50 protein-coding genes (1 of these 50 running past the window's edge) are annotated in these 57671 nt (G+C 29.7%); 9 read left to right on the forward strand and 41 right to left on the reverse strand.

Going from position 1 to position 57671, the window contains the following annotated elements; all coding sequences use genetic code 11:
* Positions 1 to 166: 166 nt before the first annotated feature.
* Positions 167 to 346 carry a hypothetical protein gene (locus GXK56_RS20555; protein WP_160690922.1) on the forward strand — a complete coding sequence of 60 codons (180 nt, stop codon included), beginning with the start codon at positions 167 to 169 and terminating at the stop codon, positions 344 to 346.
* Between the two features lie 126 nt (positions 347 to 472).
* Here GXK56_RS20555 and GXK56_RS20560 read toward each other — a convergent pair whose 3' ends face one another.
* From GXK56_RS20560 to GXK56_RS20590, 7 genes are all read right to left on the reverse strand, one after another.
* The gene (locus GXK56_RS20560) at positions 473 to 1225 is read right to left on the reverse strand and encodes a C39 family peptidase (protein ID WP_160690924.1); all 753 of its coding nucleotides are present in this window, start codon (positions 1223 to 1225) and stop codon (positions 473 to 475) included.
* Positions 1226 to 1854: 629 nt separating this feature from the next.
* Positions 1855 to 2205 carry a PqqD family protein gene (locus GXK56_RS20565; protein ID WP_160691031.1) on the reverse strand — a complete coding sequence of 117 codons (351 nt, stop codon included), beginning with the start codon at positions 2203 to 2205 and terminating at the stop codon, positions 1855 to 1857.
* On the reverse strand, positions 2192 to 4108 hold the full coding sequence (locus GXK56_RS20570; protein ID WP_160690926.1) for an oligopeptide transporter, OPT family: 1917 nt from the start codon (positions 4106 to 4108) through the stop codon (positions 2192 to 2194). The genes GXK56_RS20565 and GXK56_RS20570 overlap by 14 nt, the downstream gene beginning before the upstream one ends.
* 79 nt (positions 4109 to 4187) lie before the next feature.
* Entirely contained in the window at positions 4188 to 5645 is a 1458-nt protein-coding gene (locus tag GXK56_RS20575; RefSeq protein ID WP_160690928.1) for an aminoacyl-histidine dipeptidase, read from the reverse strand.
* Between the two features lie 399 nt (positions 5646 to 6044).
* On the reverse strand, positions 6045 to 6608 hold the full coding sequence (locus tag GXK56_RS20580; RefSeq protein ID WP_160690930.1) for a DNA-3-methyladenine glycosylase I: 564 nt from the start codon (positions 6606 to 6608) through the stop codon (positions 6045 to 6047).
* Positions 6609 to 6741: 133 nt separating this feature from the next.
* Positions 6742 to 7059, reverse strand: a complete 318-nt coding sequence (locus GXK56_RS20585; protein WP_160690932.1) for a nucleotide pyrophosphohydrolase — start codon at positions 7057 to 7059, stop codon at positions 6742 to 6744.
* A gap of 361 nt (positions 7060 to 7420) precedes the next feature.
* Positions 7421 to 9022, reverse strand: coding sequence for a hypothetical protein (locus tag GXK56_RS20590; RefSeq protein WP_160690934.1), 1602 nt, complete (start codon positions 9020 to 9022; stop codon positions 7421 to 7423).
* A gap of 477 nt (positions 9023 to 9499) precedes the next feature.
* Between GXK56_RS20590 and fliB the strand changes: the two genes are divergently transcribed.
* Positions 9500 to 10660: a flagellin lysine-N-methylase gene (gene fliB, locus GXK56_RS20595; protein WP_160690936.1), complete on the forward strand. Its 1161-nt coding sequence runs from the start codon at positions 9500 to 9502 to the stop codon at positions 10658 to 10660.
* Between the two features lie 238 nt (positions 10661 to 10898).
* Here the strand turns inward: fliB and GXK56_RS20600 are convergent, their stop codons facing one another.
* On the reverse strand, positions 10899 to 12071 hold the full coding sequence (locus tag GXK56_RS20600) for a serine hydrolase domain-containing protein (protein WP_243156198.1): 1173 nt from the start codon (positions 12069 to 12071) through the stop codon (positions 10899 to 10901).
* A gap of 327 nt (positions 12072 to 12398) precedes the next feature.
* On the opposite strand from GXK56_RS20600, the gene GXK56_RS20605 reads away from it, so the two are divergent.
* Both GXK56_RS20605 and GXK56_RS27860 read left to right on the forward strand, forming a co-directional pair.
* Positions 12399 to 12611, forward strand: a complete 213-nt coding sequence (locus tag GXK56_RS20605; RefSeq protein ID WP_160690940.1) for a hypothetical protein — start codon at positions 12399 to 12401, stop codon at positions 12609 to 12611.
* Between the two features lie 250 nt (positions 12612 to 12861).
* The gene (locus GXK56_RS27860) at positions 12862 to 13002 is read left to right on the forward strand and encodes a hypothetical protein (RefSeq protein ID WP_202127924.1); all 141 of its coding nucleotides are present in this window, start codon (positions 12862 to 12864) and stop codon (positions 13000 to 13002) included.
* A 121-nt stretch (positions 13003 to 13123) separates the two neighbouring features.
* Here GXK56_RS27860 and GXK56_RS27965 read toward each other — a convergent pair whose 3' ends face one another.
* The 23 genes from GXK56_RS27965 to GXK56_RS20710 all read right to left on the reverse strand — a co-directional run bounded on the left by GXK56_RS27965 (position 13124) and on the right by GXK56_RS20710 (position 37766).
* A complete protein-coding gene (locus GXK56_RS27965) occupies positions 13124 to 13339 on the reverse strand; it encodes a hypothetical protein (protein WP_207710281.1) in 216 nt (71 codons plus the stop codon).
* Positions 13249 to 13653, reverse strand: coding sequence for an SRPBCC family protein (locus GXK56_RS20610; protein ID WP_160690942.1), 405 nt, complete (start codon positions 13651 to 13653; stop codon positions 13249 to 13251). The genes GXK56_RS27965 and GXK56_RS20610 overlap by 91 nt, the downstream gene beginning before the upstream one ends.
* Positions 13654 to 13952: 299 nt before the next feature.
* Complete coding sequence (locus tag GXK56_RS20615) at positions 13953 to 14198, reverse strand: hypothetical protein (RefSeq protein ID WP_160690944.1); 246 nt, start codon at positions 14196 to 14198, stop codon at positions 13953 to 13955.
* Positions 14199 to 14311: 113 nt separating this feature from the next.
* Positions 14312 to 15094, reverse strand: a complete 783-nt coding sequence (locus tag GXK56_RS20620; RefSeq protein ID WP_160690946.1) for a hypothetical protein — start codon at positions 15092 to 15094, stop codon at positions 14312 to 14314.
* A 222-nt stretch (positions 15095 to 15316) separates the two neighbouring features.
* On the reverse strand, positions 15317 to 15625 hold the full coding sequence (locus tag GXK56_RS20625; RefSeq protein ID WP_243156199.1) for a hypothetical protein: 309 nt from the start codon (positions 15623 to 15625) through the stop codon (positions 15317 to 15319).
* Between the two features lie 386 nt (positions 15626 to 16011).
* Positions 16012 to 17019, reverse strand: a complete 1008-nt coding sequence (locus GXK56_RS20630) for a nucleotidyltransferase domain-containing protein (RefSeq protein ID WP_160690948.1) — start codon at positions 17017 to 17019, stop codon at positions 16012 to 16014.
* Positions 16988 to 17794: a nucleotidyltransferase domain-containing protein gene (locus GXK56_RS20635; RefSeq protein ID WP_160690950.1), complete on the reverse strand. Its 807-nt coding sequence runs from the start codon at positions 17792 to 17794 to the stop codon at positions 16988 to 16990. The genes GXK56_RS20630 and GXK56_RS20635 overlap by 32 nt, the downstream gene beginning before the upstream one ends.
* Positions 17795 to 17928: 134 nt before the next feature.
* Positions 17929 to 19152, reverse strand: coding sequence for an RtcB family protein (locus tag GXK56_RS20640; protein WP_160690952.1), 1224 nt, complete (start codon positions 19150 to 19152; stop codon positions 17929 to 17931).
* 80 nt (positions 19153 to 19232) lie between these two features.
* Positions 19233 to 19418 (reverse strand): hypothetical protein, encoded by a 186-nt coding sequence (locus GXK56_RS20645; protein ID WP_160690954.1) that lies wholly within the window; start codon positions 19416 to 19418, stop codon positions 19233 to 19235.
* Between the two features lie 24 nt (positions 19419 to 19442).
* Positions 19443 to 20894, reverse strand: a complete 1452-nt coding sequence (locus GXK56_RS20650) for a TROVE domain-containing protein (protein ID WP_160690956.1) — start codon at positions 20892 to 20894, stop codon at positions 19443 to 19445.
* Positions 20895 to 21549: 655 nt separating this feature from the next.
* Positions 21550 to 22572 carry a WYL domain-containing protein gene (locus tag GXK56_RS20655; RefSeq protein WP_160690958.1) on the reverse strand — a complete coding sequence of 341 codons (1023 nt, stop codon included), beginning with the start codon at positions 22570 to 22572 and terminating at the stop codon, positions 21550 to 21552.
* Positions 22556 to 23857: a WYL domain-containing protein gene (locus GXK56_RS20660; RefSeq protein WP_243156200.1), complete on the reverse strand. Its 1302-nt coding sequence runs from the start codon at positions 23855 to 23857 to the stop codon at positions 22556 to 22558. The genes GXK56_RS20655 and GXK56_RS20660 overlap by 17 nt, the downstream gene beginning before the upstream one ends.
* 562 nt (positions 23858 to 24419) lie before the next feature.
* Positions 24420 to 25559, reverse strand: coding sequence for an acyl-CoA dehydrogenase (locus GXK56_RS20665; protein WP_160690960.1), 1140 nt, complete (start codon positions 25557 to 25559; stop codon positions 24420 to 24422).
* A 76-nt stretch (positions 25560 to 25635) separates the two neighbouring features.
* Complete coding sequence (locus GXK56_RS20670) at positions 25636 to 27063, reverse strand: FAD-binding oxidoreductase (RefSeq protein ID WP_160690962.1); 1428 nt, start codon at positions 27061 to 27063, stop codon at positions 25636 to 25638.
* Between the two features lie 56 nt (positions 27064 to 27119).
* The gene (locus GXK56_RS20675; RefSeq protein ID WP_160690964.1) at positions 27120 to 28655 is read right to left on the reverse strand and encodes an L-lactate permease; all 1536 of its coding nucleotides are present in this window, start codon (positions 28653 to 28655) and stop codon (positions 27120 to 27122) included.
* Between the two features lie 281 nt (positions 28656 to 28936).
* The gene (locus tag GXK56_RS20680; protein ID WP_160690966.1) at positions 28937 to 29875 is read right to left on the reverse strand and encodes an electron transfer flavoprotein subunit alpha/FixB family protein; all 939 of its coding nucleotides are present in this window, start codon (positions 29873 to 29875) and stop codon (positions 28937 to 28939) included.
* A 20-nt stretch (positions 29876 to 29895) separates the two neighbouring features.
* A complete protein-coding gene (locus GXK56_RS20685) occupies positions 29896 to 30681 on the reverse strand; it encodes an electron transfer flavoprotein subunit beta/FixA family protein (RefSeq protein WP_160690968.1) in 786 nt (261 codons plus the stop codon).
* Positions 30682 to 30946: 265 nt separating this feature from the next.
* Complete coding sequence (locus tag GXK56_RS20690; RefSeq protein ID WP_160690970.1) at positions 30947 to 31645, reverse strand: FadR/GntR family transcriptional regulator; 699 nt, start codon at positions 31643 to 31645, stop codon at positions 30947 to 30949.
* A gap of 239 nt (positions 31646 to 31884) precedes the next feature.
* Positions 31885 to 33000 (reverse strand): cation diffusion facilitator family transporter, encoded by a 1116-nt coding sequence (locus GXK56_RS20695; RefSeq protein ID WP_160690972.1) that lies wholly within the window; start codon positions 32998 to 33000, stop codon positions 31885 to 31887.
* Between the two features lie 268 nt (positions 33001 to 33268).
* A complete protein-coding gene (locus tag GXK56_RS28300; protein ID WP_243156201.1) occupies positions 33269 to 33376 on the reverse strand; it encodes a hypothetical protein in 108 nt (35 codons plus the stop codon).
* 267 nt (positions 33377 to 33643) lie between these two features.
* Positions 33644 to 35698, reverse strand: coding sequence for a DUF2264 domain-containing protein (locus tag GXK56_RS20700; protein WP_160690974.1), 2055 nt, complete (start codon positions 35696 to 35698; stop codon positions 33644 to 33646).
* 90 nt (positions 35699 to 35788) lie between these two features.
* The gene (locus GXK56_RS20705; protein ID WP_160690976.1) at positions 35789 to 36910 is read right to left on the reverse strand and encodes a glycoside hydrolase family 88 protein; all 1122 of its coding nucleotides are present in this window, start codon (positions 36908 to 36910) and stop codon (positions 35789 to 35791) included.
* A gap of 67 nt (positions 36911 to 36977) precedes the next feature.
* Positions 36978 to 37766 (reverse strand): AraC family transcriptional regulator, encoded by a 789-nt coding sequence (locus GXK56_RS20710; protein ID WP_160690978.1) that lies wholly within the window; start codon positions 37764 to 37766, stop codon positions 36978 to 36980.
* A gap of 530 nt (positions 37767 to 38296) precedes the next feature.
* Between GXK56_RS20710 and GXK56_RS28305 the strand changes: the two genes are divergently transcribed.
* The 3 genes from GXK56_RS28305 (at position 38297) to GXK56_RS20725 (ending at position 40492) form a co-directional block, all read left to right on the forward strand.
* The gene (locus tag GXK56_RS28305) at positions 38297 to 38449 is read left to right on the forward strand and encodes a hypothetical protein (RefSeq protein WP_243156202.1); all 153 of its coding nucleotides are present in this window, start codon (positions 38297 to 38299) and stop codon (positions 38447 to 38449) included.
* Between the two features lie 213 nt (positions 38450 to 38662).
* Positions 38663 to 39130: a DUF6323 family protein gene (locus GXK56_RS20720; RefSeq protein ID WP_202127925.1), complete on the forward strand. Its 468-nt coding sequence runs from the start codon at positions 38663 to 38665 to the stop codon at positions 39128 to 39130.
* A 6-nt stretch (positions 39131 to 39136) separates the two neighbouring features.
* Positions 39137 to 40492, forward strand: a complete 1356-nt coding sequence (locus GXK56_RS20725) for a DUF6179 domain-containing protein (RefSeq protein ID WP_160690980.1) — start codon at positions 39137 to 39139, stop codon at positions 40490 to 40492.
* Between the two features lie 173 nt (positions 40493 to 40665).
* On the opposite strand, the gene GXK56_RS20730 is transcribed toward GXK56_RS20725, so the two are convergent.
* On the reverse strand, positions 40666 to 41634 hold the full coding sequence (locus GXK56_RS20730) for an aminoglycoside phosphotransferase family protein (protein WP_160690982.1): 969 nt from the start codon (positions 41632 to 41634) through the stop codon (positions 40666 to 40668).
* 1 nt (position 41635) lies between these two features.
* Positions 41636 to 42799 (reverse strand): hypothetical protein, encoded by a 1164-nt coding sequence (locus GXK56_RS20735; protein ID WP_160690984.1) that lies wholly within the window; start codon positions 42797 to 42799, stop codon positions 41636 to 41638.
* A 440-nt stretch (positions 42800 to 43239) separates the two neighbouring features.
* Between GXK56_RS20735 and GXK56_RS27865 the strand changes: the two genes are divergently transcribed.
* Positions 43240 to 43404, forward strand: a complete 165-nt coding sequence (locus tag GXK56_RS27865; protein ID WP_202127926.1) for a hypothetical protein — start codon at positions 43240 to 43242, stop codon at positions 43402 to 43404.
* A gap of 266 nt (positions 43405 to 43670) precedes the next feature.
* On the opposite strand, the gene GXK56_RS20740 is transcribed toward GXK56_RS27865, so the two are convergent.
* The 6 genes from GXK56_RS20740 to GXK56_RS20765 all read right to left on the reverse strand — a co-directional run bounded on the left by GXK56_RS20740 (position 43671) and on the right by GXK56_RS20765 (position 54799).
* On the reverse strand, positions 43671 to 46166 hold the full coding sequence (locus GXK56_RS20740; RefSeq protein WP_160690986.1) for a starch-binding protein: 2496 nt from the start codon (positions 46164 to 46166) through the stop codon (positions 43671 to 43673).
* A gap of 732 nt (positions 46167 to 46898) precedes the next feature.
* Positions 46899 to 48104, reverse strand: coding sequence for an aldo/keto reductase (locus tag GXK56_RS20745; protein ID WP_160690988.1), 1206 nt, complete (start codon positions 48102 to 48104; stop codon positions 46899 to 46901).
* 178 nt (positions 48105 to 48282) lie between these two features.
* Positions 48283 to 49485: an FprA family A-type flavoprotein gene (locus tag GXK56_RS20750; protein WP_160690990.1), complete on the reverse strand. Its 1203-nt coding sequence runs from the start codon at positions 49483 to 49485 to the stop codon at positions 48283 to 48285.
* Positions 49486 to 49536: 51 nt separating this feature from the next.
* On the reverse strand, positions 49537 to 51444 hold the full coding sequence (locus tag GXK56_RS20755; RefSeq protein WP_160690992.1) for an acyl-CoA dehydrogenase family protein: 1908 nt from the start codon (positions 51442 to 51444) through the stop codon (positions 49537 to 49539).
* Between the two features lie 374 nt (positions 51445 to 51818).
* Entirely contained in the window at positions 51819 to 53213 is a 1395-nt protein-coding gene (locus GXK56_RS20760; RefSeq protein ID WP_160690994.1) for an amino acid permease, read from the reverse strand.
* 416 nt (positions 53214 to 53629) lie between these two features.
* Entirely contained in the window at positions 53630 to 54799 is a 1170-nt protein-coding gene (locus GXK56_RS20765) for a diguanylate cyclase (RefSeq protein WP_160690996.1), read from the reverse strand.
* A 303-nt stretch (positions 54800 to 55102) separates the two neighbouring features.
* On the opposite strand from GXK56_RS20765, the gene GXK56_RS20770 reads away from it, so the two are divergent.
* On the forward strand, positions 55103 to 56200 hold the full coding sequence (locus GXK56_RS20770; RefSeq protein WP_160690998.1) for a glycerol dehydrogenase: 1098 nt from the start codon (positions 55103 to 55105) through the stop codon (positions 56198 to 56200).
* A 183-nt stretch (positions 56201 to 56383) separates the two neighbouring features.
* On the opposite strand, the gene msrB is transcribed toward GXK56_RS20770, so the two are convergent.
* Together msrB and larA are read right to left on the reverse strand one after the other, a co-directional pair.
* The gene (msrB, locus tag GXK56_RS20775; protein WP_160691000.1) at positions 56384 to 56836 is read right to left on the reverse strand and encodes a peptide-methionine (R)-S-oxide reductase MsrB; all 453 of its coding nucleotides are present in this window, start codon (positions 56834 to 56836) and stop codon (positions 56384 to 56386) included.
* A gap of 73 nt (positions 56837 to 56909) precedes the next feature.
* Positions 56910 to 57671, reverse strand: partial view of a nickel-dependent lactate racemase gene (larA, locus tag GXK56_RS20780; RefSeq protein WP_160691002.1) — the 3' portion only. The gene runs 531 nt beyond the window's last position; the window shows 762 of its 1293 coding nt (coding positions 532–1293); the start codon falls outside the window, past its right edge; the stop codon is at positions 56910 to 56912.

Genomic DNA, 57671 nt, shown 5'->3' on the forward strand with positions numbered 1-57671 from the left:
AAACAAGAAAATATCCTTGGAATCTATGATTCCTAAGAATATTTTCTTGAATAACCATTTGTAAAAATTAGTTATTCAACAACCTAGTAATAATTTAAAAGATAGAATTTTCAAAATATTTCGAGTATGGTATAATAATATAAAACGTATAAAGGTGGTATGCTTTATGGAAATATATCGAGATCATGAAATAATCGTAATGCAAAATAATGAAAGTCAATATCCATTTAAGGCAATTGCAAAAATAGGTGATAATGAAATAAAACACAAGGGACAAAGTGAATCTGAAGCGATTTATTTAGTTAAACAAAGCATTAATAAGTTAAAATCAAAAAATGTACTTTAACTTAAACTTATTTAAATTTTAATAACTGTTGTTATCTTCAAAATATGATTATGAAACTACATAAAAACCCTCGACTAATGTCGGGGGCTTTATTTTACATAAATTCAATCATTTATTTTAAATTTATTAATTTGGATATACTATTATTGCATAATTCCAATTAGCCTTTCCAGCCTTCATTAGATCACTAGCTAAATAATATCTATCTTTTCCTTTTTCTTGTCCATTTTTATAACAAGCTCCCCAATTATTGGGGTCATAAGATTCAAAGTAAGTTTTTCCATCAACTACTCTATAGCCTTTAACTACAATAAAATGTCCTCCTCTATAATCATAAAACCTTCCAACTCTTTGCTCTGAATTTGCATTATATGGTAGGTAAGTTGTGTCAATGCAAAGTATAGCTATATTACCTTGTTGCAACGATTTTTTCAGAGAATTTTCATTTAAGCTTATTGTATTATGTCTTGCATTATATAAATCAAGGTAATTGTTAATGTCATTTGTATACCACCAATTACCATTTTCTAAATAAGTTTCTCTTGCCTCTTCAGCAGTTCCATTAAAATTAGAATCAATCCATTTTAAGACCATTGTAGTACTAGATGGTCCACAATTATTATTTGAATATTCCCCAGTATATCCTTGATCAATATACCAATCATAGGATCTGTTGTTACTTATGTATTCAGTTTGATTTCTTCCTAATCCCCAACTCGGATTTAAAGCTTGTCCAACTTTTGTTGTTATAATATTTTGATTTAAAGCATAATTATCAGAATTTACTGTTTTAGCATATGCACTTTGACTAGGTACAATAAGTAATATTGATAAGATTAATAGTTTTAATATTCTTGTATAATTTTTTTTGTTTTTCATAAACTCCTCCTAAAGCTATGTTACATTAATCCAAAATATAAAAAAATAATTATAAATAAATTTGCCAATAGAATACAATAACCACATCCCAAAAAAGAAAAATAAACCAAATGGAACGATTTTTTTATTAGTTTTATTTTTTTTAATCCATATAATAGAGCATATAATGCCCATAATTGGCAATGCAAATCTAAGAAACCCTAAAATAATAGCAATACACACAAATGCAAATGTTAATATGGGATCATTATTCATACATTTACCTCCTATTACATCTTGTTTCACATCGAATAACAATTATAAAGCATATTGTTAAGCCATATGAATTAGGCATGGTATCTAAAGATTTTCGAGTTTTCTAAATGTCTAGAATTAATGGTATAATACTAACTTTCGTTTTATTATTGATTATTTTATACTTTGAGTATATATGTAACTATTTAATAATTTACATTGTATATAATCTCATAATATTAAATTTAATTACATAGATTTGTCTTTAAATGCAGAAATTCAAGCGTAAAAAGTTAAAAAATGAGCCACCTTAAGTAAATTAGGCAGCTCATTCTACATTATAACTCTTTATCTACAGTATTATATGACATTACAATAAGATGTCATCTTTTATATTACAAATTTACTCTTTCTACATAGTGACAATTAATGTCTATATGATTTAAGAATGGTAATAATCTTTCATAAAGTGGATGAACTTTATCACCATACTTTGCTTCTAGGCTTTCCCCGAGAGCTTTTACATTTTTCTTACCATCTATCTGTAAAAATATCCAGCTTCCATATTCATCTAAAGTAATTTTCTTATATTCTGGAATTTTAAATTTAAGCTTTCTAAAGAAGTTTTGGATCTTATGATCTTGCTTTTCAATTATAGTCACAATATTGTCTTTATTTATTTCATATTCTAATTTTCCAGATCTTTTATAAATGATATTTAAAACATCTTCGTTACTTTTCAATATTTTTCACCCTACTCTTTAATATTGGCATTATGGTTGCTATTATTAAAACAACTAATATTATGACTGCCATTCCATTAGCAGCAAAAAATCCACTTGGTTCAGATGCTTTTGCAAGGTTTTGGTATATTATACCTATAAGTCCAATTATAGAACCTCCAGCAACAAGTCCTGAAGATAAGCTTATTCCATTAGAAACTTTAACTTCTTTTTCTTTTTCAGCTTTAGAAGTTTTTTCAATAAATACTCTAACTAAAGCTCCTACTAATATTATTGAAGTTGTAGCTATTGGTAAATAGAATCCTATAGCTACTGTCATTATTGGAAGTTTTAATAGGTATAAAACAATTCCCATAACAACACCTACAATAACCATAACCCAAGGTAATTCACCTGACATTATACCAGCAGTTAAAGTTGACATTAGATTAGCCTGTGGCAATGCAAATGTAACATTATCACCAGTCATAGCAAGTTGATTTGAAAGTAATAATATAGTACCTACAACTACTGCAACTCCAACTACTCCTGCAATAGCAAAGTATTTTTCCATTTCATTTTTGTCACCACCTACTATGAAAGTAACTTTTTGAGATTGTGAGTAACCTCCAGCTACAGCTATGGCAGTAACAATAAATGTACCAAATAAAAGTAATGATTTGTTGCTTCCTGGATTTACCCATCCCATTACAACAAATAATAAGGTAACAATAACTATAGAAGCTATAGTCATCCCTGATACAGGAAGGTTTGAAGTTCCTATAGTACCTGTTAATCTACCAGAAACTATAACAAATAGTAATGATAAGAACAATGATAAAATAGAAACAAGTATTGCCATCATTACATTACCACCAGATGATAAGAAACCACCTACAAAACCTAGTACTATGCCTCCAAGTAATATTATGTTTTCAACAGATGAGTGTTTGCCACCATTTGAAGACTTAGCATTAAGAGTTTCTTTTATAGATGATATTATAGTAGGAATAAGTTTTATAGCACCTATGAACCCACCAGATAGCATCATACCAGCACCGATATATTTTACATAACTACCAGCTATATGTTTAACTTGCATGGCGTTTATAGCAACTTTAGGATTATTCCATACTGCTGCCCCATCTGTTCCAAGACTTGAGAAGTAGCCTATTAAAGGTATAATACCAAAGTTAGATAATATAGAACCTGCAAACATAGTTAAAGAAACATCCAACCCAACTATGAAGCCTATACCTAATAATAGAGGACTAACCTCAACTTCAAATTTCCACTTGTAAAAGTTTTCATTTACATAGCTAATAACGTTGTTAGCTACATTTAAAAATGGACTAGTTATAACAGTTATAATTCCTCCTATGAAAAATCCAATTCCCATGAACTTCATTGATTCTCCAGCACCTTCTGAAGCAACAAGAGTTTCAGATATAGCCATTGATTCCGGATACATTAATTTACCATGTTCTTCAACAATTAAATAATTATAAACAAGAGAAGCTATTCCAATACCGAATAAAACTCCAGCTGAACCAACAACAAAACCTTCTAAGAAAGTGACTTTAGAACCTATTAAAAGAACTGCTGGCAATACGAATATCACACCACTTGCAACAGATTCCCCACCACTTGCCATACCTTGAACTAGGTTTTTGCCAAGTATGCCTTTTTGCTTAGCAAATACAGCTATAAATGCAGAACCTATTATAGATCCTGGTATACCTGCTGCAACTGTAAGTCCTGATTTCATGCCTGAATAAGCTGTTGATGCAGCAAATAGAATTGTCATAATAATACCGATTATTAATACTATACCGTTTCCACCTGATTTAGATCCACTAGAAACGTATGGAATATAGTCTTTACCAGCCACACCACCATATGCATCTTTAGATAGCTTTTTATCCATTACATATACCTCCAATATTTTTTATTTACACTCCATCTTCTATTTAAAATGGAGTGTAAATAAAAAATTTAAAATTAAATTATTTCATATTTTTTAATACTTCCAATAAGTATTCCCACATTCTTTCAACTGAAGCAATACTCATGTGTTCATTTGGAGTATGAACATCATATAGATTTGGTCCAAAAGAAATCGCATCTAATTTTTCAAATTTTTCTGCAAATAATCCACACTCAAGACCTGCATGTATTGCCGTTATATGAGGTTTCTTTCCGTACATTTTTTCATATACCTCTTCAAAAATCACTCTTATTTTTGAATCAGGATTATATGACCATTCAGGATAACCACCTTCTGACGCAACACTTCCACCATTTAGCTTAGCAGTTACAACTAATCTATTATATAATTCATCCTTTAAACTTCTAACAGAACTTCTGATTGAGCTTATAAATTCTATTGAATCCTTATGAGTAGAAATTACTCCAAGGTTTAAAGAGCTTTCGACTAAACCTTTAATATCCATACTCATTGAAGTAACTCCATTTATAGCTAAATATAAGTAGTTAACTACATTATTAGTTGATTCTTTTGAAAGCATTTCTGTAGGCATAGTAGGTAAAACTTCAAATTCTACTCTTATGTCAGGATCTGATACTCTCAATTCTGTTTTAAATAATTCTTCGTACTCAGATATTTTTTTCTCTGCTAAACCTTTATCCTCAGGTCTTACTAAAATAACAGCATCTGTTTCACGTGGAATTGCATTGTGTTTTGAACCACCGTTTATTGAACCAAGCCTAAAATCTATTTCAGATAAAATAGACATAAGTATACGCCCCATTAATTTATTAGAGTTTCCTCTTTCCTTATCTATTTCCATTCCAGAGTGACCGCCCTTTAGACCTGTTATTTTAATTGTATAAGGAATAAGGTTTCCACCTATTGCTTCCAATACTGCAGGAATTTTTGTTTTAGCAGTAACTCCACCAGCACAACTAACGAGTAACACACCCTCTTCTTCAGAGTCTATGTTAATAAGTGTTCTTCCTTCAATATTTTTAGGATCTAATGCCATTGCTCCACCCATTCCTGTTTCTTCAGAGGTAGTAACAAGTAATTCTATAGCTGGATGCTCATATTCATTAGAAGCTAAAATTGCTAATCCCATAGCTACTGCAATTCCGTTATCTGCTCCTAAAGTTGTACCAGTTGCATATACCATATCATCAACTATTCTAAGTTTTAGTGGATCTTTGCTAAAATCATGCTCTACATCCATATTTTTTTCACATACCATATCCATGTGTCCCTGCAAAACTACAGCTGGACTCTTCTCATATCCTGCTGTTGCCTTCTTTTTTATAACAACATTTAATGCAGAATCCTGAACACATTCTAAATTATGCTCCTTAGCAAAAGATACCAAATAATCACTAACCTCTTTTTCATTTCCTGATCCCCTTGGAATCTGCGATAGCTTTTCAAAGTATTTAAATACTTCAACAGGTTGAACATCTTTAAGTATTTCTGTCATTTTAATTCCCATCCTCTCTTACTTTCCAATTAATAATAAAATTTTTCGTAAACGTTCTCACCATATATTACTATAAACTAAAACAAAAATCATATGCACAATATTATGTGTTTCTTATAATTTCGTATAAGTTTTTATATATTTTTTATACTTTTATATAATTATATATAAAAAATTTAATTTTATACTATTATTGTTATATCATCAATAAATTAACATATTAAACCAATTAAAATTTCAAGTATTTTAGTATAAAAATGAATGACACCATCTAAAATATTTGCTCCTTATTTCATATTAATGAGCAAAAAAGATAAGGAGCTATTATATCTAACCTTATCTTTTAAATCTTTTTTATTCCTTTTGCGTTCAATATTATTTACCTGCTTCATCTATGAACTAACTTAATTTTGTATAGCAAAAGCAATCTGTTGTATGGTCATTAACCATTCCTACTGCTTGCATAAATGAATAGCATATTGTACTTCCTACAAATTTAAAGCCATCCTTTTTTAATTGCTTACTCATTTTATCGCTTAATTCAGTTGAAGCAGGAACTTCTTTTATACTTTTCCAAGAATTAACAATAGGCTTATTATCTACAAACTTCCATATATAATTAGAAAATGAGCCATATTGTTTTTGAATTTCAAGAAATGCTTTTGCATTAGTCACAACACTTTCAATTTTTCTTCTATTACGAACAATACCTTCGTCTCCCATTAATTGTTCTAATTTTTCTTCTCTATACTTCACAATTATTTCTGGCTCAAAATTATTAAACGCTTTTTTATAATTTTCTCTCTTTTTTAAAATAGTCCACCAGCTTAATCCTGCTTGAGCGCCTTCTAAACACAGCATTTCAAATAGTTTCCTATCATCATATACTGGTACTCCCCATTCCTTATCGTGATATTCAATATATAACTCTTCTTTTGTCAGCCATTCACATCTTTTAATCATTTGACTCACTTCCTTTATATTCTTGATTTAATTATCTCACTAATTCTTTAATCTAACAATTTATAAGTTCCGTATTGCAGAAAAGATCCGGATTGTGGCATAGTCACTCTTTTAAGTAGTGCATAGCTGCTCTTTATAATTGTGTATACTTTTTACTATTACCCTTGGCTTTTTCTACTGGATATTTCTTTTCATTCTTATCCATTTTAGAATTAATTATTTCTTCTAAATCCACGCCTAAAGAATCAGCCATATGTATACAATAAACCATAACATCTGCAAGTTCTTCTAATACATGCTCTTTATTATAGTTTTTATCATCCCATACAAATTCTTCTAGAAGCTCTCCAGCTTCAATTGAAATTGCTTTAGATAAATTTGCTGGCGTATGAAATTGGCGCCAGTCTCTGTCATCTCGGAATTTTCTAATTCTATTTATTGTTTCTTTCATTATTACCACGCTCTCTATTTTTTACCAGTATTTTATATTTATTATATCATAATTTTACATAAAATAATTAAAGCTAAGACTTTCTAAAAATAAGAAAAGCTCAGCTTTATAATTACAACTCATTTTCTATTCATTTTTCTCTATCTCTTTCCAATAATTTATAAGTTCCGAATTGTGCTTCACCCTCTTTTAAGAAGTGCATAAATTCCACCTCCACCGAAATATCATTGTTAACCAAAATATATTTTTACGAAAAAATAAGAGCCCCAAAAGGACTCTTATTTAAACATAATTTTTTCAAACAATGTTAATTTAACCTATATAAAATGCTCTAATCTCGCTTTAATATTTTCACTTAAATCTAAGGTTGTTTTCTATAGAAATCAGAATCTACATCGTATAATTTTGTATTTTTACTTAAATCTAATGATACTAGTTGATTTTTGGCACAAGCTAATCTAGTTAGTGCTGTATTCTTACTTATATCTAGTATTGTTAGTTTATTTCCGGTACAATCTAAATCGCTTAATGCTGTATTTTTACTTAAATCTAAGCTTGTTAATTGATTATTTGCACACCATAAAGTACCTAACAAGTTGTTATTACTTGAATCTAAGGTTTTTAATTGATTATTTGAACACATCAACGTTTTTAACGCTGTATTCTTATTTACATCTAAGCTTGTTAATTGATTACTCGTACAATTTAGCTGGGTTAAGGCTATATTTTTACTTACATCTAAGGTTGTTAGTTTGTTATCGTAACAATCAAATTCAATTAATCCTGTATTATTACTTACATCTAAACTTGTTAATTGATTTCCACCACACCATAAACGAGTTAATGCTGTATTTTTGCTTATATCTAGAGTTGTTATTTTAGTTTTTATACACTCTAAGCTAGTTAAAGAAGTAAAATACTCAATACCACTTAAATCACTTATATTCTTATAACTTACTATTAAATTTTTTATATTTTTAACATCTTTATAAAGTATTGGGCTAGGACTACTTTTACCGATCTTATAATATACCAAAGCTTTAAAATTTGGATCAGTAAACTTACTTGTTATATCTACATTATCTGTATTTTCACTGGCCACAACCTGCTCAGTAACGATATAAGTAACTGTAACGCCTCTATAATCTACACATTGTGGCATATACTCATTAGTACCCGATGGTATCTTACGTACATAAAGTATTTTTATTAGATTGCGTGTACAATCTAAATTAGTTAATGATGGTGAATTACTTACATCTAAGCTTTTTAAATAATTAGAACGACAATTTAAAGTAGTTAATGCTGTATTTTTACTTACATCTAAGCTTGTTAATTGATCACCAAAACAATTTAACGTAGTTAATTTTGTATTATTACTTACATCTAACCTTGTTAGTTTATTAAATCCACAATATAACTCAGTCAATGCTGTATTCTTGCTTATATCTAAAGTTGTTAGTTTATTAGTGTAGCACTCTAACTTAGTTAATTCTGTATTATTACTTATATCTAAAGTTGTTAGTTGATTGCTGTCGCAATATAATTCAGTTAATGCTGTAAAATACTCAATACCACTTAGATCACTTATATTACTAGAACTTATATTCAAAGATTTTATGTTTTTCACATCACTATAAAGTATTGGACTTGAACTACTTTTACCTATCTTAGCATATACCTTTGCTTTAAAATTGGCATCAGTAAACTTACTTGTTATATCTTCATCATTAAAATTATTAACAGATACAGCGCTAACGCTAGCACTAGTAGTAACTTTATTTTCAGCCGTATCTTTTACTGTATTAGTTACAACCTTATTTTCAGCAATATTTTTCACCGAATTAGTTGCAGCCTTATTTCCAGATGATTCTCTTACTCCATTAGTAGCAGCAAAAACTTGTGATGTCATACTGGTAGAAACTAAAAATGTGATTAATAGGGCTAATGTCTTTTTTTTCATAATATTCTCCTTATTATGTAAATTAGTTTTATTTTGTATATTATACATTTTTTTATATCCATACCATTATCGTCCTTTTTTATTTTTACTTTAGTAATTTCTTAATTTTTACCAAACTTATGGTTATAATATAAACTTTCTACTTATATTTCCCACCTTTTTTAATACACCACATTTGTATGCATTTATGTCTTCACCACATTGTATACAATCTTTGGTGTTTCATCTACTATTTTGTATTATTCCATTATTTGCAGGCGTACTATCTGTTTCAATTTTCTGTTTTATCTACAACTTAATTCAGTGATGATAACTGAACTTCATCGCTATTAAAATTCTCTTCAAAAATTCCATTTAACCTATTTATTTGAAAGTTAACCCCAGATCCTGTAAAATGCTTTTGAGGCGTTATTTGATGAAAATAACAAACCTCCAAAAAAAGCTATTGAAAATTAATAAACATAAGAGGTAATTTACATGAAAACAATAGTACCAAATTACTATAAAGATTTTAAATGCACTGCGTCAAAATGTACTGATACTTGTTGCGCTGGGTGGGAAATAATAATTGATGATGAAACATATACGCATTATAACAAGGTATGTGGTGAATTTGGAGAAAAATTAAAATCTAACTTAACATTATATGAAGATGGTGAACCTGGTTTTATATTACAAAATGATAATTGTCCATTTTTAAATAAAAATAATCTTTGTGACATCTATACTGAACTTGGAGAAGATTTTCTTTGCTATACATGCAAGACATACCCAAGGCTAATTGAGGAATATAGTAATTTCCGTGAAATAGGAATATCTTTATCCTGTCCTGAGGCAGCAAGATTAATTCTACAAGATTCTAAACCAGTTACTTTTGAAGTTTTAGAAGATAATGAAATTGTAAATACATGTGATGATATAAATTTTGATATTTCGGTACAGATAATATCAGCTAGAAAAATGGCCTTAGATATTCTGCAAAATCGTTCTATAAGTTTAAATCATAGAATTGCATTATTGATTAATTTTGCACATGACATTCAGGAAGAAATAAATGAAAATAATTTATCCAAGATTACTGATATAATAAATAAATATTCTCAGGAACATTATCAAAAAGAACTTATTAATGTTTTTGATAAATATAAGGCAAAACAATCTGATAAGTATCATAGTATGCTTAAATGTATGAATATATATAAAAACCTTAACCCCATTAATGATAACTGGCCTAAAATAATAGAACATTCTATTAACTATTTTCATAAAACAGATGATATTACTTTTTATAAAAAACAGTATGACTATTTTAATGAATATTATAAAAACAAAACCTATGAATATGAACATTTAATGGTGTATTTTATATTCCAATATTTTATGAAATCTGTTTTTGATGAAGAATTATATTCTAAAGTTACATTAGCTGTCATGAGTTATCTTATTATTAAAGAATTAAATGTAGTAAGATGGATTGATAATAAATATAACTTTGATATAAATGATCAGATAGACATAATTCATATGTATTCTAAAGAAATAGAAAATTCGGAAAAAACTCTCTATGATCTTGAGGAAATGTTTAATAACAATGAAATATTTGATTTAAAACAACTACTTATTCTAATAATGAATTAGAAAATTTTATATTAAGGTTTCATAAGAAAAATAGGAATAACAACAATACCAATAAGAGTAAGAACGCTCAGAAAAAGAATAAAAATAGTAATAAAAATGATTTCAAATAATATAATTTGATAAATTACATTCTACCATACTCGCATAACACAACAAATAAAGCTGAGACTTTCTAAATTACAAGAAAATCTCAGCTTATTTAACACTTCTTTATTATTGGCTAGTTAAATTATTTTCCTTATTCAATGCAGCCATATGCCACATTACGTATTCTTGGATGATAATAAGCTTCCTCGCTTGGTATCAAGTTATGCATGTACACGATGGAAACACCATCTTCAGGATCTGCCTCGCACCATGTACCAAAGCCTCCTGTCCATCCAAATGAACCAATAGAACCATTATGATTTCCCTTATGCTTGTCCATGAGAGTTCGTACACCATAGCCGTAACCATAGCCAGCTTCATATGGATTTTCATAATCCCTCATCTGCACTTCATTAAGACCGTTTGTACGCATAAGATCAATAGTCTTGCGACCCATAATACGAACGCCATTATGTACACCGCCATTTGCTAGCATCTGCATAAGCTTTGAGAAGTCGTTGCAGGTAGTAAATAAACGTGCCCACCCTGCTTCATTTTCAGGACCAGGCAGATGTTTCCTGTCAAAGAAATCAGGACCTGCTTCCAACTTTCCTTCTGGAGTCTTGCTATACAGACTTACCATGCGTTCCTCAATGTCCCCATAATAATGTGCTCTAGTATCCTTCATTTCAAGTGGATCGAATAAAATTTCTTGAAATACATCATTGATAGGTTTGTTGCATAATGCCTCAACAAGACCAGCAGCAAGTTCACTTGAAAAACCATACATCCAATGAGAACCCGGCTCAAACTCCAGTGGCACCTGTGACATGGCAGCAATATGCTCCCGGTTGGTATAATGACCCTTATCCCACAATGGTTGCATATATTTCTGCATGGCTTTAAGGGTATGATTTTCTGTTTCAAATGCAGAGTTACAGTATGGAAGACCACATTTCATAGATAAGGTATCTCGAATGGTAATAGGTCCATCTGTTGTTACAATTTTTACATCCCCATTTGGTTCTTTCACAAATTTTCTAGTATTCTTCCACTCTGGGAAATACTTATGAATGGGATCACTCATAAGAAACATTCCACGTTCATACAGTATCATTAGCGTTGTATAAAGTGGAATCTTCGACATGGATGCCAACCTAAAGACTGAATTATTCGTTATAGGTGCTTTTGTCTCTATGTCTTTATAGCCGAAATATCCTTCATAAATTGTTTTACCCTTTTGGGCAATTTGCAGTGAACATCCAGGTAGACCACCATCTACGAAGTCCTGCAATAGTTTGTCAAGATCAGAAAAATTAGCCATAGTTCCCTCCATTTACGCCAAGTGCAATTTTTCGCATCTGCTGTTGCTTGCACATATTTAGTTGTAGCTTATCCCCCTAATTGGTATGCTAATTAATTAAATTATACTCCCTCACCATTAATAGTCAAGATTTCTAATTAAATACAAAATTATAGATTTAATAATGGAATTTCATAAACTTATTTACAAAAGCATCTTGAACATATATATTCCTTTTTCCATTGGAATTGCTTTTTTCCATAATACATAGTGTTGTAAGTTTTGATTAAAAAAGTAGATAAAAAGAAATAATAAAAAATAAATATTAATATAATTTGGAGGTAAATTATGAAAGTTAAAATAGTAGAACCTAAAACAAATGCCTATAGAGAAGTAAATTTGCCTATGGACGAACTTGAAATTGAGAGAATTCAGGGAGAAGTTCTTGATGGAGATAAAGATGGGATTCTTCCTTCTGCTAGAAACCTTGAATTTTATGATTCAGAGGGCAACAAACTAAATGAGGATATTTTTAAGATAAATATGGATTTAAGAGTGTAAATACTAAATACACAATACATAATACAGCAATGAATTGAAAAAAATGAATGAATAACATAAACTTTTTCTACAAATAATTAAAAGTAAAGAAGGTGGTGATATTAATGAGTGATTCTGAACATAGCAGTGATAAGAAGGGCAAGAGTAAAACTGCTCAAAAAAAGAATAGCAATAAAAATAGTAATAAAAATGATTTTAAATAATATATACTTTAATTAAAAATTGTGAAAAATGAAAGGAGATCATAATTATGGTTAGAAATGCTAACGATGTACCAGGTCTAAAGATACTAAATTCTCCCCCTTCAGAACGAGACTCCTCTAATAATAGTTTTGAAAACAATGCTCATAAAGCTAAGAAAGATGTATCTTCAGGAAAATGGAAAAAGTAATACATTGATTTTAATGAAATTCTGATGATTTCAAAATAGTGTATCCTAATTTGAGCATTTTCCTATTTCCACAAAAAATCACCCAGTGCATTCCATCTTACTAGGAATACATTGGGTGATTTTATTTCGATTTTCTAAGAAGTTCTTTTATCCATTCAAAGTCTATTCTTAAGTATTTATCTTCTTCTGAACCTTTCTTCCATGGAATTTCTATGCATTCACTTGCCTTATATCTTTTTATTCCTTTTATTTTTCCTCCAGTGCTTTTCTTAAATCTGCAATATAAGCTGCCTGTTGTTTCTTTAAATATATTCCAACAAAAGGTTTCATTATCCACTTTTTAGGCATTATATTTTCTGTAAAATCTATCTCTGTCCTATTATCATCTACCTTTGAAAATATTCCCGTCCAATGCCCATATATATTATTATTATCTATATCAAATTCATAGCGTTCCATAGATTCAAACGTAGTAATTGTAAAAGTTGTAGCATATCCTTCCTTTGAATACTCTATAAACTTTTTTCCTACTTCCAAAACATCAATTTTACTTAAATCACTTCTCCATAAATAGTTTTCAAGGGAAGTCACAATTTCCCATACGCTTTTTATATCTTTATTTATAATTACTTTTACATTTGCAATAGCCATTATCTCACACCTTTCAAATTATTATTTATAGAACTCTATAAATAAATTATTTACATTGTACAACATCAATTGAGAATAAGGCGACCTATTTTACCCCTCTCTCATTCCATAAATCAACGATTCCTCTGATAATATTTAACATAAACGAAATCATCAATAAAACAATTCCAAATACATGAGTATTATCCTTCCATAAAACGTGATTGCCACTGTTTTATAAACTTCTCAGCATTTCTCAAACTTATCACTCCTAGTAGCTAAACTTCTCATATTTAAATCCCATTATAATAATGCCAAATCTAAAAATAATAAATAATTCTTGCTGCAATCAAATTGTAAAAAATATAAATAATTATAGCATCAATTGATATTTTTCTTTTAAATTTTGAATTTAACCATATATCAAAGGCTATCAAAACTATTTCTATTACAATAAATATTACAATGAATGAATAGAAACTAACATAAAAAAAATCATACGATATTGGTAACAAAGAGCTTACAAGTAATTTAATCCATGGACTCAATTTATATAAAACCTTCATAATATAATTCCACCTAATAATATGTAAATTTATTCAGCATATATTTTTAATATAAATTTATGTTTTTTGAAATACGAAATAATATTTAATCTTAATAGTTACTAAAATTCTCCTTAAGTTTCCTTCTTCATCTTTTTTAAATACTCTCCTGCCTTCTTAGAAAAATAATTTTCATACTTGCATATACTTGCCTTATTAAAATATTCTTTTGCCAATTGTGGTTTATTTAATTTTAAATAGGCCATTCCAAGAAAATAATTGTTTTCTATATCATAAACAAATTTGTCATAAACAAGAGTTGATTTTTTTAAATCAAAAATCATTTTTCTTCTTTTTTCTTTATTAATATAAGCGTTTATATACCTTAAAGCTTCTTTAGGATTTTCTTTAAGTACTTCAAAATAAGCTTTAACAGGATAAGCTTCTTCTGGATCTAAAAGTTCCACTGCCTTTTCATAATATTCTATAGCTGCATTTATATTTTCTCCCGAAAGTATTAAACTGTTTGCCTTTAATAAAAAGTATCCCCATTTTATATTTTCATCACAGCTCTTTAAATCCATTTTATCTAAATAGTTTTCCACCTCATAAAAATCACCTTTTCTAAAATTACAAACTGAGATATTATATAGCATTGCATTTACTATTTTTGCATTGCTACCATACTTATTCTTAGTTTTTATAAAGCCTTCAATTGCCTTACTATATTGACCTTTATGTAATAATTTCAAACTGTTAAAACTTCTTGCGATAATAAATAAAATCATACAAATAACTACAAATAAAAAAATTATTGCCCCACCAATCATATCCAAATGAATCCCACTAAATTCAAGTATTCCTACTAGAATCAAACTGCATAGTACCGCAAGAATAAGCCTAAAAAATCTATTCATTTTTGTCTATTCTCCTTCTTTTATTTCTTAAATTTTGATTCTTACTAATTTATCATATGTTTTTGTTAATTCTCACTCTTTTTATTGTTACTATTATAATTATCGTTTTTTCCCATTAACTCTTTTATTTGAGCTGCCTAATATTTGTTTTCTTTAAGTAATCGAATATATTTCCAAATAAAAAACAAAATGGCCAAAGGAAAAATCCAAGAAATAACAAAATCAGTTATTCCATTGTTTTGTGCATTTTTCCCTTTGTTTTTTAGTATGTGGAGATATATTTACTTTGATCAAAATATAAAAAGTAAATATAATCATCTCCATTAAAATAATCCATTTACAAATAGGATTATCTTGTCCAAATTTAGTACGTTCACTAAATAAATATCCTAGCAAGACAATATTGGGAGCAAATACAAAATATATATACATAAATCCCTTATGTAATAAATCTAATTTTTTAGTAATATCTAAACCTATAATACTAAGTAATATTAGCATTAATGCTAAAGTTAATATAACTGCTATCATAATTACCCCTTTCTTTGGTTATCATCCTTATTAAACAAAATTTCAATTAATCTACTAACAAAATCATAATCATATTTTTGCCAATTCTTCTAAAGAGTATTTTTTATTGCTATCTTCTTTTTTCATTGAAAACCGCAATATATCATAAATTTACTTAAAATTTACAACTTTACTATTATAACATACTTTTCCAATTATTAAAATTAACAGCACGCTCATCCCCTTGTTTTTCCATGCTTTTTACATTTCTCAAGTTAGTGAATAATATAGAAAAATCCTTAAAAAATTATTTATTCAGCCCCATAGAATCATTTTACTTTTATACATTTTTTTAAGCATAAAAACAAAAACTCCACTAATCTTTAAATTTAGTGAAGCTTTTGTTCTCAACCTTTCAAATTGTAATATTCCTCATATAATGAAATCAATAATTCTTCAACTTGTCCTTCATCTGGTTTATTAGGTAAAGCAGTATTAACTGATGCTTCTTTAAAATTGAACTCATATAATTCTACCATTTTAAACACTTCATCATAACTATACTTACCTTTTCTAATATCCATTAATAAATCATGTTCTTTTTCTCTAAAGGTGTTAATTTCATGAGTTTTTAATATTTCAGTTCCCATAATTAAAAGTCTTATTAAGTGCATAGCATGTTTTAAAAGCTTGCCCTCATCCTTTTTTCTATTCCTATGATTAAGCTTATCATAATCACGAACAATATTATTCATTTCTGAGTATATACTGCTAAAATCCCTTAATGGATATTTATCTATATTAATATCCATTAATATCTCTGTTTCTATTTCTTGTTTATCCGATTTATCAATATATAATTTTATGCTTCCTTTTGGAAACTCTGTATAATTAGATGAAAAATGATTCATTTGATTATTTATTGTATTAAGTATATGTTTTTCTTTTTCTTCCTGTGGATACTCATCCCTTGCTAAAGCATTTTGCAGTCTTCTTAATTGTGCAGTAGCATAATTACCAAAAGTGTTTATTACTCTTTTGGATATAAATAATTCTTTATTTTTACGTAATGCCTCACCGTATTTGTTCATATAAATTATATGTTCATCCTTAGTACCTAATAATTCAAGAATATTAGGATTGCCTTTTAACGCTAATGAAACAAATTTCTTAAGTCCATAGATAACTGTATCTGTTTCTGTATCTTCAAATTGTTCAAAGCTTTGAAATCCATACATATTTTCTTTTCTTTCAATGGTAATTCCTCGTAAGTCTATGTCACTATTATCTAAATTAGTTCCATATCCTATTGATCCTGAAAGTGTCAAATAAATGATGTTATCTCCTAAATTATTATTTGAGTGGATAAATTTATATTCTTCTCTATTTATAATTTCCTTTGATACCCTCTTCATTTATACCTCCACTATACTCTTTAAGAGTCTTATGAAAAAATTCATTTAAAATACTAGAATCTCTTTCTTTTTCATTTTTAATTCCTTTTGCATAATTATAATAATATTCTAGCTTATCTCTTAAAAATTCCACTAATTCTTTAGGTGGCTTTATTGTGTCTGACTCTATACTATCAGCTTTAACAATAACAAGTTTATCAATTATCTCTCTAATTTTGTTGTCTATTTCAACTTCTTTCATCATTGCTTGTAAATTCATAGGTGGGATTGTATTAAAATTTTCTATCCACATACATGCTAAAATTGGTCTAATAACATAAAAAAGCTTTTTGATTTTAATATTTTCAAACTCCACCAATCCATCGCAGCTTTTCTTTGCAATATTTATATAATGATATGTAACTGATATTGGTGAAAAATACTTTTCTGCAACATGTCTTAATTCATTTACAAACTCTTGATTCTGTTTGTATTTAATTGGAGAAGATAACCATTCTAATACAGGTGAATTGGATTTATACATAAGCTTTAGAGCTTTCTTAAGATCCCATCCATTAATATCTAAAACCTCATCTATAGGTATTTCAATAACATCCGAACCTTCAAATACATTTAGATACCATTCTGGTTGATGAATATAAATAAATCTCACATCAAAATCACTATCTTTAGACTCGAATCCCCAGCCACGACTTCCTGATTCTACAGCATATAATATTTTTACATTATTTTTTTCTTCTATACTTTTTAATTGAGCTTGTATTATTTTCTCCATGAATCTAGTTTCGCCCCTTCCTCATTTGGTATATAAAAAAGTCTTATTATATCCCAATACATTTCTATAAAATTTGTATCCTACATACTTTTTAAATTTAATTCCTTTATAATAATATATTAATTTTCGCTTTCCTAACCTTGAGCCTTAAAATTATAAATTGGTTTAATTATTTCAATAATATCAACAGTTTCAGAAATATTTTGAAGTATTTCTTCCTTAGGCTTATATACCATTGGAGCTTCATCAAGTGTTGCTTCTGTAACTGAAGTTGTAAAAATTCCTTCCATTGAAGCCTTAAATTCCTCTAAATTAACTTTTTCTTTTGCTTTAGTCCTGCTCATAATACGCCCTGCACCATGTGGTGCTGAATAATTCCAATCTGGATTTCCTTTTCCTATGGCAATTATACTTCCATCTCTCATATTAAGGGGAATTAACACTTTTTCTCCTTTATAAGCTGAAATACTTCCTTTTCTAATTATATTGTCTTTGAAATTTATATAATTATGTGTAGTCGAAAACGCTTCAAATTCATCAAAGCCTTTTCCAAGAAGCTTCTTTAATATAATATCTGCCATAGTGTTTCTATTTAAAACAGCATATTCTTGACATATATTCATATCATTTAAATAATCTGTTCTGTAATCTCCACTTAAAAAGCATAACTCTTTTGGATAGCTTGGCATTAGGTCATTATATAGTGCTTCTAAATCCTTTAAAGCCTTTTGAATTTCCTTTCTACGTCCATCTGCTTTATATTCACTAATTATCTTATCTCTCTTTACAAAATAATCTCCCTTACCACTACATAAATCTATAGCTAGATTTTGATAAATGTTAGCCACTTGCAATCCTAAATTTCTACTTCCTGAATGTATTACAAGATATTTAGTTCCATCAGCACTTTCATTTAATTCAATAAAGTGATTTCCCCCACCTAAGGTACCAATACTTCTTTCAAGCCTTTTAGTATTCTTCAAGCTTCTATGGCATTTTAAATTTTGGAGTTCTGAAAATTTAACGACTCTTCCTTGGTGGACATTCATTCCTGATGGAACATATTTATGGATAATATCATCTAATTTTTCTAAATCTATTTCTATTTTCCCTAAGTTTATAGTTAACATTCCACATCCAATATCAACTCCAACAATATTGGGAATAACCTTATCTCCTAAATCTGCTGTAAATCCAATAACACAGCTTGCTCCTTTATGAGTATCAGGCATTATTCTAACCTTGCAGCCCTCTACAAAAGACTGATTACATAATTCTTTTAATTGTTCAATTGCTTCTATTTCTATATTATCTGTAAATACTTTTGCAGTATTATATTTTCCTTTAACTTCTAACATATATTAACTTTAGTGATATGCAGCATAGCAAATACACCAATCACTAAATCTTCACTTCCTTCCAATATTTATTCTAACTTTTAATCTACTCTCCATCCTAAACGTGCTCTCTTTGTAACACTTTGAATACTGTTTACTATTTCATCAAATGCCAATAAACCTGATCCCAAATAACCGTTTGGAGCATTAACTGCCTTAACAAACTCATTAAAAAGTGAGTTTAAATCATATATATTTTTTCCTTCAACAACATAAACATTTTTCATAGAATATACACTTCCCCTATATTTCTATATAATTGATTTTAATTCTTCCTTAAAATAATAATCCTCAATTGTATCTTTTATATTACTTAGGCCATTTTCCACATTTGGTATAAATTCTAATATCTTTTCATTCCAGCCTGCAATTATATTTACTTTATTTCCTTTAAATTGCTGTGTGCCATAGCCTAAAAGATCAATTGCATGTACCCAAACATTAGGATTTACTTTCTTTCTATATTCATTTATATAAGCTTGACATACTGTATCATATCCCCTATTTATCTCATTGTCTGATAGAATTATTATTCTATCTACATAAATCCTATTTTCTAGTAAATATCTTATTGGAAGCGACAGATCAGTACCTCCCCATGTAGGTCTTATAGACTTTGCATTCGATATTATTCCATTTTGAGTTGCAAGCGGTGTTAATTTAAAGCTAAATTCAAAGGTGCTTGTTATTGCTTCATCACAGATACTATTTGCAATGGACATTAATACAGTACCGATTTCAGCACAAGTCATATCACTTTTTGCACTTACTCTAGAACTCATAGAACCTGATACATCAGTAGATATAAACGTCTTACCACTCAATCTTTCTATATTTTTTGTAGAATGTTTAATTGCTTTCTCTAATACATCGTAAATCTTTGATGTTCCTAATCCTTCATTTGATAATACATTAAAGGCTGAATAATATCTAAAAGGTAGTTGCTTGCTCTTTTTAACTCTATTTTCATTTTCTAAAACTTCATATACCTTATTAATATTATCAGGTGCCGCTTTAATAATATTTCTCAAATTACGAAGAATAGCCATATAACCAAGCTTATTGCTATCAATTAACTTTTCCCAAGTAATCTTGTTATTTCCTTCGCTTGAAAGCATTGTTTCCCAAGTAAAAGGTGTTTTTAAATTATCTTCAAGTAATCTCTTAAACATATCACTTTGTTCATTTGTGCTTGGCTTTGGATGAACTAAATTTACTATGTCCTTAAGTTTAATTTCTTTTGCTCCATTATATTTTCCAAGAGAAAATTCATCAAATCTCAAGAAACAATCTGCTATCCCTTTCTTTAAAGAATTTGGTATTGGCTTTCCATATACATTTAAATAGCAGCTTAAGATTTCTGACATATCATCAACTCTTTCAACTATTTCATTTAAAACTCTTCTAACATATTTCTTGCCTTGAACATCATGAGCAAGTTCTGAAACCATAACATGAGAAATACTTCTTAAATGAATTTCTTTCCTAGCATATATAGCTAAATTTGCTACAAATTTTGGATCTATCTTAATAACTTTTCTTAAATCACTAACTATCTCTACAGAATTATCTCCATAATATTTCCCTTCATTAAAGAAGCTAGTTAAAACTTCAGTTATTAGTTTTTCTTTTAGTTCCATTTTAAAAGCCACATGGCCTTCATGATTTTTTATTGTATTCTTAAAAATATTAAACTTTGACATTTTAATTTGCTCCTTTCAATTTTGAAGTTCAATAAAATTTTGTTTTAGGTGATTTTATTTTTTTCACAATAAAGTTTTTAAATATTTACTTAAAGGGAGAAAGACGAAAAGTGTTAGCTGCAATCATAGTTGCAGCAAATTCAATTTATTAATCCCAATAACGAAGTAACACTTTTCTGCACTGCCCTTATTTTAATATGGAGAAAAAAGCTATTTAAGTATTCTGGTAGTGTGTTATCCCTTCTACTATACATATTGAAAATATGCAATTGGATTCGAACCAATATTACTACCCCTGAAACGAAGTAACTTAAATATACACTGCCATATCTTTTTACTATCAATGAAACAATTTTATAAGGAGAAAAACTATTTAAGTATTTAGTGCTCTACCTACTGAGCTACTCATAATTTTGAAAAATTATGAGATTGGAATCGAACCAATGACACCTACGTTAACATCGAAGTAACTTAAATATGCACTTCCTTATTATTTTGTTTCCTGACTACAATATTTATTATATTCTTTCTATAATTTTCTTACAGACAAAAAGTTTGCATCTTTTGGATGCTAATGTAAAATTTATCATAATAAAGCTGGCACTTCTTTAATATAAGTTAATACCATATTAAAAGAAAGATACCCAGAAGCTATTTATAAAAACTTCTGGGTATCTTCAAACCTTAATGCCATTTTAATCTTATCAATAATATTCTCTTTAACTCTATCAGGTGACTTTACTTTAACATATGGTCCTAAGGACATTATTTTTCTTATAACCTCATCTTCTTCAAAGGTATAATAATAGATATCTATTTCATATTTATTTTCTGAAATGTTCCTTGAATTTCTTTCAAATGAAGAAAAACTCATAAAACATCTTTCCATAGCTCCCCTAATATCTTCAAGCTCAATTGTGATTGGAATTTCTGAGTATTTTTTTTCTTTTAATATCTTAAGTACATCTTCTCTTTTTATTTTTGAATTAACATCTTGTGCTATTTTAACTTCCTTTAAGGTATGCAAATTAACCAATATAGATCTATTCTCTTCTAAAGAATATAGAGATGCTCTAAATTTATCATCTTTTAAGGAATACTCAATTCTAATTGGAAGTGCTAATTGGTTATTATATTCATTGCCATTCTTATCTACATTAGAATATAAAATAGGCTTCTCATTAATTATTCCTTCTAAAATTGTATAAAAATCCTTACTTATTTTTTCTAAATCAATGTCAAAATCACTTTTTACTTTGTTTGTAAATTCTATTACTTCATTACTTCCCTTTTTTACATCTATCAAGGCTGCTTCCAATTTTTCTAAGGTTTCTTTTCCTAGTAAAGCTTGTACTACCGATTCTTTAATCATTCCATTAAGCCAGGATTTTTCTAGCTTTGAAAATCTAACTTTAAGAGGTATACTATCTTGATTATTTAAAATACTATAATACTTTCCCTCTTTTTCTTCCAAGAAATTAAAATTATCTATTTCGCTATATTGATTTAAAAGCATTCCTTCAAAAGTTTTAAAGTCTTTTCCTATTATTTTCTCATCATATTCTTCTTTTTCAATAAGCCTTATAATTTCATCTTTATAAAGTCCATTCTTTGCCAGATTCAAAATTCTAAATACTAAATGAAAATATTTATTTTTATATTCATGAAATAACTCCATAATTATTCAGTATATCCTCCCAATCCTTTTTTATTTTTCTATGAAGATAACTAGGCGATATAACCCTTAAATAACCACCATATCTCCTTATCCACGGAATCATTTCCCATGCATCATTTACTGTCTTTTTAAAGGAATATGTAGTATCACTTATAGCCTCACAAGTACACTCCCCTAATTCACCTTTTATCTTTTCAATTATATAATATTCATTTAAGTAATTAATCTTAACTTCAAATTCAACTTCTTCATATGGAGCATCAGTGTTATGAGGCACACTTGAAAAACTTTTTCCCATAGCTAACTTATACTTCTCTTCATATTTATCATAATTGAATCTTGTTTTTAAAATCTCAACATCATTCTTCCTATCAAGCCTTGCACTAACGCATCTCCCATTATTGGTAAATGAAAAAACATAAACCCTTCCACATTCAATATCATATCTTAGCTTAAAAGGTCTAATCACTTCCTTATCATACCTTTTTATATGTTTAGTTTTACAACTATTCTCAAGTCTTATCTCATTTCTATTTTCAATTGCTGTCATAACTTTCAAAATCAATTCTTCTTCAATTACAGGATGAAAATGCAAGTTTTTATATTGAAAACAATTATTATCCTTTGGTATTATGTTTCGTTCAAATTCCATATAATCACATAATGTATCATAAAAATAATGACCGCTTACGTTAGGAAAGATAATATTCTTATATAAGTCTACTATATAGTAAAGCTTTAGAATTTCTTCATCATTAAGTTCTTTTAGAATATCCTCGGAAATAAAATACTCTTTAACTCGTCCATTTTTTTTAACTGATACAATTTCCATAGAGCTTGATAATTCATTTAACTTTCTTTCTATAGTTTTACTGCTTATACTTTCATAATCAATTAACTCTTTACTTACCAATTCATTTTCAATATCAGAAAATGTCATAGGTTCATTTTTATAATTTAAAATTAAAAGCAAATAATAATATAAAGTAATATCAGAACGAGTAAAACTCTTACTTAAATATGTATTTATCAGAAAATTTTTTGTATTCGAAATATCATCATAGCTTAAACTTAATAATTTATTCTTTCCATCTTTATCTATTTTAATAAAATCCTCTTCTATGTATTGTTTAATTCGACGCATCTCATAACTAACTTTTCGTAAGCTACCATGATTCTTATTTTCTAAATCACCTTTTGAAAAACATCCATATAAAAAAACATCTCGCAGTATTGAACGTATTAAATCATAATGCTTAATAAAATCTGGAAAAATATAAACCACTCCTCTACTTGGTGACTGACCCTTGGTAAACTATACCATGTATTAGCCCCTTGATTAATGTTTCTACTTCATTTAAGATAACACTTATTATAACATAACTTACAAAATATCACACATCATATGCATATATACAGTCCAAGTTTTCCTTTTTTATATTCAGCTGCTGCAAAATCATCATAAGCCCTCATATTCACTATAAATATGTACATATTTTCATAGATTTATATATTCCTATGAAACTATAAACATATTTTCCTATGAACATAGTTTTATATAAAACAAAAGGTCTACCACATTTAATATATGTCAGCCTCTTCAAATAAAATCTTCTTTTAGTGTTTTTTTAGCAACTTATAAGTACTATTATTCAAAAAATATTTCCATTACTGTAATTATTAAATATAAAAAATAACAAGTCCCCTACATCATATAGTTGAACTTGTTATTTTCATAGTTTGTTTATATTTAGGTTTAATTCACAATCAAAATAATAAACTAATACCATCATATATTTGTCTATTATTTTTTCATGTGATTAACTAGAGAGCATATTAATTAAATATTATCTAAGCATCCATCCTGAAATTACCATCATTTGAACTTCTGATGTTCCTTCATAGATTTCTGTTATTTTGGCATCACGCATCATTCTTTCAATTGGATAATCGCTTGTATATCCATATCCACCAAATAATTGTAAGCAACGATTAGTTACATCAGTAGCATTTCTAGCAGAAACTAATTTTGCCATAGCTGCTAAATGTGTGAATTTTTCGTGATCATCCTTTGCACATGCTGCTTGATATACTAAAAGTTTCGCAGCTTCTGTATTTGCACGCATTTGTGCTAATTCAAATTGTGTATTTTGGAATTGTGCTATAGACTTTCCAAATTGAACACGTTCCTTAACATATTTTACAGTTTCCTCTATAGCTCCTTCTGCAATTCCAAGGGCTTGTGCAGCAATACCAATACGGCCTCCATCAAGAGTTGCCATTGCAATACTAAAGCCTTTGCCTTCTTCTCCTAAAAGATTTTCTTTAGGTACTATACAGTTATCAAAGAATAATTCACAAGTAGAAGATGCACGAATTCCCATCTTTAATTCATGACTTCCAACCGAAAAGCCTGGGAAATCTTTTTCAACAATAAATGCTGAAATACCTTTTGTTCCTTTAGTCTTATCTGTCATAGCCAAAACTATATATATATCTGCATATCCTGCATTAGTGATAAATATTTTGCTTCCATTTAATATATAGTTATCTCCTTCTAGTACAGCTGTTGTCTTTTGCATTGAAGCATCAGTTCCTGCAACTGGCTCTGTTAATCCAAAAGCACCTAATTTTTCTCCTGAAGCAAGTGGTTTTAAATATTTTTCTTTTTGCTCCTCTGTACCATATGTGTAAATTGGTGTTGCACAAAGACTTGTATGAGCTGAAACTATAACTCCTGTTGTAGCGCAGCATTTAGATAATTCTTCTACACATTGTATATAACTTAGTGTATCCATACCTGCTCCGCCGTATTCTTCAGGAAATGGAATCCCAAGCAAGCCCATTTCAGCCATTTTAGCTACATTTTCTTCTGGGAATCTCATGCTTTCATCTATTTCTTTAGCAATTGGTTTTACTTCATTTTCTGCAAAATCTCTATACATTTCTTGTAATTGTTCATGATTTTCATCTTGTTTAAAATTCATATTAACTTCCTGCCTCTCTCTTTTTTGTTCCTTTTTTATTTTGCGAAATATCAACCGTATTTATATAAATTATTTTTTACCCCTCTATTGGACAGCATACTTTACCTGGATTCATAATAGAATTTGGATCAAAGACTTTTTTAATGCCTTTCATTAATTCCATATTTACATCTCCAATGCTATCTGCTAAATAACTCATCTTTCCACTACCAATTCCATGTTCTCCTGAAACAAGTCCACCGCATTTTATTGCTTCTTCGTAAATGATCTTAAAGAATTTATCAACTCTTGCTTTAAATTCTGATTCTTCTAAATCATTGCTGCATTGGTATATATGAAGATTTCCATCTCCGGCATGTCCAAAACTCTTAATTGTTATTCCACATTCTTCCCCTGCTTTATTTACAAAAGCAAGATATGGAGCAATTTTGTTAACTGGAACTACAACATCACATTCATCTAATAACTTTGTTTCTGCCATAATTGCTTCTAAGAAACTAGAACGAGCTGCCCATGCATCTTTTATCTTTGCAGGTGTATCTGCAACAAGAACATCAATTGCTCCAGCCTCTAGTACTATTTCACTTGCTTGTTCAATAAGATCATTTAATTCATCTTCATTACTTGCATCTATAGTAACAAGTAAATAAGCATTTGCATTCACTCCATCAATTACTTGTGGGAATACACTCTTTCCAATATATCTTTCACTAGCTAAAACAATTTCTCTTTCCATAAATTCTAATGCTTGTGGATTCATATGCTCCATTTTAAATTTAGGAACAGTAGAAATACAATCATCTAAATTTTCAAAAGGAATAATCAAACTAGCTACTACCTTTGGTGCTGGCATTATCTTCAAAGTAAGTTCTGTAATAATTCCAAGTGTGCCTTCTGAACCAATCATTAAATTTAAAAGGCTGTAACCAGAACTTGTTTTTGATACTGTAGCTCCGAAATCTGTAACTTCTCCTGTTGGAAGAACTACTTTCATTGCACGTACATAATCACGTGTTGCACCATATTTTACAGCTCTCATTCCACCAGCATTTGTTGCTACATTTCCACCTAAGCAAGCAAACTTTTCACCCGGATCTGGAGCATATAATAAGCCTTGTTTTGCACAATCCTCTGCAAGATCATTTAGTAAAACACCAGCTTCTACATGAACAACAAAGTTTTCCATATCATAAGAAAGTATTTTATTCATCTTTGTAATATCTATTAAAACTCCACCAAGTACTGGAACTGCTCCCCCTACAAGACCTGTTCCTGCTCCCCTTGGAGTTACTGGAATCTTATTTTCATTACATATCTTCACTACCTTAGAAACTTCTTCTGTAGAATGTGCCATAAATACAACTTGCGGAGCCTTTTTCCCATAAATAGGCATTTCATCATGACAATAATCTTCATTAATATCATCACCTGTTAAAATATGCCCTGGAGCTGCCTCCTTTAATTTGCTAATTAATTCTTCTGTCAATTGATTATACTCAGCCATAATACTCATTCCTTCCTAACATAATCAGTATAAAAATTCATTTACAGTTAATTGCCCTAAATTGTTCCTATAAAACATATAATTCCAGCAACCACTATATAACATACAAAATATTTAAATACACATCGTAAAATTTTACTTTCTGAGCCAGATTGATTAATTGCGCTGGCACCAATTGCAATACTTTGAGGACAAATCATTTTTCCTATACCTGCACCTAAAGTGTTTGCAGCTCCCATCCATGCTCCAGAAAGTCCAAGATTTTGTGCTGTTTGCGCTTGCAAGCCTCCAAATAAAACACTAGTTGATGTACCTGAACCTGTCACAAATCCTCCAATAGCTCCAATTAATGGTGATATAAGTGGATATGCTCCTCCAGTAACTACAACTAAAAGACTTGCAATATCTGAAATCATTCCACTATAGCTCATTACCTTTGCCGTTGACATAACTGCACAAATTGTAGCAATTGTTTTCCAGTTTGCTTTTAAGGTACCTTTTAATACATCAAACATAGTTGATATTTTTGCTCCTTGAATTAAGCCTCCAATAATTGCAGCGATAAAAATAATAACTCCTGGAGTATTAATCCAGCTAAAAGTAAGTGTGTTTCCACCTTTACCAGCATATACGCTTGTACTGGTTTTAAACACTGCAATAGCATCATGAATTGGTGCACATAATGTAGACGTGAACATTAGCATTAAAAATATTAAAATAAACGGACACCATGCCTGCATAGCTTTACTAAGTGATAAAGTTTGCTTTTTTTGATTATCATTAATTTCAATGCAATATTCCTTTTCAGGTTCTTTGTTAAAGATTTTAGCTGCAGCAACTGTACATATCATACAGCAGATAGACCCAACTATATCAGGTAGTTCTGCTCCAACCACTGTTGCTGTAATATAAGCAGGTACTGTAAATGATAATGCAGAAATTACTGTAATAAGAAACACTCCTTTTAATGCTTTTATTCCGCCACCTACAATACATACCATAACAAATGGACTGATAAAAATAAGAGCGGCTTCAATTATTGCTGTATTAGCAGCCAAGGTATTCGCTGCAATTCCTGTCACTGCTGAAGTTGTTACAAGTGGTATTCCAACTGATCCAAATGCAGTTGGTGTACTATTTGCAACCAAACATGCTATAACTGCTGAAAATGGATTAAGTCCAAGACCAGCAAGCATTGATGCTGGAATAGCAACTGCTGTCCCAAAGCCCGCCATTCCCTCCATGAAATTACCGAATCCCCATCCAATAATTAATGTTAAAACCCTTTTGTCCATGGAAACTCCAGCTAACATTTCTTTTATAAAGTCCATTGCACCTGTACGTAAAATCAAGTTATACGTAAATAAGGCTGCAACAATAACTAAACAAATTGGCCACAATGCGTTAAGTATTCCTTCAAGTACTCCTGTCACAGTTGAAATCCCACTTAATTTCCAGAAGAAAACCGCTAAAAACATTGTAAGAACTAGTGCAATAGAACAAGCTTTATAACCTGGCATTTTTAACTTGCTAAGTGCAATTATGAGCCAAATTATTGGTATTATAGCCATTAAGAATTTAAAAAACAGCATTCTCTTATCCTCCTCTTATACACTTTTTAGGTGTACAACCCTTTCAAAATTGATATGCCCCCATATTATTATTCTCTTGTTTCTCACTTGCTAATCTAATACTGTTTTTACATATATTCCAATCCAATTGTTTTTTATATACTGCGTTTCTTATCGACTTATGTTCTACCAATAATTCTTCAAATGTACAAGTGTGAATTTATATACATTATTCTTCTTATTTCCTTCTACAGTATTTGAATTTATTTCAACATCTGCATCTCTCTCAACACTAAAGCTATCTACTGTGCTTTTACTTTCTTCATTTCCTCAATCATAACTGGCAAGATTTCAGTTACATTTCCAACTATACTTAAATCAGCCACTTCAAAAATTGGAGCATCTTCATCCTTATTAATTGCTACAATATATTTAGCTCCTGACATTCCTGATGTATGTTGTGTTGCTCCAGAAATACCACATGCAATATAAAGTTTTGGTGCTACTATTTTTCCTGATTGTCCTACTTGATGTGCACGAGAAATCCATCCACTTTCAATTGCTGGTCTTGTTGCTCCTACTACACCTCCAAGTACACGTGCTAATTCCTCTACAAGTTTGAAGTTTTCTTCATTTCCCATTCCACGTCCACCTGAAACAATAACCTCAGCTTCTTCTAAATTAACTGATTCGGAGATTTCTTTTACTGTGTCAACAATTTTTGCCTTAATTACCTCTGCTGGGATTTCCACTTTCTTTTCTGTAACAACTGCCTTTGAAGTATTATCTGGCTTTGAAAAGCTGCCATTTCTAACTGTAACTACAGCTGGCCCGTCCACTTCAATATGTTCTAAAACTGTTCCTCCATAAGCTGGTCTAGTATATATAACTTTACTATCAGATGTTTTTATTTCTATTACATCACTTACACAACCTAAATTTAGGCGTCCTGCAATACGTGGTGCAAGATCTTTTGCAAGTGTTGTATTAGCTAATAATAAAAGCTCTGGATTTTCTTCCTTAACAACTTGTACTAATGCTTCTGTCAAAGTATCACATTCTGTTGCAGTATCTATAAAAGTAACTTGAATTCCGAAATCTGCTACTGTATCTGCTATTGCTCTTTTACCAGCTACAACTACGGTTGCTTCTGCATCTAAATCTTTTGCTGCACTAATTAGTTCAAGGCTTCCACCTAATGCTTTTTCTCCATCTGTCTCAATAAACAATAATGCTTTCATACTTTTTGCTTCCTCCTTAATTAGATTGCCTTATCTTTTTTCATTTGCTCCATAGCAACACTTACTGCTAATAGTGCATCTTTCTCTTGAATCTTTATTCCAGCTTCTTTCTTTGGAGGTTCAATATATTCTGTGCAACGCACTTTTGCTTGTTTTACTTCTCCAATTTCTGCTGCTGTGTAAGTTTTAATAACCGCCTTACGGCTTGCCATCTTTGACTTTATTGTAGGATAACGTGGATCATAATCTGGTTTACTTACTGTTACTACAGCTGGGCAATCTAAAGAAACTACATTATATCCTTCTTCTGTTTCTTGATGTACCTTTATCCCATTATCATTTAAATCGATTTCAATTACGCTACTGACATATCCTAATCCTAACTTTTCAGAAAGCATAGCTCCTATTTGACCAGTTATTTCATCTGTAGATTCCTTTCCGCAAAGAATCAAATCAAATTTTTTTCCTTTTTCTTGTTCAAGCTTATGAATAGCATCTGTTAAAACCTCAGCTGTTCCCATAGCATCTAAATCCGCATATGAATCATCTTTTACACAAAATGCTTCCTTAGCTCCTACCGCAAGACAATTTTTCAACGTATTTATAGAATCCTCTGCTCCAACACTTAATACACTAACGTTTCCTCCATGAGCCTCCATAAAACGGACTGCTAGTTCCAATGCATATGTATCAAAGGCATTTGCCACTAAACTAACTCCTTTTAAATTAGGCTTTTTGATTTCTTTATCCAAATGGATTTCAATGGAATCATCTGGAACTTGCTTTACGCATAACAGAATCTGCATAATTTTTTCCTCTCCTTCACTATTTACATTAGCTTAACACTATTAACAATTTTATCCACAAACTTATCATACCATTTCATAATTGGTACTACCAGTTGACAAATTAATTATACCTTCCTAAATATTCCTTGTAAATAATAGTTAATATTTTAACAAACTTTGTTTTAATTCACACATTTTCTTTAAATTTTGCTTATTAGAAAATAAAAAAATACTTGAATTATCAACATAAACCCTATTGATAATCCAAGTATTTTGATTGTGACTAATCATCATATCCATAAGCTTTTCTAATTAAATCAAAGTGCTCCTTCATGGCATTGCATACTTTTGATTCATCTTTGAATTTCAAAGCTCTAAGTAAATTTTCATGTATTTCCAATAAACTTTCTTTTGTATTCCCCTCATGCAAAATCTGCATTCTAGATTTTTTAATAAATTCATCCATAAGCTGAGATATAACATCTAGCATATTTATTAACAATACATTTCGTGAAGCTTTTGCAATTAAGTAATGAAACTTAATATCGAGTTCAAGACTTTCCTCTTCGCTTCCTGCTAAATACATTCTATCCATTATTGCAGTTAAAAGTGCAAGTTCATTATCTTCTATATTTCTAGCTGACAATTTAGCACATTCTAATTCTAATGTTTCTCTTAAGTCATACATTTCCTTAACAGAACTTTCCTGTAACATAAACATTACTGAAAGAGGCTCAAATAATGAATTGTCAAAGTTAGTTTTTATGTAATTTCCAGCTCCCTGCTTGCTTTCTACTAAACCAACCACTTCTAAGGCTCTTATTGCCTCCCTTACTGATGTTCTTGACACACCAATTAGTTCTGCCATTTCTCTTTCAGATGGTAATTTATCTCCCTTTTTAATTTCTCCACTTTTTATTTTACTTTTAATTTGTTCTATAACTTGCTCATATACTTTTGTGGTCTTATTAGGTTCTATCATATGTATCTCCCTTATTCCTTTATTTATATATATTACTATATCATAATTTTTTAATACTCTTAAATTAAAAGCATATACTTTAAGCGAAATAATTATTATACACCTAAAATACATGCTTTTATGAAAAAGTAAATGTAACTATTTATGATAATTTTGATTTATATTTTAATTCTTTTATATTCATTAAAACATATATATGTAAATAAAACTATTAAGTCTTCTATGAAATTTAATTAATATTAGTCACTATAATCAGTATCATAAGTTATCATAAATGTAAAATCCTCATATTTCCCTTTAAGTTCTTTTTCTATATTACTTCTAATTTTTTCTGGATTATCTGCTGCAAGATCTATTACCACATCGAAAGTCACAAGCTTTCTTTCTTGAACTATATATAATGCATGTATTTCTAACAAATACTCATAGGACATTACTATTTTTCTTATATTTTCTGACATTTCAGAAGTTTCATCATCTGAGTTTACAATATAAATACCTATTGTTAAAAAAGTGTCATACTTTTTCATTATGGCTGATTGAATTCTTTTTGTAAGTACAAATATCTGTTTTCCAGTTGCATTTTCATCTACTTCTATATGTATTGAGCCCGTCATTTTAACAGGTCCATAATTATTAAGTAACAAATCATAAGCTCCTTTTACACCCTCATAGCTCATAACATCTTCTTTTATAGCTTTAGTTAACGTACTACTTGGCCTCTTACCAAGTATTTCATCTAAAGAATCCATTATCATCTCTATCCCAGCTTTTATGATAACAATAGAAATAATTACACCAACATATCCATCTATTGTTACATTAAAAATAATTGATATAAGAACAGAAATTAAGGTTGCAGTAGAAATGAGTGCATCAAATGATGCATCAGCTCCTGATGCAATAAGCGCTTTAGAATTAACTTCATTTCCAACTTTTTTTACATAACGCCCAAGGAGATATTTCGAAGCTATCCCCACTAATATAATAACAACAGTTACTTTTGAATAGGAAACTTCTTCTGGCTTGAAAATCCTCTCTCCAGAAGAAATAAAAGAACTTATTCCTGCTGCAAGTACTATTGCTGCAACCACTATTGAAGTAATATATTCCATCCTTCCATAACCATAAGGATGTTTTTTATCTGCCGGTTTTGCAGCTAGTTTTGTTCCAACTATAGTTAATATAGACGATAAAGCATCGCTTATATTGTTTATTGCATCTAATATAATTGCAACTGAATTTGATGCAAGTCCAATTATGGCTTTAAATATAGCAAGCAGAACATTAGTACCTATACCAATTCCGCTAGTTTTCATAATCTGCTTTTCACGCTTTGACTGATATTCATTCATAAAATTTTATTCCTCCAACTATTTTTGTGCATTTTTATATTAATGCTAATCTAATTATTAGGCACAATCAAATAAATATCAAGTCTACAAAATTAGAAACATGATAAATTCCTTTAAATCTAGAAATCTTTCTTGGAAGTTGACTTTCATTTTATTATGAGTATAATCCTTTTATCATATTATAGATATTAATCAAATAGATAATAGCAAAAAAAGTGACTAATTAAGCCACTTTTTGAATTATAATTTCAAATACTAAATTTAAATTTTAAATTTCTATCCAAGCTCCATTTTCATCTACTGTATATCCATCAATTGTTGTATTATTTGCTAATGATCCATCACCATAAAAATAGTTTGTACCACTTACCCTCAAGACTTACCCAGCCTGTAGCCATTGCTCCAGTATGTGATAAATAATACAACTTTCTATAATCAACTTGCCTTTATCACTTTCAACCAAATAAATTTCCCCTGTATTCTTTTAATTTTATATATATTTGCTATTTGGTTATTACATAGTTCTGACAAAATTGACGTTATTCGCTCTCATTCTATCATCACTTGGTAAAAGAAAAGAAAAAGATTTTTTAGAATAAATAAAATATGCAATGAATTTGAGTTTTTCGGAATTCACATTTTTTTATAATTGTAAGTTTTCTTCTATTCCTTCAAATATTATTGTCTTAGTACTACCATCTTTTAAATTAATTTTAACAGGGCCATAGCCACCACATTTTTTTGAATCTGTATATTCAATTAATGTTATAGGAAATAGCTCATCTTCTGTAAAATCTTCATGGCTTTCCTTTGTAATAACCTGAGAAATCATTATATATGGTTCATAGCCATATTGTTTTTTACGTGTTAACTTACCATATACTATAATTGATTTTTCTGAATCTGGGTTTGTACCTTTACTACATATCATATCTATTTCATCAAAACCATCAAATATTGTCATTGCAAGCTGTTTTTCGTGTCCAGTAAAATCATGACCTTTTAATATGATTGCTTTAGCATTTTCCTTTTCTCTATGAATAACTTCTGTTCCATTGTCTGGGAAACCATAAGCTCCTAAAGTAAGGGTAACTGGTCTTCTATACAATCTAAGCTTATCAACTCTCATGATTCCATAATTCACAGGAAAATCTGCTAAGTTTACTGCCTGGATCCACATGGATTCTTTTGTTAAATCATAATTGAAAAACTGCCTACGATATAGTACTCCATCCTTTAAACCATGCCAGAAGGTTACATTACATTTTTCATAGGTATCATCTGTAATATCCTGCAAAACATATTGTTGAGCTTCTACATTCTTTGCTGGAGCCGATTCCCATGGGTATTTAGTATTAAAACATAACTTAGAATAATTCCACATACCATGTTCATCATTTATATTTTTTACAACCTTACCTGTACGCAGTATTGTCTCTCCGTTTGCACCATGATTGGTAAAACATAAGGCAGGTCCATTTAAAACAGTTTCCTTCACCTCATCCTTTGACAAGTTATCCCAAGTTCCATTGTTTTCTTTTGCAGTCCAAAAAGGATGATTTGCTGGAAAATGAAGACATAAAAAGGCTTTTCCAAGCCATAAAGTTGATCCTGCACAAGAATATCCCTGAACTAAAGGAGTAAACTGTCCATAAAATCCTAAAGTAGGCACTCCTTCATGCAAAACATCCTCTCTAGAGAAAAACTGAAGGAGTGAACCTGATGCAATACGTCTTGAAAGCCCAGGATCTGCTTTTGAATTTTTTAAAAGGAAATTACCATCAAAGGCACTGGTGCTTGCATTTCTATAAATATTACTTCGTCCCCACATATTAGTAAAGCCATCTTTATCGAAGAAATCACCATAGGTTTCCATTAATTTATTAGAGTTTTCTTCAATTTGTTTTGCAATGTAAGGTTCCTTTTCGTAGCCATACCACTCATTCCAGATAGGCCCATATACATTAAAAGCCCAGCAAGAATAATAGTCAAAAGAGTGACCGTCACGGTACCATCCATCACCTGCGTAATAATTTAAAATAGCCTGTGCGTGGTCTAACATGATTTCTTCATCAATTTCATAGCCTTCTCTATATAAAAAGGCTAAATCTAGCATATTAAATAAACGCCAGTTTTGAGGAACCGTATTAGCATGAGCATAACTACTTAAAAAAGCAGCAATTTTATCCTTTTCTTCTTTAGTATAAGTATCCCAAATCTCACTTTTGCATGTCCAAAGACATACTACTAAAGCACAAGTCTCAACTGTTTGTTGAAAGGCTCTGAAAGGATCTTTGCTTTGGGTAATATTCATTAATTCAAAGAAGTCCCCTACATAGTTTGTATCTCCTTTTATACAGGCTCTTAAAACCTGTTTTTTATAATAATCTCTTATATTGTAGTTACAGATTGTAAGCTCCGGATTATTATGTATAAGCGGTGCCGCAATAAAGAAAGACCTTGCAAGCCCCTCAAAAATCTCAGCCTTTATCTCTAACTCATACAAGTCAGAAGATGAATTTTTATGAGGATAAGTTACCTCTGTTTCCTTTCTAGGCATAACAATTGGATCTTCAAAGGATTTAATATTTTGAAAAACTCCTGTTAATAAATACTCACCTGCTTCAATCCAGCTTTCTCTTGTTAACCCTGTATACGGACTAATTGAAAAATCTAATGTTTTTGGTTTAAAAATCACCTTTATCACTCCTTGTTATGAAATAAACAGTTATCTTTGCTTTAATTACTAAATTCTTAAATAAAATGCCTTTACTATTTAGCTCTCCCATTACCAAATAAATAATTCTTTACCAGTTAGCTTCCATACAGCTTCAATGAAATAATAGTCACCATATATAATTGAAAATTCATGCTCTTTATCATGAAAAGCAGCCGTACATTTTTCTAAAATATTATCATCTTCATCATCCCAATTACATCTTTTTTCAGCTAAAGTTTTTATTAATTTAAGAGCTGCCTTCTCATATATTTCACTATCTGATTCTCTTACTTGTTTTGCAATTTCTAATAATCCACATGCAGCAATTGCAGCTGCTGTGGAATCTTCATAAGTACAGTCTTTTGGCTGTCTGAAATCAACAGGTATAAATCCACTTTCTGGTATGTTTGCTATAAAGTAATTTGCTACTCTAATTGCTGTATTTAAGTACTCTACCTTTTGAGTATAAATATAACTTAATACAAATCCATATAATGCCCAAGCCTGTCCTCTAGTCCATGAAGAGCCCTCTTCATAACCCTGACCACCAAACGTTTTAACATACTCACCTGTTTCTGGATTGAATTCCACAATATGATTTGAAGAACCATCTGGCCTAATGAAATATTTTTGTGCAGTATCTGCATGAAGGATTGCAATTTGTTTAAAACGGGGATCATTAGTTTCCTTTGAAGCCCAATAAAGAAGAGGAAGGTTCATCATGCAATCTATAATTGCCCAGCCTGCAGTATTACCATCCCCACAGTCATTCCATGCACGTATAAAGGAACCTGATGGATTAAATCTTCCTGCAAGATTATTTGCTGCAAGTATACCTCTGTTTTTAGACTCAGGATTTCCTGTTAATCTGTAATTTGCAATTGCTGTAGGAAGCCATTTAAAACCATTATCATGGTCTAATCCTTGTGACTCCATAAGATTTTTATCTAATAGCGTTTCATTATTTTCTGCAATTTCCTTATACAAATCATTCTTTGTAGCATTATATAATTGCCACATTATACCTCCCCAAAAACCATTAGTCCACCAACATAGATTACTTTCTACCATGTCATTAAATCTACCATAAATAGTTGTATAAGGTATGTTTTTCTTATTTCGATTAGCAACAACTTCAGATTTTTTAATAATTTTTTCTACAATCTCTTCTGCCCACTTTAATTCTTTCATTTATGTTTTCCTCCGCCTCTTTTTCCAAGCTTTCTTTATAAGTATTTATATATTATTAAGCTGTATCTTATTTTGCTATAGATGTATCACGATACTCTCTTGGTGACATACCTGTAACCTTCTTAAACTGTCTTGAAAAATGAATCTCGCTTTCATAACCACAATTTTCAGCAATTGCATTGATTGAAAGTACAGACTGTAAAAGATAAAATTTAGCCTGCTCTATTCTTGCATTGATTACATCGTTCATACAACTTATCTGAAAGGTATCTTTATAAATGTGCTGGGCATAAGAAGTACTAACATTTAATTCCCTGCACATTCGATTAATAGTCCATTTTTCTTGAGGATTATTATAAATTTTAGCTCTTAATTCCAATAATTTTTGATACATAGGGTGCGATTTAATGGAATCGTTTTTATTTTGTATATGCTCAGATAGGCGATAGAGTAGTATTTTCATATAATGATCTAATACCTCATTTTTGTATGGACTTTTAGAATGCATTTCATTAATAATTAAATGTAATATCAGTGATATGGATGTAATATCATTTAAAACAACTGGCTCATTTAAAGCAATCTTCAGCTTTTCAAAAGGTGAGTCTTCTCTATCAAAATCGAAATGTAGCCAATCATTTATATATTCACCATTTTTATTTCTATAATCGTAAGGTACATTTTTATCAAACAAAACCATTGTTCCTGGAGGTGTCTCGTATTCATTTCCATCAATAGAAAAAGAAGTATCTGACTTTGTGATTATTAACAAATAATCTTTACTGCCTCCAGCACTTCGTATTACAAAATTCTGAGGATGATGATTATTACAACCTCCAATATTTACTTTCACCATATATTTCTCCTAATTAAATCCTTGTTTTTTAATACCCTATAGCTATTATCATTACAGTTTTATTTTACCAAACCATCTTAACTTTACAATATCCTATCCAACTATAACTTAACATATCCTGCTTTTTGATCTTTACTTATTTTTACTTTCTCTCTATTCTTCATAATCTCTATTTCTACTTTCCCTTCTGTAGAAATATTATTTTTATCCTTGATCTTTAAAATTATTGAAGTAAAAATAATTAATAGAAAAACCGCTACCTCTCCAAAATATTAATATAAATGTAATAAAACATTAAAATATATAATGCAAAAATAATCGTTCTTACAAAAAACGATATTGCCTTAGTATACATGAATTATTAATAAATTAATGATAAAAATTCAAGTTAGATGGGAATGTTATTATGAGTTAACTTAAATGGCTGGAAATCAGAGAATGGAAGTTGGTATTTTTATAAAGATAATCAAAAACAAAAAAACTGGATACAAAATAAAAATTCTTGGTATTACTTAGGTACTGATAGTAAAATGAGAACTGGTTGGATTAAAGATAATGGAAAAGTATATATACTACCTCATCAAGGATGCTACTCAGCTTATCAAATTAAGAATAATAAAGTAGTTAAAGAATTTAGGTGGAAAGATAAATATGGAGCACAAAGTAATAACTGGCGAAAATAAACAAAAATAATATTAAAGCTAATATATTACCATCTTAAATATATAAGTAACTCAATAAAAAGGAGTATCTTCAAATTTGAAGATACTCCTTATACATCAAACCCATTGACAACTGAACGTGCCAATAGTATAATATCATATTATAAGTATATGCTTTTATCATAACACATTTAAAAATAGAAGTCAATACTTTTTTTGAAAGGAGTTTTAAAATTGAGTGAAATTATTAATATGTTTGACAACACTTCACTAGAAAAACAGGTATTTAATGAAATTATTGAATGTAATGAAATCACACGTGATTATGGATTAAAACTTACTGAAGAAAATGTTAAAGAAATCATGAAAACAAGGAATATAGCTCTAGAAAAAAGCGGTAGAATTGAATTTAATGGTCAAATTATAAATAAAATTATTACTGTCTTTTCCGATTCACCATATATTTCACAGTATAACTATAGCGATACAATAAATGAGCTTGTTGAAATTTTTTATAATTATAAAAATGAAACTTTGGATTTTATAGGTGATGATGAACTTATCGAAATCATGAAGGACTATTTTGATAACTATTGTCAAGGCTCTTTGGAACTTTTAGAAGGAAAGGTTTTATATAAAATAGCTGACAATATAAGAAATGGTGTAAAAGATTATACAAATCTTGAAAGTGAAAAGGATTGATGAGTTGTGGCAAATTCCTATAGCATTGAAAAATATAGCTTCTTTTTAGAAAATAATTTTAGTGAAGATCATTTTTTTAAAGATCTTTTAGTAGCCTGCCATGAGAGAAAACTTTTAGATGATACAACTTTAAAGAGAATATCTTATGAAAGGCTTGAGCTGCTAAAAACACAATTAAAATATTACACTAAAGATGAAAGTAGCTCTGTTATGGTTGAAGTAGCAGAAAACTTGCTAAAGGGTATTGATTACACAATAGGTTTTTATTTAAAAACCCTTGATACTCTTGAATTGATAATACAGAATTTAAAGAATAATACCTTATCTCAAATACTAAAAACTGGTCGAGATTTAATAAAAAACACAGTAGAAGAAAGCAAAAAACTTTTAGAATACATTTTGAAAAATAAACTTAAGATTAATAATTACTCCTATGACGATACTATAGATCATGGAATTCCATTATTTTTTAAAGAATATGAGTATTTTTTCACTCCACATGAAGGTTCAGGTTCAATAGATTATCAGCTTTACATGGACAATATGAATTATAAAGGCATTGAGTATATAAGCAATTATTTAAAAATCTTAAACTTAGAAAATGAATTTTGCAGTAATTTTGATATAAATGAAATTAATGAGTTACTTAAGGGATATGATAAAAAAAGTGAAGAGCTTTTAATAAATGTATTTGAATTAGTTCTTATTAATTCATTAGGTTTAATTATTTGCAATAAATCCTTTAACAGCTTAAATCTTAGTAAATCTGATAGAGAAATTATTAAAAGTAAATTAGGAAAATTATCTTCTGACAAGTTACAAAGTGAACTTTTACAATGTGCTGATAAGTGCTGCGAGCTTTTAAGTATTGAAAACAAGGCTTTAATAAGCTATATAAAAAAATCCACAATCAAATTAACTGATTGGCTATACGAAAGCATCAAAGTAAATAAATTAGAAACTGTATTTATATCTTTTAAAGAAAATATAAACGAAGAATCCATAGAATATATAGATGGCAAAAAAATAAGCAATACTGCATTTAAGCATTTAAGTGAAAAAATCAGAGAAAGTTCTTCTATTCAAGATAAGATTAAATTAATAAATAATAATATTAGTAGTTTGGAAGATTTAATAGATATACTAAATGCAGAATGTTTATTTGGAGATGAATTTATTTCTCTCTTCAAAAACTTATCAAAGACTCACATTATTCTTTTAGCAAAACATATTTCAGATTTTAGTTTTAATGATAGTTATGAAAAAGAATGGTACTATGAATTTAAGAAATACCTTTTAAGTTTAAGTGAAGAAGATCAAAAGAACATTGGAAAGATTAAAGAAAAAATTAATATTATTTAAATGAAAGCGTCTAAGAATATTTTTAGTATTAAAGTTCTTGATTGAGCTTCCCACTCTTTTAATAGGTGGGAAGTTCAGTATTTCAGGAAAGTTCCCTATTGCAGCATAGCTGCTCTTTTTATATGTGAAAAGTTCCGTATTATGGCATAGCCACTCTTTTTATAAGTGCTTATTTAATCAAGTTCATGTAAAGCAAAGTTAATTATAACAGATGCCAAATGCTTTCTGTCCCAATGCTCTGGATCAGAAAGCGCAAGTCTTGTAGTTCCTTCTGTAAACATAATAAGTCCAAGTAACAAACGTGAAAGCGCAAGCCTTGCTCTTGCATATGGAGTAAATTCAATTTTTTCTTCTGCTCTAGAATTATATCCATCTATCAATCCCTTATTATCTTCAAGATACCCAAGATAATCTATGGCAAAAAAGTCTGCATAATAATCACCAAAGAAGCTTCTTTCAGTATCTATAAATCCTGCAAAATTACCAGCTTCATCAGCAAATACATTATTATCAAACAAGTCATAATGTATAAGTCTAGGAACTTTTACCTCTTCAAGAGCGCCTTCCCATTTTCTTATAAAGCGAAGTATTTTCGATAACTCTGGAAGCATATTTCCTTGTTTATCAGCATCTTCTATAAGAGTAAATATCATATCGTAATAAGCATCCTTCCAAGTATCATGCAAACGTACTTGAGTATATCCAAATTTCTCATTTTTAATGTTATGCATTTCTGCTAATGCTTGACCAAATTGATACTGCCAGTGATACATCTGCTCTTCATTTAACTCTGCATCACATAATAACTTTCCTCGAAGCTCGCTCATTATAAACCAGTGATTGCCTATCACTTCATGACCACTATGTATTATTTCAGGAATTTTTATATTGGTATGTTTTCTAATCTGTTCATACACCCTTAGCTCAACATCCATAATGCCTTTTTCATGTGTAAGAGTTATTGTTCCTTCGCTTGGTCCAATTTTAAGTATATACTTTGCAGCCTTTGTATATATCATATAAGCTACATTAAACTCTCCACCTGTTAATTCCTCTATTTTAATTAAATCCTTAATACCTGCTACTTCAAGCATTTTTAATAAATTTTCTTCGCTTATTTCTGCTTTTGTTCTTGAATGCATCTTAAAATCCTCCTTCAGTCATATTCAACATTTTATAATATTTAATAATTTCATCATAACACATTGGACTGGTGTACATTTCTCTAAAAAATATTTTTCTTTTTTCTTCTGTGAGATCATCTGAGATGTTTTTAAAAGTACTAAGACTGCTTCCATATACATATAAATTGGCTTTATAAAAAGAATCACCCTTTGATAGCTTTATTCGTTTTTCTATTTCTTCAGGTTCTGCTAAGATATAATTGGTTTTATAATAATTGACTACCTCAGATAAATTTTCTCCATTATTAAATAATATATAGCTATTATTTTGTACTAAATGATGTAAGTAATCCAGTAATAATTCTATTTCCATTTTTGAATCTATCTCATTTCTAAATACAAAATAGCATATAGATTCGCCTACTCCTTCAAGTTGAAAAATTTCAGTACCATAGTCCTCTTCACATCCACATACTTCATTTATATTTCCACTTAATATTCCATTTTTCCATGAATATAATTGAAATGCATGACCACATATTTCATGACTAATTGCATATTTCAAAGAAGTTTCATTTAAATAGCCTTTTATTAATCCTTTATTAACATTTAAAATATATCCATTTTTATCTATACTAAGACGATATTTATATGGAATATTCTCATCTTCAATAAATTTAATACCTACAGCTGCATTAAATTTTAAATCTAGATAATCTTCAGCTATTTTTGTTTGTCTATTTAACTCTTTGTTCATATATTCTTCTAATTCACACATATCTATATTCAGATTGTAAAACTTACTTTGAATTTCTTCTTTACTATATTCAATTCCCATTTTCATAAATTTATCTTTTATTACCTTGATTAATTGATCTATTTCCTTTTGTGATGTAAAGACTACCTCTGCACCTATTGTGTTTTTGACATATTCCTTATAATCAATATCTTCTTTTAATAAATTTCGAATATAATATACTGTTGAAATTAATTTTTTATACACATATTCATTTTCTTCTTTAGCCAAAATACTTAGTCTTTTATAATCATTTAGTACTTCAGATAAATCTTTATAATCTTTAGCTGTTTTAGTAATTACGTTTTCTTCACGGAAGGTATTTCCCAATAAGTTCCTTAACCCATGATATGCTGATACTATTTCTGAATATATATTTTTCACCATTCATATCCCCCATTCAAAAAAATATATTTGGGATCGAAATATATAAAATCAACCTTGTTTATTGATAAAAATACTATAATCCCCTTATTATCATTTCAAAATTCTCATACTATAATTCCATTTACTTCAATCTATTTTAATCATTATACTATAGATGCAACTTTCATATAAAGGTGTTTCATAAGAATAAATATCATACCGTAATAAACATGCTTCCACGTATTCTGCAAACGCACTTGTGTATAACTAATTTTCTTATTTTTAATGTTATGCATTTTTCCTAAGGCTTGACCAAACTTATATTTACAACTATACATCTGTTCTTCATTTATCTCAGCATCACATAATTGTCAATAACTTATTTTTTTATTTAAGCGGATAATTTATTAAGTACTGTACAAACTAACTTTGTAAAACCACAATGCTAAGGAGGTATTTTTATGCCAAAGGATAGCCAACCAGATAACAAAACAGCAAGAATGGAAAAATGTAATTATCAAACTCCAATAACTGAAGAAGGACATAACCATAATCCTAATGCAAAGCATAAGTCTATAAAGGACCAAGGCGTTAGTAGCCAACATTTCAACAGATTTGGCAACTAATATTTTAAACTCAAATTTTTAACCACTTTAGGATTCATCTTAACAATAAGTAGCATTTAACATATTCAATTAACAACAAAAAAGCACAATGCTTGTAGTTAAATTTACAAACAATTGTGCTTTTCATAAATTATAATTTATTTTTATTAAATAAATTATTTACATATACCTATAATTTCATCCCTGCATCTAGATAATGTTAATTTTCCTTTTTAAATGCATCAACTATACCATTTATCTTTAATATGATACATCCTAACTATCTACTATTTGTATGAATCCCAAGATCCGTTTTTAAATACCATTGAGCTTCCAGAAGTTATCGTCAATCCTTCTTGTCCTGATCCTGGATATTGATTATTTCCTTTATCGCTGAATATTACCTTTGCATCTCCAAAACCTTCTGGTATTGTGTAGCTATATAATCCATCACTTACTTTAGTCATAGCTGCTCCTGGCCATGCTGCTATTTTATTTCCTGTACTTTTACTATAAACATATACATATGGGTTACTCCAGTTATTTGTGTTATAGAAATATACCTTAGATCCAGTTGGTACAGCTTCTTTGGTATAAGTATAAGATTTTTTAGCTGTATTTGTTCCATTTGTAGCTTTTAATTCTAAAGTAATTTTATCTCCAACCTTTGCATCTTTACCTATAGTTATTGTTTGTCCATCTTTATATGCTGTTTCTGCTACACCACCAATTGAATAAGTTGAACTTGTTGCATTTTTTACTCCTAAGGTTAATGTTAGTGAATCTGTAAAACTGCAATCTTCTTTAGAAATTGAAACAGTTGGCTTTGTATCAATTTCATCATAAATTTGCCAAGTTCCATTCTTATATTCCATTGAAGCTCCATCAGTTATAGCCAATCCTTCTTGTCCTGATGCTGGATATTGATTATTTCCTTTGTCACTGAATATTACCTTTGCATCTCCAAATCCTTTTGGTATTTGATAGCTGTATAACCCATCATTTCCTTTAGTCATAGCTACTCCTGGCCATGCTGCTATTTTATTACCAGTACTTCCGCTATAAACATATACATATGGATTACTCCAGTTATTTGTGTTATAGAAATATACCTTAGATCCAGTTGGCACAGGTACTTTTCTATAAGTATAAGATTTTTCATTTATACTTGTTCCATTTGTTCCTTTTAATTTTAAAGTAACGCTATCTCCAACCTTAGTATCTTTACCTATAGTTATTATTTGTCCATCTTTATATGCTGTTTCTGCTCCACCATCAATTGAATAAGTTGCACTAGTTACATTTTTTGCTCCTAATGTTAATGTTAGTGAATCTGTAAAATCGCAATCTTCTTTAGAGCTTGAAACCACTGTGTTTGGTTTATCTTCATTATAAAGAACAGTTATTCCTGCAGGAAGATTACCAGAAATTTTTCCACTAGAAACAGTAAAGGTTCCTCCAGTGCTTGCATGATTAGTATAAGTGCCATCTGCTAGATTTGTTGTTGAATTTATTGTTGTTGCACCATCTAAATTAACGATAACTGCGCCCTTTGTACCACGTTCTATCATAGTTACATAGTTACTTTGTGGTCTTATATATTCATTTTCCCCTGCCATTAAATTGTGGAATTTGTTTACTGAAATTACATCTTTATCTTTCCAATTAGTATTTCCTGCAGCCCCCATATCCCCAGTTGTACTTGTAGGTCTATCAAAAAATAATGGCACAGAATCGGCACGTGCAGCTATAAGGGCCCACCCCATCTTTATTTGCCAGTCATTCATACTTGAGCTAGTTCCATTAAAGTTATTATTAGCATAAGTATCATGAGTTTCAACTTCTGTTACTAAATGTGAAGCTCCAACACCATTTGCAGAGTAATCTTTAGCAGAGTAAACATTTTTACTGCCACTATATCCTACTGCACTTCTTACATTATCCCCATAATTTGATGCTAAAACATCCATGTAATTAGTATATGAATTAAAATTATCTGCACCTCCTTGCAATACTTCTCCATAAACAAATACTTTTTTCTTCATGGATCCAAGAACATTAGACCAAAAGTCGCTTGCACCATTGCTATCACTTGGAAGCTCAATATGCTTTGCAGCATCAAATCTAAATCCATCAGCTCCGCAATCAATGCAGTCATTTAAATATGATATTACTTTATTTTGAACTTTAGCATTAGAGCTATTTAAGTCCGGTAGTCCAATACAATAATGAGTTACTTGCCATCTATTGTTCCAATCAGATACTTGTGTGTGATCATGCCAGCAATTTGGATCATTTAACAAATCTGGGTCAACACTTTTGCTTGGATAATACTGATCATTTCCACCGCCAGCATTTGCTGTATGATTTGCTACAACATCTACTATAATTTTAATTCCTTTTGCTTCTGCTGCATCACACAACTGTTTAAATTCTTCCCTAGTTCCTAATTGAGCATTACCAATTGAAAAATTAGTTGGTTGATATAAAAGCCACCAATATGAGGTTTTCTTAGTATTTTCTTTTGTTCCTTGGATAGGTGATACCTGAATAGAAGTATATCCTGCATCAGCTATAGCATCTAAATTATCCTTAATTGTATTAAAAGACCAGTTCCATGCATGTAATATTACACCATTTTCAATTGAATCTGCTAATTCCTTATTTTGAATATTTCTAGTTGAAGCACTAGCCATGCTAGCTGGTAAACTGCTAAATATTACTGTAGTTGCAACTAAAGTCATTGCTATGAGATTTCTTATATTTTTCTTTGATTTTGCCATTTTTATCTCCCCTACCTTATAATTTTTTATTAATTATTGATCTTCTTAATTATAAAATTTAATATACAGTCCTTTGATTCCCAGTGTATGAATTTCAAGCTCCATTATTAAATCTTTATGAGAAACCTAAGTAAACGCTTGCATATCTAAGTAAACGTTTTACGAAAAGCTATACTAGCAGTATGGGCTATGAAAGTGCTAAATAAAAAAGTTAAAAGTTCGTCTGTAGCTATAATTTTACATACATTTTATAATTCATTCTTCTCCCTCCATTAATTAATAAATTATATCCACGTATTCAAACGTTTGCATTATTATTTAAATTCCCCCTCCCTATAATTATTTTAATTGTTTACACAGATAACAAATATATAGTTAATATTACATTATTTGTACTATTAACTATATATTATTATAAGCCTTATACTTTTTCAATATTTTTCCTTATATTTCTAATAAAAAACAATTCTTTTGTAATTTATTCCAAATTTTTATATTTTTTTCTCAATCGATTGCATTAGCTTCTCTATATATTATTTAAACTAGTTCTTAAAACTTCACTCAATAGCATCCAACATCTATCTTGTTCCTGACATCATAACAAAGCAAAAAGACACTTAATTTAAGTGTCTTTTTGCTTTGCTATTTTTAAATAAGAGGGCTTCTTCTGTTTCATGAAGTTTATTTATATATATTTAACCTACAAATTAAATACTAAAACAAATAATTCCATTAATATATCTTAAATAATTTAACTGCTAATTTTGCAGCTTTATAGACAGGTGTTTCCAACTCTCTTCTTGCATTTTTTAATTCTTTTCTAATTTCTATATGTTGAGGACAATGCCCCTCACATTTACCACATTCAACACATAAAGAAGCACTGGTTGGATTTTTTCTAAGTGCTGTACACATAAGATATTCTCTTCTGCCATTTCTCTTATTTTCAGCATATATCATATTATAAGCATGAAAAGTTCCAGGTATATCTACTCCTTTAGGACATGGAATACAATAACCACACCCTGTACAACCCACCTTAACATTTCTATTAATTTCATTTTTCACTTGTTCTATTAATTTAAAATCTTCTTCAGTGAATTCACCTACTGTTACATTACTTGCAATCTTTATATTTTCCTTAACCATGTCCATAGAATTCATTCCAGACAATATACAAGTAACCTCAGGTTGATTCCAAAGCCAGCGAAAAGACCATTCTGCTGGAGTGTACTTTCTTGAATTTTCCTTTATTATTTCTTTTGCTTTCTCTGGAAGTAAGTTAACTAATCTACCACCTCTAAGCGGCTCCATTATGATTACAGGCAATCCCTTTTTATTAGCTGCCTCAAGTCCTTTTCTTCCTGCTTGACTATGTTCATCTATATAATTATATTGAATTTGGCAAAAATCCCAGTCATAAGCTTCTAAAAGGTCTATAAAAGTTTCAGTATTACCATGATAAGAAAAACCAACGTTACGAATCTGCCCTTTTTCTACCTTTTCCTTTAACCATTCTTCAGCTCCAAGTGCCTTTAATTTCTCCCAAGTCTTAACATCTGTAAGCATATGCATAAGATAATAATCTATATAATCAGTATTAAGCCTTCTAAGCTGCTCATTAAAATACTTTTCCAAGTCCTTTTTAGACTTAACCATATAATGAGGAAGCTTTGTTGCAATATATATTTTTTCCCTACAGTTATTTCTTTTTAAAATTTCACCAAAAGCAGCTTCACTTCCTGGATAAACATAAGCAGTATCAAAATAATTGACCCCATTATTTATAGCCTCCATGACTTCTTTTTCTGCCTTATCAATATCTATGCTGGCTCCCTTTTTAGTAAAACGCATGCAGCCATAACCTAATATAGATAAATCATTTCCCTTTTTGTCTTTTCTATAATTCATTTGCTGAGTTTTTTTTACTGCTTCCATTTTATAATCACCTCATTATAATAAGTGGTGACAGTCACCATTTAAACTTTGATAACTATCACCACTTATTATAAACTATTAGCTAATCACTTAAAACAAGAAATTTCTATCTATAAGATTATGAGGCTCTACATTGATATTTCCTATTAACAATTAAAGCTAATTTCCTAAAATTCTTCTATTTATTCATAGATTCAATAATACTTTCAGCTATTGAATCCATTAAATCTTCATCGCCTTCTTTTAAACTTGAATTTACTGACATCTCATTATCTAAGATTGTCATATCCTTCATGTCTTCTAAATGTGCTCTCATTAACTTAGCAGCTTGAGGAGCCCATGAACCATTTTCAATCAGAGCAAAAGTACGTTTTTGTAAATTTAATGCTTTCATATCCATTATATAATTAAGCATTGGTGGATAAACCTCTAAATTGTAAGTAACTGTGGCAAGTACAACATGGCTATATTTAAAGGTTTCAGAAATTAAGTAAGATACATGAGTCTTTGATACATCATACATAACTACATTTGTCATTCCTTTTTCCACTAACCTTGTTGCTAAATCAGTGGCAGCAGCTTCAGTATTACCATACATTGTTCCATAAACTATCATTACACCTTTTTCTTCTGGTTCATATGTGCTCCATTTACTGTATTTATCTAAAAGATATCCAAAATCATTTCTCCATACTGGTCCATGAAGTGGGCATATAAACTTAATGTCTAAACCTCCAGCTTTCTTTAATAAAGCTTGTACATGTGGTCCATACTTACCAACTATGTTTGTATAATACCTTCTAGCATCATCAATCCAATCTCTATCAAAGTTTACTTCATCGTTAAATAATTTACCATCTAATGCTCCAAAAGAGCCAAAGGCATCAGCAGCAAATAATATTCCAGCTGTTGTATCGAAAGTTACCATAGCTTCTGGCCAATGAACCATTGGTGCAGATACAAATACAACATTATGCTTTCCAAAGGACATATTGTCCCCTTCTTTAACTTGAATAACATTTTTATCTATATTAAAGCCAAATTGGTGCATAAACATAAAACCTTTTTCAGTGCAGATAATTTTTACTTTAGGATATCTTAGAACAATTTCTTCAATACATGCTGCATGATCTGGTTCCATATGATTAATTACCATGTAATCTAAAGGTCTGTCTCCAAGAACTCCTTTAATATTATCAAGGAACTGACGGCAAATAGACCAATCTACAGTATCAAAAAGAACTGTTTTTTCATCTAAAAGTAAATATGAGTTATAAGAAACCCCTCTTGGTATAGGATGGACATTTTCAAAAAGTGCAAGGCGATGATCGTTGCCTCCAATCCAATAAAGGTCCTCAGTTATTTTTCTAACACAAAACATAATATTAATCCTCCTTCACACTAAAACATTTTATTCCCAGTTATTTTAAAACTAGACTTCTATGAACATACCTTTTTCTTCACTACATAAAGGGCAAGTCCATTCTTCTGGTAGATTTTCAAATAATGTACCTGGTGCAATTTCTCCTTCTGGATCTCCAACTCCTGGGTCATATTCATAGCCACAGCCATTACAAACATAATGTTTCCATGTTGGAGTAACCTTCTTAGGAATAGCTCTCTTCATTTTCTTCATTGGTGGAGCTTCTTTCTTTGGTTCTCCATTGTCTAAAGCAGCAGTAAGTAAAGGAAGGATTTCCTTTAGGTCTCCAACTATACCATAATCCGCATTTTTAAATATTTTTGCATTAGGATTTATATTTATAGCTACTATTGTAGAAGCATCTTTTATACCTTTTAAATGCTGACCAGCTCCTGAAATACCGCAAGCAATATAAAGATTTCCACTAAACTTTTGACCTGACATACCTACATAACGATTTAGTGGTAAATATTTTAGTGTTTCAGCTACAGGACGAGAACATCCAACTGTTGCACCAGCTTGTTCTGCTAAGTCCTCTATAAGCATCATATTTTCCTTTTCTCCTATTCCAAGACCTGCACTTACAACCCTTTCAGCCTTATTTATAGGTGTATTCATAGGTATTCCCACAGTAAAATCATAGCCATCTGCCTTTAGAGCCTCAACAAGACTATTAACTTTCTCTTCTGAAGTTCCTTGCTTAAAGATAATATTTTTACGATATCCTGTTGCAGGTTCTTTCTTAGACGCACTAATTGGAGCTTCATTCTTAGGCATTTTGCCAATAATATGTGCAGCAATAACTACACGTTGAATCTCATTAGTACCTTCATATATTGTACAAATCTTAGCATCTCTATAAGCACGTTCTACTTCCATACCTTTCAAATAACCGCTTCCACCGAATATTTGAAGAGCATCGTTTACAATTTCTAAACATACATCAGATGCATATTGTTTTGCCATGGCAGCTTCCATACTATATGGTTCATGATTTCCTTTAAGCTCTGCTGCACTGTAAATAAGCAATCTGGCTGCTCTAAGTTTTGTAGCCATATCAGCTAGTTTAAATGAAATAGCTTGTTGCTGGCAGATAGGTTTCCCAAATTGAACTCTTTCTTTTGAATATGCTAATGCATTTTCATATGCACCTTGAGCTATACCTAGTGCTTGAGCTGCTATACCAATACGACCTCCATCTAAAGTTGACATTGCAATCTTAAAGCCATCCCCTTCTTTACCTAATAGGTTTTCCTTAGGGATTTTTACCTCATTAAAAATCAATTCTGCAGTAGCAGAAGAACGAATTCCCATCTTATCGTAATGTTTTCCAAAGGTAAAGCCCTCTGTTCCCTTTTCTACAATAAAAGCACTAATACCTTTTGTCCCAATATCAGGTGTAGTTACTGCAAATACAATGTAAATATCAGCTTCACCGCCATTGGTTATGAATATTTTTTCACCATTTATTACATAATGATCTCCATCTAAAACAGCAGTAGTTTCTGTACCTCCAGCATCACTACCTGCGTTTTCTTCTGTAAGACCAAATGCACCCAGTTTTTCTCCTTTTGCTAGTGGAACTAAATATTTTTTCTTTTGTTCTTCTGTTCCATAGGCAGCAATAGGATATGTACCTAAGGATGTATGAGCAGAAAGTATAACGCCTGTACCTCCATCAACTCTTGATAATTCTTCAACTGCAATTGCATAACTGATTACATCTAAACCAGCACCGCCATACTCCTTAGAATATGGAATTCCCATAATGCCCAAATCAGCCATCTTTTCAACTATTTCTGAAGGAAATTTATTTTCCTGATCCAACATAAAGGCAATTGGTTTAACTTCTTCTTCAGCAAAACCTCTTATTTTCATTCTCAAATTTTCATGTTCTTCTCTAGTTTTAAAAAACATAAACATACCTCCTCCATCAACCTATTTAACTCGCATTTCAAATGTATACCCTTAAGGTACACATTAATATTATACCTCTTCGGTATACTTTTCAAATTTATTATATCCTTATTCCTACCATATTAGTTAATAAAATCTTATATATGCTCTTCATGTAAACGTATATAACTTTTTTCTTTCATTAGCTATTAATAACTCACTTTTTCGTAGATAAAGAAAAAATATTATTAAAATCTAATAATTATCTATTTAAAAATTAAGTTTACTTTATTATATACTTCATATAAAAATTAAGAACAAAGAAAAAGTGCATTATCCCTAAAGATAAGCACTTTTTCTAAAATTATTATTTTTGCTTTGCATTTAAATATATCTTATGCTATATCACTTTCAGCATCTTCTTCATTTGTCTTCTTTGTCTTAAGTACTTTATAAATAACCCCAAGAATTATAAACCATGCTGGTGTTACAAATAAAGCTACTCGAGTTTCCTCATTTAGTGCCAATACAACTATAATAAAAGCAAAAAATCCTAAAATCAAATAGTTCATTAATGGATATAGTGGCATTTTAAATTTACTCTTTTCAGCTAGTTTGGGATTTACCTTACGATATTTCATATGACAAACAACAATTATTGCCCAAATATAGATAAAACAAAAAGTTGATATACTTGTAATTAATACAAATACCCCTTCTGGCATAATGAAGTTCAAAATAACTGAAATCAAAATTACAGCTGCTGAAAACATTGTAGCATTTGAAGGTACTTTATTTGATGTTAATTTCTTCATTGACTCAGGTGCATTATCTTCTTTTGCTAGAGAATAAACCATACGACTTGTGCTAAAAATAGCGCTATTGCAAGCAGATGCTGCTGAAGTCAATACAACAAAATTTACAATACTTGCTGCAGCTGCTATTCCCACTGCTGCAAACACCTGTACAAATGGACTCTTATCTGGATTAATTGAATTCCAAGGATATATACTCATAATAACAATAAGTGCACCTATATAAAAGATGATAATTCTAATTGGAATATTATTGATTGCCTTTGGAATAACACGTTCTGGATCTTCTGTTTCACCTGCTGTAAGCCCTACTAATTCAATTCCTGCAAATGCAAATACAACCATTTGGAAGGAAAGTATAAAACCACTTAATCCATTTGGAAATAAACCACCATGACTCCAAAGATTTGTAAAGCTTGATGTACCAGCATCTGTAGAAAATCCTCTTATAATCATAAAAGTGCCGATTATAATTAAGGATAAAATCGCAACGACCTTAATTAAAGCAAACCAAAATTCCATTTCCCCAAACAACTTTACTGCTGCCATATTCATAACTAATAAAATTATTAATACAATAAGACTTGGAATCCATTGAGGAACACTTGGAAGCCAGTATTGTATGTAAAGTCCTGCTGCTGTTAAATCAGCCATGCCAACTGAAATCCAGCAGAACCAATATGTCCAACCAGTAACAAATGCTGCTCCATTTCCTAAATAATCATATACGAAATCCACAAAAGAATGATAATTTAAGTTGGAAAGTAGCAATTCTCCAAGAGCACGCATAATGAAAAAACAAATTACGCCTGTAATAATATAAGCAAATAAAATAGAAGGACCTGCTAAATGAATCGATCTGCCTGAACCAAGAAATAATCCAGTACCAATTGCACCTCCAATAGCAAGTAATTGAACATGCCGATTTTTTAATCCCCTCGATAAATTTTCTTTCTCTGATGTTAATTGATCCATACTATCCCTCCATCTTAGTTAAAACACTTTAAATCTCATTTATCTAAAAGTATTTTGTCATTGGCTTATCACCATAGTCATTATTACTCTGGTGATATAAAATTTAATTTTTACTGTTAAATATTAATACATTTTTAACAAAGTTTCAATGTTTTCTTTATTTTTATACGAATTTTATATTAAAACAAAAGTTATTTTGTCATAATATTTTCCTAAAAATTATTTTTTATTCCTCAAAATACTATTTCCTAATATTTTATTTTCTTATTCTTCAACGACTTTTACCAGTTTTGTTTGTATTATATATTGGACTAATTTCTATAGCTTTAAGCCATACTTCGAAATATATATATTTACAATAAAAAAATCGTAAATTCAATTTTTTTGAATTGTACGATTTAAATTTTTATGATCTTTTACGATATTTCAAGCTTTTCGTTATATATAGTAAATCGGTTTTTTCCATTTTCTTTTGACAAATAGAGAGCTTCATCTGATTTTTCAATTAAAGCCTCTACAGTATTTCCATCATTAGGGTAAAAAGCAATTCCAATACTTGCAGATATTTTAACTTCAATATTATTCCCTATATATTTAGCATTAAGATTATCACATAGAAGCCTTAACTTTTCTTTAATTAGAGATATTGATAAACTTGGATTAAAAACACAGAATTCATCTCCACCAAATCTTGAAACTATAGTTTCTGATCCATTAAACACATCATTTATTTTGTTTGCTGTATCCTTTAATACTTCATCACCTACCATATGACCTAAGTTATCATTAACTGCTTTAAAATTATCTAAATCAATAAATATAAAGGTGCATGTACTTTCTTTATTCTCTTTAATGAATTTTTTAACTTTTTCGTAAAAGGCTGACTTGTTATACAATTCTGTTAATTGATCATACTCTGATTTTAGCTTTAAAAGAGAAAATTCTTTAACTATATGATCAATATCCGTAATTTTCCCGATAACTCTAACTATTTTACCATTTCTTTGTATGTAATTAAGCTTTATTTCACACCATATGTATTCTCTATTTTTTTTCATTAATCTTATTTGTTTTATAATAGATTGTTTATTAAAGGCCTTCATGTCATCAAATATTTTATTAATTAACTCTTTATCCTCAGGATGTATTTTTAAATCTTTTAATATATTTTTATTATAATTTTGAACATTAAAGGTCCATCCAAATTTTTCTTCAAATTTAGACGAACTTATTACTTTCTCATCAATTAAATCAAAATCAAAGATAATATCATTTAATTGTTCAACCACAATATGGTATCGCTCCCTCTCAAGATCTAAATCTTTTAAATATTTTTTTTGCTCTTTTGCTTTTACAATAAAGCAATAAAAAGCATCTAAGAGTGAAATTAATACTATTCCTCCTACAATCAATAATATGTTCTTATATTCACTTAATATATAATTACTTAAATTCAAAAACTTTTCTAATGGCGTGGTTTCATTAATATTATTTTTAACTTCAGCAAATACCTTTATATTATCAATAAAACTAAAGGCTATGGATAGACTGAATAAATAAAATATCTTTTTTATATTTTTTCTCATAATCTTCACCTCATAAATTATTAATTGAATATCGTTATCAATTAATTGCTTCCTTTTCATTTTATACAATGTTTGAAATAAAATCAACTCATAATTTTTTTAGCATAGAAACCATTTTACCATGTACAAAAAGCCCTAGCTCCATTAACATCTTCTATTAAACTAGCTCTAACTGAAGGTGAAATCATAATATTTTCTTTATTATTACAATATTGTTAAAGCTTTACCCACTTATTTATAAGTGCTATAATTTTAATGTAATGGTTTAAAAGTATACATCAAAAGGTTTGGGAGGGATTATTTATGGCAAAAATTATGATAGCACCTAGTAAATACATCCAAGGTAATGGAGAATTAGCAAATATTGCTGAATATGTTTCTGTACTTGGTGAAAAAGCCTTATGTTTAATTAGTGGAAGTGGGTTAAAAAGAGTTCAAGGAATCCTTGATAAAAGTTTTCAATCAAAAAATATGACAGTAAAGTATGATTCCTTTAACGGGGAATGTTCTATGACAGAAGTAAACCGTATCATTAAAATTTGTGATGAAAATCAATTAACTGTCTTAATAGGTATCGGTGGCGGCAAAATCATAGATACCATTAAAGCAGTTGGATATTATAAAAATCTTCCTGTAGTAATAGTACCTACTATAGCTGCTACTGATGCTCCTTGCAGTGCTTTATCAGTTATATACTCTGAAGAAGGTGTCTTTGAAAAATATTTATTTTTAAAGCAAAATCCTAATATTGTATTAGTTGATACTGGTATTATAGCTAAAGCACCAGTTCGTTTATTAGTTTCTGGTATGGGTGATGCCTTAGCAACATATTTTGAAGCAAGAGCTTGTGCTAAATCCAATGCTGGAACCTGTGCCTTTGGCACTACTACTATGTCAGCTCAAGCCTTGGCTAAATTATGTTTCGATACATTAATTAAAGAAGGATATAAAGCTAAACTAGCTGTAGAAGAAGGTGTCTGCACTCAAGCTGTAGAAAAAATAGTAGAAGCTAACACTCTTTTAAGTGGTCTTGGTTTTGAAAGTGGTGGTCTTGCTGCTGCTCATGCTATCCATAATGGTTTAACGATCTTACCAGCATGTCATCACATGTATCATGGTGAAAAAGTTGCTTTTGGTACCTTAACTCAATTAGTTCTTGAAAATGCTCCACTGGAAGAAATTGAACAAGTAATAGATTTCTGTATTTGCGTTGGACTTCCAATTACATTAAAGCAATTAGGCATTAAAGAAATTAAACCCGAAGAAATTATGGAAGTAGCTAAAACTGCTGCTTCAAAAGATGAAACAATACACAATATGCCTTTTAAAGTAACTGTCGAAGATGTTTATGCAGCTATATTAACAGCTGATAAATTAGGAAGAGATTATGTATTAGAGTAATATTTTTGTGTTAGTAACATATTAAAATTTTTATCAAATAATCTATTTATTATAAACTAAAACTGTTTTATTTTAGCCAGCGTATTAAACGCTGGCCTTCATTTTAACATAAAAATTATACATAAGTAAAAATAAGAGCTTACATTACATAAGCTCTTATTTTTACTTAATATTTGTCTCCACTTAAACACCTAATTTATCTAAATATTCTTCATAGCCTAATTCCTTCATTTTATCCATAGGAATAAATTTAAGTGCCGCTGAATTAATACAATATCTTAATCCACCTGCCTCTATTGGTCCGTCATTAAATACATGTCCTAGATGAGCATCTCCTACATTGCTTCTTACCTCTGTTCTTACCATACCATGACTTTTATCTACTTTTTCTTTAATGACCTTTCTTGTTATTGGCTTTGAAAAAGCGGGCCATCCGCAGCCAGACTCAAACTTATCAGAGGAAATAAATAAAGGCTCTCCTGTTGTTATATCTACATAAATTCCTTTTTCATAAAAATCATTAAATTCATTATTATAAGGTGGCTCTGTAGCATTTTCCTGGGTTACTCTATATTGTAATTCTGTTAAATTTTCTTTTAATTCTTCTCCTGATTTTTTAACATATTTTTCATCCATTCTATTACCTCCCTAAGACCAATTATAAATATAATTCCTCATTTAATTATATTATAACCATACAATATATAAATTATTTTACCACTTTTGGAAGTGTGCTAGCCCCATGAGGCATAAGATTAATTGTAATCTTATTACCTTTATCCTTATAGGCTATTTCAAGAGCCTCTTCTAAGGTTTTAGTCAAAATAATCTTTGTATTCTTAAGCAAAGCAGGATCAATTTCTGAAACTAAAATCAATTTATACTTTTCTCCAGTTTCACAGAAAAAATATCCAACATATTTTGAAATAGTATAATTTGCTCTAAGATCTTTTTCCCTATCAAGCATATTATCAAAGTTTAATATCATATCATTTATATCTTTAACTTCACCAATACCTTCATTGCACTTAGCAAGAACTATAATAGTCCCACCATCTACAACTGCTTCTTTTGCATTTATTAAAGTTTTTATCGATTGATATAAATTTATATCCTTGGGAGCTCCTCCTGCACTTGCTATAACTATGTCAGCTTTCTTTTTTATGTTTACCCCATCAATGCTATCTACAAGTTTTCTTCCTGCCTCATGAGCTGTTATATAATTTCCTGAAACCGCACCTGCAATATTACCATCTGGCCCCATTACTACATTAAATAAAAAAGAAGGCTTTACCATTGCTGCCCCTTGAAGCATATCATCATGAACAGGATTATCTATAATGTTACCTGAACATACACAAGCTCTTGTTCCACTTCCAAGACCTTCATTTAAAGAAAGAGAATGATTTGCAGATATTGTTTTAAATGATGAAATTCCAGGTAGTATAGATTTTTTACCTCCAGACCAGCC

Origin of the sequence: Clostridium sp. C2-6-12 (assembly GCF_009928485.1) — a bacterium.
GTDB lineage: Bacteria > Bacillota > Clostridia > Clostridiales > Clostridiaceae > Clostridium.

Coding starts and splice junctions, on each gene's coding strand:
- GXK56_RS20555 (WP_160690922.1), top strand. CDS start 167: ATGGAAATATATCGAGATCATGAAATAATCGTAATGCAAAATAATGAA.
- GXK56_RS20560 (WP_160690924.1), bottom strand. CDS start 1,225: ATGAAAAACAAAAAAAATTATACAAGAATATTAAAACTATTAATCTTA.
- GXK56_RS20570 (WP_160690926.1), bottom strand. CDS start 4,108: ATGGATAAAAAGCTATCTAAAGATGCATATGGTGGTGTGGCTGGTAAA.
- GXK56_RS20575 (WP_160690928.1), bottom strand. CDS start 5,645: ATGACAGAAATACTTAAAGATGTTCAACCTGTTGAAGTATTTAAATAC.
- GXK56_RS20580 (WP_160690930.1), bottom strand. CDS start 6,608: ATGATTAAAAGATGTGAATGGCTGACAAAAGAAGAGTTATATATTGAA.
- GXK56_RS20585 (WP_160690932.1), bottom strand. CDS start 7,059: ATGAAAGAAACAATAAATAGAATTAGAAAATTCCGAGATGACAGAGAC.
- GXK56_RS20590 (WP_160690934.1), bottom strand. CDS start 9,022: ATGAAAAAAAAGACATTAGCCCTATTAATCACATTTTTAGTTTCTACC.
- fliB (WP_160690936.1), top strand. CDS start 9,500: ATGAAAACAATAGTACCAAATTACTATAAAGATTTTAAATGCACTGCG.
- GXK56_RS20600 (WP_243156198.1), bottom strand. CDS start 12,071: ATGGCTAATTTTTCTGATCTTGACAAACTATTGCAGGACTTCGTAGAT.
- GXK56_RS20605 (WP_160690940.1), top strand. CDS start 12,399: ATGAAAGTTAAAATAGTAGAACCTAAAACAAATGCCTATAGAGAAGTA.
- GXK56_RS27860 (WP_202127924.1), top strand. CDS start 12,862: ATGGTTAGAAATGCTAACGATGTACCAGGTCTAAAGATACTAAATTCT.
- GXK56_RS20610 (WP_160690942.1), bottom strand. CDS start 13,653: ATGGCTATTGCAAATGTAAAAGTAATTATAAATAAAGATATAAAAAGC.
- GXK56_RS20615 (WP_160690944.1), bottom strand. CDS start 14,198: ATGAAGGTTTTATATAAATTGAGTCCATGGATTAAATTACTTGTAAGC.
- GXK56_RS20620 (WP_160690946.1), bottom strand. CDS start 15,094: ATGAATAGATTTTTTAGGCTTATTCTTGCGGTACTATGCAGTTTGATT.
- GXK56_RS20625 (WP_243156199.1), bottom strand. CDS start 15,625: ATGATAGCAGTTATATTAACTTTAGCATTAATGCTAATATTACTTAGT.
- GXK56_RS20630 (WP_160690948.1), bottom strand. CDS start 17,019: ATGAAGAGGGTATCAAAGGAAATTATAAATAGAGAAGAATATAAATTT.
- GXK56_RS20635 (WP_160690950.1), bottom strand. CDS start 17,794: ATGGAGAAAATAATACAAGCTCAATTAAAAAGTATAGAAGAAAAAAAT.
- GXK56_RS20640 (WP_160690952.1), bottom strand. CDS start 19,152: ATGTTAGAAGTTAAAGGAAAATATAATACTGCAAAAGTATTTACAGAT.
- GXK56_RS20645 (WP_160690954.1), bottom strand. CDS start 19,418: ATGAAAAATGTTTATGTTGTTGAAGGAAAAAATATATATGATTTAAAC.
- GXK56_RS20650 (WP_160690956.1), bottom strand. CDS start 20,894: ATGTCAAAGTTTAATATTTTTAAGAATACAATAAAAAATCATGAAGGC.
- GXK56_RS20655 (WP_160690958.1), bottom strand. CDS start 22,572: ATGGAGTTATTTCATGAATATAAAAATAAATATTTTCATTTAGTATTT.
- GXK56_RS20665 (WP_160690960.1), bottom strand. CDS start 25,559: ATGAATTTTAAACAAGATGAAAATCATGAACAATTACAAGAAATGTAT.
- GXK56_RS20670 (WP_160690962.1), bottom strand. CDS start 27,063: ATGGCTGAGTATAATCAATTGACAGAAGAATTAATTAGCAAATTAAAG.
- GXK56_RS20675 (WP_160690964.1), bottom strand. CDS start 28,655: ATGCTGTTTTTTAAATTCTTAATGGCTATAATACCAATAATTTGGCTC.
- GXK56_RS20680 (WP_160690966.1), bottom strand. CDS start 29,875: ATGAAAGCATTATTGTTTATTGAGACAGATGGAGAAAAAGCATTAGGT.
- GXK56_RS20685 (WP_160690968.1), bottom strand. CDS start 30,681: ATGCAGATTCTGTTATGCGTAAAGCAAGTTCCAGATGATTCCATTGAA.
- GXK56_RS20690 (WP_160690970.1), bottom strand. CDS start 31,645: ATGATAGAACCTAATAAGACCACAAAAGTATATGAGCAAGTTATAGAA.
- GXK56_RS20695 (WP_160690972.1), bottom strand. CDS start 33,000: ATGAATGAATATCAGTCAAAGCGTGAAAAGCAGATTATGAAAACTAGC.
- GXK56_RS20705 (WP_160690976.1), bottom strand. CDS start 36,910: ATGAAAGAATTAAAGTGGGCAGAAGAGATTGTAGAAAAAATTATTAAA.
- GXK56_RS20710 (WP_160690978.1), bottom strand. CDS start 37,766: ATGGTGAAAGTAAATATTGGAGGTTGTAATAATCATCATCCTCAGAAT.
- GXK56_RS28305 (WP_243156202.1), top strand. CDS start 38,297: ATGAGAACTGGTTGGATTAAAGATAATGGAAAAGTATATATACTACCT.
- GXK56_RS20730 (WP_160690982.1), bottom strand. CDS start 41,634: ATGCATTCAAGAACAAAAGCAGAAATAAGCGAAGAAAATTTATTAAAA.
- GXK56_RS20735 (WP_160690984.1), bottom strand. CDS start 42,799: ATGGTGAAAAATATATATTCAGAAATAGTATCAGCATATCATGGGTTA.
- GXK56_RS27865 (WP_202127926.1), top strand. CDS start 43,240: ATGCCAAAGGATAGCCAACCAGATAACAAAACAGCAAGAATGGAAAAA.
- GXK56_RS20740 (WP_160690986.1), bottom strand. CDS start 46,166: ATGGCAAAATCAAAGAAAAATATAAGAAATCTCATAGCAATGACTTTA.
- GXK56_RS20745 (WP_160690988.1), bottom strand. CDS start 48,104: ATGGAAGCAGTAAAAAAAACTCAGCAAATGAATTATAGAAAAGACAAA.
- GXK56_RS20750 (WP_160690990.1), bottom strand. CDS start 49,485: ATGTTTTGTGTTAGAAAAATAACTGAGGACCTTTATTGGATTGGAGGC.
- GXK56_RS20755 (WP_160690992.1), bottom strand. CDS start 51,444: ATGTTTTTTAAAACTAGAGAAGAACATGAAAATTTGAGAATGAAAATA.
- GXK56_RS20760 (WP_160690994.1), bottom strand. CDS start 53,213: ATGGATCAATTAACATCAGAGAAAGAAAATTTATCGAGGGGATTAAAA.
- GXK56_RS20765 (WP_160690996.1), bottom strand. CDS start 54,799: ATGAGAAAAAATATAAAAAAGATATTTTATTTATTCAGTCTATCCATA.
- GXK56_RS20770 (WP_160690998.1), top strand. CDS start 55,103: ATGGCAAAAATTATGATAGCACCTAGTAAATACATCCAAGGTAATGGA.
- msrB (WP_160691000.1), bottom strand. CDS start 56,836: ATGGATGAAAAATATGTTAAAAAATCAGGAGAAGAATTAAAAGAAAAT.